The organism is Rhodopseudomonas parapalustris (assembly GCF_053772255.1).
This window is the reverse complement of sequence record NZ_JAMKBZ010000011.1, coordinates 115,344-157,240: the sequence shown is the minus strand read 5'-3', so window position 1 is coordinate 157,240 and position 41,897 is coordinate 115,344. Positions and strand designations below refer to the sequence as shown.

The following is a 41,897-nucleotide window of genomic DNA, read 5'->3' as shown; positions in this document are numbered from 1 at the left end:
TAGCGCTGCATCTTGCGATCAGCGAGGCGCTGCAGGACGGCCGGGGCAACGAACTCGGCGCCTGGTACGAGGCGATCATCGACCGACTGGTTGACCAGGGTTTTGACCGGAATGCCGCCCAGCGGCGCGTCGACCAGCTGATCGAGCGCTACGCCGACGGCTGGGGCTTTCAGCGCAAGCCTCACCAGATGACGCGGGCGGGCTGACGTTCGAGGCGCATTCCCCCCATTACTTCGGCAAACGGCGTTGCGCGCTGAATCGCCGAGGCCATGGGCAGATTGGGCTCCGGGAAGCAGGCTTCACGTTGGTCCGGCGGCTGTTCGCTCTTCAGACGCCTGCCGGTGATCCAGATGTTCGAGCTTGGGCCGATCCGGATCGGCGCGGCGGCCGATGGACGCTTCAAACGGTTGACCGGCGCAGCTGCGTGGCAGGCTCGTCAATATAATAGGATTTAGATCCTGGACCGGCATTTTGGATCCTGCCAGGTTGCGGCCTCCATTCTGCAAGGAGCCGCTGATGTCGGATAAATCCGCCGCCCAATTTCTCGAACGCATCGTAGCCTTGCGGCCGACCCTGGAGCGCCACGCGGCATTCCTGATCGGCGGCCGGACCCAGCTTGGATCCCCCGAAGACTTCGTCCAGGACACCATGGTGACGGCCCTGCGGATTGCGGACCGGTTCGAAGACGACAATCTGTCCGGGTGGCTGCTGGCGATCCTCCACGGCCATATCCGCAACGCGCGCCGCAGCGCGCGTGTTCGCACCTCCGTGCCGTTGAAGCTGGCTGGATCGGAGGATGACGATGCGGCGGCCAGGTTCGACCAGGCGATCGCCCCCTCGCAGGAGCAGAAGGTCGAGTTCGACAAGGTGATGGCGATCATCGGCACCTTGTCGGAAGCTGATCAGGAGATCATCTGGCTGGCCCGGATCGAGGGCTTGTCGCATGACGAGATCTCCGCCCGGCTCTCCCTTCCGATCTCGACCTCGCATAAGCGGCTTCACAGCGCGACCGCAAGGCTGCGTGCTGCCTACGAGGCCGAGCCGGTCCCGCTGAAGCAGCGGAACTACCCGGCTCGGCACCGCGCCGCCTGAGGGGAGGGCGATGGCCATGCGCCTTTATCTCATCGGCGGCTTCAAGGGAGGTGCCGGCCGTAGCTTGATGGCGGCTCTGCTGGCATATGGCCTGCATCTTCTGGGTCGCCCGACGCTGCTGATCCGGCAAACCTGCGATGGCCTCGTCTCGGCGATCGAGCCGATCGGCACGACCTTGCCGCTGCCGTGCCGCGACGTCGCGCTGCCACCTGCCTACGTGCTTCCGCCGGATCTGAGCGACGAGATGATCCGGACGATCGAGGCGGCGGACGAGCGGTTCAGCACCGCCCTCGCCGAGGAAGCGATCACCACGATCGGCCCGAATGCGACGTCGTGGTCGATCTGTGCTGCCATGTGCGGGGCTTGAACGAACGGATCCTGCGCGGCGCTGCGGCGGTGCTCCTGCCGGTACGGGCATCGGTGTTCGAGATCGATTGGGCGGTCCGCAGTCTTGGCCAGGTCCGGGATCTCCAAACCGGTCGTGGCCGGGTGCGCGACCTGGAATGTCGTCCTGATCCGGTTCACGACCTCCGGCCAGCGGCGCCGGTGTTCCTGGCGACGATTGCGCCCGGCGCGGTCCGGTCGGACCAGCTTCGCTTGCTCGGCGCCATGCTGCGCTACGCCGATCATGCGGATTGTGGGCCGCGTGCCAGCGAGCCGTCACGGATCCTGGTCGAGGTTCCGTTTCTTAATGACGCCCGGCTGGCGGCGCTGTTCGACCGGCGCCCGATCTGGCGGGAGGCCGATCTGACGGAGCGCTGCCGCGCCTTTGCGTCCGCCGTCGTCCTGCGGAGCAACGCTGACGCCGGTCCAACGGCGCAGGTGGCCGGTCCAGCCGCCCCTCCGGATGTTGCCAATCCGCCCTGACGGTGCCGCCGCATCTGATCCGGACCTCGACCTTGTCCGCTCTCCTTCGCTTCAAAGGCCTGCTTCATGATGTTGATCCGCAGCTTCCCCTTCCTCGATCCCGGGAGCATCACGCCCGAACTGACCGATCGCTTGAGGTCGCTGGCCGAAGATGGCGCGGCGCTCGGGAGCGATCCGTCGTTCGTATTGGCGCTCCTGCCGCGCACACCGCTGCTCGACCGCTATGCGCCGGTGATCACCTCGTTGGGCCTGCGCCTCGCCGGCGAGGTCACGGACCACCCCCTGCTGGGCTCCCGCAAGATCATCACTTCGCAGCTGTGGTGGGTCGATCCGAACGCGCGGTGGGCACGGACCTTGTCAAGATTCTACCGGCTCGGCCGGCCGATTCACAGGATTGGGATCAGCTGCTCTCGCCCCTGTCGATGTTCGACCTCGGCGATGACGACGGTTGGCCGGGTTGCAGCCATTGATCGGGGATGACTTGGGCAATGAAGCCGACGATCAGTTCTGGAACGGCGTCGATCCGGACACCGTTCTGGAGGGAGCGGCCGCGGATTCGGCGGACGGCGACCTGAAGGACCTGGAGGGCCTTCCGAGGATCCTGCGCTACGCCCTGCTGGGCCAGAGCAATCAGGGCGAGGCGGTCCCTCACCGCCTCGTGGCCGAGATCGAGCAGCTGTGTCCGGACCTGCCGGCCAATGCCGCCTGGGCGGCCGTTCAGACCCCCGAGGCCGGCGCCGAGCTTGCCACCGAACTCGACCGGCTCGCCGTATTCCGGGATCTGCCGCTGCTGCGAAGCCTTGCCGATTGCGTCCGCCTGCTCTCGCTCAGCGTGCCGTGTGACGCGGGCAGCTTCGCCACGTTCCGGCGCGTCGCGCGGGCGATGATCATCGCGTTCGGCCGCATCGCTCCCAGGATCGACGATCAGCAATGCGCCGAGCTTGAACGCGTCGTCTACGGCTGGGCCGTGCTCCCGGCCGCAGCCGACCCTCTCTTGCCGTCGTCCGCCATCGCATTTGCGGCTCCGCTGGGCGAGCGATCGGCGCGCTACCGGATCAGGTCGGCTGTCCTCGACACTGCCGTCCGGGTCCGCCGCAGCGTCAAGCAGCAAATGGAGAAGGACAAGGCGAAGGCGACGCCGCCGGCCCTGCCGGAGGATGCGGCCCCTTCCCCGCTCAACGGCCCGGTCGCCACGAACCATGTTATCGTCGGCCAGATCGACGAGCAGGTGTTGAAGGCCAACAAGTTCATCGAGCCGTTCCGGCCGGTCCTCAACGCAGCGCTGCCGCTCGTCGAGACTCCCGTGCTCCACGAGGTGCGCACCGCCCTGAGCGCCGAGTTCCCCTATGCGGCCGAGGTGATCGACTTTGCGCTCACCGATCTGATCTCTCGCCCCACCATCAAGCTGCGGCCGCTGCTCCTCGTCGGCGAACCGGGCAGCGGCAAGTCCCGCTTCGCTCGCCGGCTCGCAGAAGTGCTCGGCGTCGCGATCTGGCGGACCGATGCCGCCCAAGCGGACGGCAACACCTTTGCCGGCACCGACCGGCGCTGGCATTCGGCCGAGCCCTGCCATCCGATGCTGGCGATCGCGCGCGGCAGGATCGCCAACCCCATCGTGCTGATCGACGAACTCGAGAAGGCCGGCACGCGCACCGACCACGGGCGGCTGTGGGACTGCCTGCTGGGCCTGCTCGAGCCGGAGACGAGCGCCCGCTACCCAGAGCCGGCTCTGCAGATCGCGCTCGACCTCAGCCACGTCAGCTACGTGGCCACCGCCAATACGCTCGAGCCCCTGCCCTCGCCGCTCCGGGACCGTTTCCGGATTACCGCATTCCCCACACCTCAACCGAAAGACATCGATGCCCTCCTGCCGGCACTCATCGATGCGATCGCCGCCGATCACGGCGTCGATCGCCGCTGGATCGCGCCGCTCGATCCACAGGAGCGCGACATCGTCGCGGCCGCTTGGCCCGGAGGATCGGTCCGTCGCCTGCGCCGAATCCTGGAGGCGATGCTTCAGGCGAAAGATCGTAGCGTGCAAAGGCATTAGCGCTCGAGGACGCAGCGAAGAGACATCTTCCAATGCTAGCCCGAAAGAAAAGACCGGCGGAGGCGGCGGCGACGTTCCCGCCGAGTGCAACATCACCGAATGCACCACCGTGAATTCGCCGGTACGGACCTTCGCGGCGACACTGCGGACCGACGACGTTCTCGATATCGAATACTTTTCCGGTCCGCCCAAGAAGCTGTTGGTGAGGACGTCTTCTGGTTCAACGCTTGGATCCATCACGTCGCCTTCGTGATCGACGCCTACGCCCGCCGGATCGTCGGCTGGCGGGCCTCACGAACCGCGCACGTCGGCTTCGTGCTCGATGCCCTGGAGCAGGCGCTGCACGATCGGCGGCCGGTCCATCGCGGCAGCCTCGTCCACCATAGCGATCGGGGTAGCCAATACGTCTCGATCAAGTACACCGAACGTCTGGCTGAGGCCGGCATCGAACCTTCGGTCGGCAGCGTCGGGGATTCCTACGACAATGCTCTCGCCGAAACCATCAACGGCCTCTACAAAGCCAAGGTGATCCATCGGCGCTGGCGATGGCGTAGCTTCGAGGCGGTCGAGTTCGCCACCCTGAAATGGGTCGACTGGGTCAACAACCGACGGCTCCTCAAGCCGATCGGCAACATCTCGCCGGCCGAAGCCGAGCAACGCTACTACGCCATGCTGGACAACCCGCCATGGTGGTCTAACTCAAACCAAATGGCCTCCGGCAAACCCGGGGCGGTTCAGATGCGGCCGATCGGCGTTCATAAGCCGGCGTTGTCGAGCGCCGCGACCGAACAAACGATCGCGTCCAGAAGCGCGACGCCGCCGCGAAAGCCGCCGAAGCCGGTGGTCAGGCCGAGGTTGTGAGTTGGAGCGGCGCATTCAACCAGCGGCACGCCGAGCCGCACGGCCGCCGGACGCTCCAGCGCGCAGCCGAACACGAACTCGGCGCCGCTGCCGGCGATCAAACGCGCGATCTCATCATCGTCTTCGCTGTAATGCACCGCCGCCAGATCCTGCTGCATCGCTTCGCGGGCACCGAGCGGCGGGTCGTCGGTGACGATGATCGCCGACGGCGACCAGCCCAGCGTCTCGATCAGAAAACGAGCGAGGCCGGCGGCATACAGACTCGGCACCGCGACGGCGAAGCTGCGCGGACCGCCCTGGCGGTACAGCGTTTCAAGTAGATGATCGAGGCAATAGGCTTCGCGTCGGCGCTCCATCTCGATGAAGGCCCGTGCTGCGCTGTCGTCGACTTCGCCGACCGAGGCGACAACGCGTTCGAGCAGCTCCGTGGTAGCGATCGCGCCGACCGGCAGACTACGGCTGTCGATGAATGGAACGCCGAAGCCGTCGTCGAGCGCCCGGGCCGCCGCAGCACCCCAGGGCGAGACTGACAGGCTGAGCTCGGCCTGTGCCACCGCGCGCAGGCCGGCGACGCCGCCGAGCGGGCCGAACAGCGGATTGGGCGTCAACCCGACTCCGGCGATCAGCCGCGGCAGCTCCTCGATCTCGGCGAGCCAGAAAGCGTCCTGATGCGGCACCGGACCGAACAGATTGACCAGCCCGGCGCGGCGCGGCTTGGTCCCGGTCGCCTTGGCGATCGCGCCTTTGAGAAACGACTCGTAGCCGTGATAGGCAGAGTCGCGAAATCCCGCCGTCGTCAGATCGAGCACGTCGTCGCCGCTGTCACGGGCTTCCCGCGCCACCGCCTCGACGTCGTCGCCAATCATTTCGGCCGGACAGCCGGTCATCACCACCGTCAGCTCGCCGCGCAGAATTCCGCCGGTGTTCTTGATTTGCTCGCGCAGCCGTGACGCACCGCGCCGATCCGGCCGGCGCCGATGACGCAGCCAGGGCCGAGATCCGCCGCGTCGAAGCGCTGCTCGCCGCAGCCCCTGCGGAGGCTGCGACGCTGCAGCCGACGCATCACCCGCTGACGCGGCACCTACCGGCGGTGCTCGATCTCGCCGAAGCTGCAGCGCCCGAGGCCGCGGCCGCCCTCCGCCCGGTCGCGCAGCAGCTGCCGTGGCGTTACGGCTATACGCCGCGCGACGATGCCCCCGGCCTCGAAGGCGCTATGGGCTGGGCCGAACTGATCGGCCCGCTGGCGCCGATCGTCAGCCGCGAGGTCTGCTTTGGCCTCACCTTGATCGGCCCGCGGACCTACTATCCGCCGCACCGCCATCCCGCGGTCGAGCTGTATCGGATCGTGGTCGGCCATCCGCACTGGACCGTCGCCACCGACACCGCACCGCGCCGGCCGGGCGACGCCATCCTGCACGCCGCCGACGTCGTCCACGCCATGCGCGCTGGCGACGAGCCGCTGCTGGCGGTCTATTCCTGGACCGGCGACGTCGATACGCCCTCGCGGTGGAGGTAAGACTCCCTGCGTCGTCGTGAGCTCCGCAGACACCGGGACCGTCAGCCTAGATGCAATTTGGCGCACCACACATTACAGGCGGAGATCATGTTGCCGATCGAACCGCTCGGGATCGGCAGCGTCTGCGTTTTCTTGTCGCCTTTGTCGCCTCCTCTTTGACGATCGCCAACGCCCGTTCTTTCGGGCCTTCGGTATTTCGTAGGCCTGCGAAGCCCTCGAGTTCGATCGGTCGACCACCACTGCAAATCGCGTCGCTCCGGCCAGGCTGCTCTCGAAAATCGGATCAAGGAGATCTGCCATACCCGCGTTCGCTACGGATATCGACGTGTCCACGTCCTGTTACGGCGCGAGGGTTGGCGACACGGTCAGAACAAGACGCGTCGCGTCTATCGCGAATTAGGCCTACAACTGCGCAACAAATCGCCCAAACGTCGGGTCAAGGCCAAGCTCCGGGACGATCGTCAGCCACCGACGCGATCGAACGAGACTTGGGCAATAGACTTCGTTCATGATCAGCTATCGACCAGCCACAAGCTTCGGGTTCTGGCGATAGTCGATATCTTCTCGCGGTTCTCGCCGGCGTTGGTGCCGCGGTTCACCTTCCGTGGTGCTGACGTCGTGGAAGCACTGGAAAAGGTCTGCCAGGAGGTCGGATTCCCGGAGACGATCCGCGTCGATGGCGCCGCCAAGGTTGACGCCGTTGCTGCGGGCAAAGTTAGCATCCCCGAAGGGGCCAAACCCGCCTCGTCATGAGCAGCCGTTTGGTGGGGCGGGAGGCTCAAAAACAGTCATACTTGACGCGCAATCTGCCATTATTCGTCATAAATGACTTAAAGAGCGTGCTACTTCCATCTCATCGCCGATGAAAGCAGCCTCGTAGTCGCGCGCCAGCGTGCCAGAGATGCCAACTTGCCTGAAGGCTTCCCGCCATCGGTCCGAAATGCACTTCGCCGTTGTCCGGATAATCTCCCGTGCCTCGGCCTCGAGAATCTCGAAGAACGCACAGGCTTCCAGTGCGAGGTTGATCGACCGGTCATGGGCGCCACCCTCGAGGATTGCCGTCTCAAGATGCGGGTTGCGGTCGGGCGCCGGGTTCACGTCGAACACCGGCGACAAACGCCACTGACCCGCCCCCACATAAAGGAAGCCATGGTTCTTTAGGTGATCGTCCTTGTTGGACACCAAGATTGTGAAGATCAGACGCCGGTAGAGCTCGCGGAAATCGTCAGAAGGATCGGATGAATAAGCCCGCATGAAATCCACGATCTCAGTATAGGAACCCAGTTCCGATCCCGTCTTGCCGAGCGCGGTGCGGGCGGAGATATAGGGAATTCGTGTAGCTCCACGTCGGTCGAACCGCTGAATCAGCGCGACCGGGAACGGCGTGTCGGCCAACTCCAACCGTGTCTTAGGCGTGCGGATACCGCAGGCTGCCGCTAGGCGGAGGGTTGCGACCTCGACGCGCTCGATCGGTTGTTGATCGTGGACTGAGGTGAACTTCGCCAGCCAAAGTGCATCGCCGTCCCTGACATTCGCTTTGGGGCGAGCGCCGCCAGAGCCGCCGGCGCCGGCCAGCGCCTGCATTTCCTCCGGCGAGATTTCCTTGCCTTGCTCATAGGCCCGCGCGATCACCGTGATGGTTTCGAGATCGACCAAACGCGGAACGGCGTCCGCCGCCTTGCCGCGAATGACCTCGCCCTTGTCATCCAAAAAGCGCAACGCGCCTTGCCGGCAGGTATCGTCGGAAAGCGTCAGATACTCGAATTCGTTGAGACCATTGCCATAGGCCCGTTCAAGAAGCCTGCGTCCCCAACTGTCCGGAGCCGCATCCGCGAAAACGCCCGGCAATGCGTCGCGCATGTTGCCGGCCTGCCCCGAGGTGTGAAATGGGCCGGCCTCAAGAGGAAAGTCCGGCTGTATGGCGAAGGCACGCGGATTTTCGATCCATTCGGCGCCATAAGCAAAGGTCGAGAACTGCCGCGGCCCGGCATGGGTGAAACGCAATTGGCCCACCGATGTTCGGCTTGCGCCAAGCGCGACATGGGCGACGAAATCGGACATCAGAAGGAGGCCCCGTCAGGGTCCACAACGTCCTGCCGATCCTGCTTATCCTCCGTCTGAGCCTTCTGCTTTCTCAGCCGTGCCGCGAAGGAGCGGCCCCGCCGAGGTCCGCGCTCCGCTGCCAGCGCCAGCCCCAAATCGTCCTTTCGGATATCGATAAGGTCGGCGAGCCGCTCCAGAAGGCCTAGCACAACGAGAACGTCGGCAAGCGTTCCGATTGCAACGCCCGGATCACCCCGTTCAAGGCGGGCGATGGAACTCGGCGAAGTTCCTGCACGCAAGGCGAGGTCCGCCACGGCAATGCCACGCCGCAGACGCGCGTTACGGATATCCTGGCCCAGCCGTTCCAATGCTGGCTTCGCCTTGGGTGAACCCATATCAATTGTCCATATTCGACGCAATGACGCTTGCAACTCATCATATTTGAACGATTTGTCAAGATCAGCAGATTCTCCTCCCACGACCCGTAAGTCAGGTTAACGGGCTTGGAGGCGATGTTTTGATTTGACGGCATGGCGTGATTCCTTCCCTGATTCGACCGGGATCGCCTCGATGGAAGCCATGTCCGATACGATGCTCGACGAGGAACTGCCGCGGGCGCGCGCTGTGCATACTCTCGCAGCTTTTCCAAGCTCGACGACGAGCGCGAACCATGGCGGGTGATGTATCCGCTGTCGGAGGTGCTGCTGCTGGTGACCTGCGCCACCATCGCCTCGTGCGACGATTTCGACGACATCGCCGCCTGGGGAAACCACCATATCGACTTGCTGCAGAAGGCGGCGGACTTCCATCACGCTATTCCGTACGAGCGCTGGCTGCGTTGCTGGTCAACCGGGTCGATCCGATCCTGTTCGCGCGCAGCTTCCAGGACTGGGTGGAGGCGCTGTGGCCCGGGCGGCACGACCTCATTGCCATCGACGGCACGACCGCACGTAGGACCCACGACCGCCGCAAGGGGCTCAAAAGCCTGCACACGCTCTCGGCCTACGCCACCACCGCCCGGCTGGTGTTGGCGCAGGCCAGTCCCGGAAAAGGCGAACAAGATCACCGCCATTCCCGGACTGCTCGACCAACTCGCCGAGGCCGGACAGCTTGAAGGCGCTCTGTGACCATCGACGCGATGGGCTGCCAGGCCGACATCGCGCCTTCAGGCCGAAGCCCGGTGCCATCGTCGAGCGTAAGCCACGGCCGCGCCAGGCCGGCACCGGTGGTCCGGCCCATGTGCATCTCATAGTCGGTGACCCGGCAGCCGCTGAGGCGGTCGCGGGCGTCGATCTCGACGAGGCGCTTGTCGCCGGAGATCTCGGTTTCGAACTCCAGCAGGCCGAGCCCGGCCGTCTCACCAGGCGGACCTTCGAGGCCCAGCGGATCGCGGACGATGCGGCCAAGCATATGGAAGCCGGCACACAGCCCGACCACGCGTCCGCCGCGACGGACGTGAGCGTGGATATCGATATCCCAGCCTTCGCACCGGATCAGGTCGAGTTCGGTCCGCGTCGCCTTGGAACCCGGCAGGATCTCGACGTCGATGTCCGCCGGGATCGGCGTGCCGGGCTGGATCCAGCGCAGATCGACATCGGGCTCGGCGACCAGCGGATCGAGGTCGTCGAAATTGGCGACCCACTCCAGCCGCGGCACCGCGATCTTCAGCTGGCCGCGACTCAATGATCGTCCTCTGCGATCTCGGCTAACGTAACTCCATCGCGCGCGTTCGCATGGCTCATCCGCAGCTGCAAAAATCTGCACAACACGATCATTCATAGACACGACAAGCTCCTGGAGGCCTCCGACATTGAGCCGGAGGCCTCCCCGATCGCAGCGCGTCAGAAACGTCATTCAGAGCGGTGCCGCTTCATCCCGCACTGACCTCGCGAATCCGCCGCGCTGCTTCGACCATGTTGACGAGCGCCCCCTGGACTTCGTCCCAGCCGCGCGTCTTCAATCCACAGTCCGGATTGACCCACAATTGCCCATCCGACAGCCGCTGACGCGCTAGTTGGAGCAGCGTGGTCATTTCCTCGACTGACGGCACCCGGGGCGAATGAATGTCGTAGACGCCGGGACCAATCTCGTTCGGGTACTTGTAGGTCTTGAACGCGTCGAGCAGCTCCATCTTCGAGCGCGACGTCTCGATCGAGATCACATCGGCGTCCATCGCGGCGATCGCATCGATGATGTCGTTGAACTCCGAATAGCACATGTGGGTGTGGATCTGCGTCTCGTCGTTGACGCCGGACGAACACAGCCGGAAGCACTCGACCGCCCAGTCGAGATAGCTCTTCCATTCGGAGCGGCGCAGCGGCAGCCCCTCGCGCAACGCCGCCTCGTCGATCTGGATCATCGAGGCGCCCGCCTGTTCGAGATCGCCGACTTCGTCGCGGATCGCGAGCGCGATCTGGCGGCACGCGGTGCTGCGCGGAACGTCGTCACGCACGAACGACCAGTTCAGGATCGTCACCGGTCCGGTCAGCATGCCCTTCATCGGCTTGGCGGTGAGCGATTGCGCATATTTCCACCAGCCGACCGTCATCGGCCGCGGCCGCGACACGTCGCCGAACAGGATCGGCGGCCGCACGCAGCGCGACCCGTAGCTCTGCACCCAGCCTTCCTTGGTGAAGGCGAAGCCGGAGAGCTGCTCGCCGAAATACTGCACCATGTCGTTGCGTTCGAACTCGCCATGGACCAGAACGTCGAGGCCGACCTTCTCCTGCCACTGAATCGCCCGGGCGGTCTCGCCGCGCAGGAACGTGTTGTAGTCCGCATCCGAGATCGCGCCCTTGGCATGAGCGGCGCGGACCTGGCGGATCTGGGCGGTCTGCGGAAACGACCCGATCGTGGTGGTCGGAAACGCCGGCAGCTGTAGCCGCTGATGCTGCAATGTCGCACGCGCCGCAAATCCGCTGTTGCGCTGGGTCATCGTGGCGGTGACCGCCGCGGCGCGGCCGATCACCGCCGTGTCGTGCACTTTGGGCGACTTGCGCCGCGTCGCGGCCGCCTTGGCCGAGGCGGACAACTGGTCGTGCACCGCGGCCCGGTCGCCGCTCAAGGCCCTGCCCAACGTCGACAACTCGCCCATCTTCTGCAGCGAGAACGACAACCAGTTCTTCAGGTCGGGATCGAGGCCGGTTTCGAGTTCGAGATCGACCGGCACGTGCAGCAGCGAACACGACGGCGCCAATTGCACGCGGTCGAGCCCACGCTGCTGCACGATCGGCTCGAGGCGGTCGAGCAAGTCAGGCAGGTCGGCGCGCCAGATATTGCGTCCGTCGACCACGCCAAGCGACAGCACTAGATCCTTCGGCCCCTTCGCGATCACAGCGTTGATCTGCTTCGGCGCCCGCACCAGGTCGAGATGCAGACCCGCGATCGGTAGCGCCAGCGCGGTCTCGAGATTGTCGCCGAGCCCGCCGAAATAGGTCGCCAGCATGATATCGAGATGCGGCAGCTCCCGCGCGATCTGGCCGTAGACGTCGCGAAACGCCTGGCGGTCGCGGTCGTCGAGATCGAGCACCAGCGCCGGTTCGTCGAGTTGGACCCACTTCGCCCCCTCGGCCGCGAGCCGGCCGAGAATCTCGATATAGACCGGCACCAGTTGCGGCAGCAGCGACAGCACATCGAGCCCCTCATCCGCGCTCTTTCCGAGCTTCAGATAGGTGACCGGCCCGAGCAGCACCGGACGGGTGTCGTAGCCCAGCGCCTTCGACTCGCGATATTCGTCGAGCGGCTTGAGCGACGCGAGCTGGAAGCGCTGCCCGGCGGCAAATTCAGGGACCATATAGTGGTAGTTGGTATCGAACCACTTGGTCATCTCCTGAGCCGGAACGCCATGCGGTGTCGTCTCGTCGTGGTAATGACCGTTGGCACAGCCGTGCCCAGCGACGTCGGCCTGCGTGCCGCGGGCCATGGCGAAATAGGTGGCGAGCGAAACCGGGCCCCCTTTCCACCCATAGATCTCGGGAATCGCGCCGACCATCACGCTGGTGTCGAGGACCTGATCGTAGAGCGAGAAGTCGTTCGACGGAATCACGCTGACGCCGCGCGCTTTTTGCCGCGCCCAGTTCGCCGCGCGCAACGCGGCCGCAACTCGCAGCAGGTCGGCTTCCGTCGACTTGCCGGCCCAGAAACTTTCGAGTGCGGATTTCAGCTCGCGCCGCGGCCCGATCCGCGGTGTGCCGAGTGTGGCGACGGCAAGAGACGTAGTAGTTGTGAGAGAAGACATGGCTCAACCCCAAAAGTTGGGGGCAAGGCCTAGCGACGCGGCATGATTCCCCGAACCGCAAGCACGGCGGGGCCACAAGCGCACCACCGGGGCACCCCGCCCGTGGACGTTTCGTTCGACGAGGCAGGTCTCCTGGCTCGCGGGTCATCGCCTTCGTTCGACCTTCCCGGGATCGCTCCCAGTGGCTTTGCTGAACGTCGGCTCGCCGCTGACAGTTGCGGGGGCAGCGCCGGCCTTGCACCGGCTTCCCTCTTAGCTCCGGACGATACGATCCGAAGAACCTCGACGGCGATCACTATGGCGAGGGTGATCCAAGGCTGTCAAGCGATCCACGCTTCGATCATCTCAACTAATTAGTTTCCCCCGCGCAAGACGCACAGCAACAGGCAGAAAGACTCTGTCCTACCGAACCGGAGCTATCAGCTTCCGCCGCTCGGGACGCGACATCGGCTTGCTGCCCGCCGATTCCGTCTCTCGCCTATGATCCGGCCGACGCCGGCGCGATCGATCGAACGATCGACGCATCCAGCGCCTCGAACCGGTCGAGCCCGAGCGTGTCGTACAGCTCGGCGCGTGTCTGCATGTCGCCGAGCATCGCTTGCGTGCTGCCGTCCCGCCGCAACGTCGCATAGAGCTTCTGTTGCGCCTTGTTGGCGACGCGCAGCGACGACACCGGCCAGATCACCATCCGGTAGCCCATCTGCTGAAACTCGTCGGCGGTGAAGAACGGAGTCCGGCCGAATTCGGTCATGTTGGCGAGCAGCGGCACGCCCGGCATCCGAGCAGCGAATTCGCGGAACATCTCGGCCGTGGTCAGCGCCTCGGGAAAGATCGCGTCGGCTCCGGCCTCGATGTACAGCCTGGCGCGCGCCACTGCGCCGTCGATGCCTTCGCTGGCCGCCGCATCGGTTCGTGCGATCAGATAGAGATGGCGCCGCGCTTTCGCCGCGGCGGCGACCTTGGCGGCCATGTCGTTCGCATCGGCGAGCTTCTTGTCGTTGAGATGACCGCACTTCTTCGGCAGAAGCTGATCCTCGATATGAACCGCGCCCGCGCCCGCATCCTCGAAGGTGCGGACCATGTGCATGACGTTGAGGGCCTCGCCGTACCCGGTGTCGCCATCGACCAGGGTGGGAAGGCCGCCTGCCCGCGCGATCTGCCGGATGAAGAACGCGACCTCGTCGACCGTGATCATTCCGAGGTCGGGAATCCCCATCGACGCGGTCATCGCGGCGCCCGACAGATACAACGCCTCGAAGCCGGCAGCGCGCGCCTGCAGTGCGGCCATGCCATTGTGCGCGCCCGGCATGCGGACGATGCCGCCGCGCTCGATCAGCGAGCGGAACCGCACGCCTGCAGGGTCGGTGGGGAGATCGGCAGCAACGAGATACGGCATGGTTTCACTTTCAGGCAAGACGAGAAGACGGCGCGTGGCCGCGTTGTTCGATCGGCACGAACAGACGATTCTCCGGTCCGACGTAGTTCGCGGTCGGGCGGATGATCTTGTTGTCCTGCCGCTGCTCGATGATGTGGGCGCTCCATCCCGCCGTCCGTGAGATCACGAACAACGGCGTGAACAGCGAAGTCGGCACCCCCATCGCGTGATAAGAGACGGCGCTGAACCAGTCGAGATTGGCGAACATCTTCTTAGATTCGTGCATCACCGCCTCGATCCGGTCGGCGATCTCGAACATCTTCACCGATCCGGCCTCGACCGAAAGCCGCCGGGCGACCTCCTTGATCACGCGGTTGCGCGGGTCGGCGATGGTGTAGACCGGGTGGCCGAACCCGATCACCACCTCCTTCGCAGCGACCCGACGGCGGATGTCGGCCTCCGCTTCGTCGGGCGTTGCGTATCGTTTCTGGATTTCGAACGCCGCTTCGTTGGCGCCGCCGTGCTTGGGACCACGCAGCGCGCCGATCGCGCCGGCGATCGCCGAGTAGAAATCGGCACCGGTCCCGGCGATGCAGCGCGCCGTGAAGGTCGAGGCGTTGAACTCGTGCTCGGCATACAGGTTCAGCGACGTATGCATCGCGCGGACGTGCGACTCTCGCGGTTTGGTCCGATGCAGCAGATGCAGAAAGTGACCGCCGATGCTGTCGTCGTCGGTCTCGACCTCGATGCGGCGGCCGGTGTGGGCGAAGTGATACCAATACAACAGCATCGAGCCGAACGAGGCCAACAGCCGGTCGGCAATGTCACGCGCCCCGGGATGATTGAGGTCGCCCGCTTCCGGCAGCACGCAGCCGAGCGAAGATACACCTGAGCGCATCACGTCCATCGGATGCGCCGCCGCCGGAAGTGCTTCGAGGGCACTGCGCACCGCCGCCGGCAGCCCGCGCAAGCTTCGCAGTCTGGCCTTGTAGGCGGCCAGTTCCGCCACCGTCGGCAGCGCCCCGTGCACCAGGAGATGCGCGATCTCTTCGAACTCGCAGGTCTCCGCCATGTCGAGAATGTCGTACCCCCGATAGTGCAGATCGTTTCCGGTTCGCCCGACCGTGCACAGCGCGGTGTTGCCGGCGATGACGCCGGACAACGCGACGGACTTCTTCGGCGGAGCGCTGTGACGCGCAATCGCGTGGTCTGTCATTGCTTCCTCCCTGGTGATCAGAATTATTCAGCCCCGGCTACGATCCGGACTTCCAATCGAAAATGCCGGCCGGCGACGCCACCCCGAGCCGGAACGGCGCGACAGCGAAGCTCAGTCCGCCGAGTTCGGCCGAGCTCAGCTCGGGCAGCCGGTCGACGAGTTCGAGGAAACGGTCCTGCTCCGACTGCTCGACGACGCCGTCCGCCAGGGTGCGGAACTTGCCGACATATTGCTCGCGGCGGAACGGCCGACGGCCGAACGGATGCGCGTCTGCGACGGCGATCTGATCCTCGACGATCGATCCGTCGTCGAAGGTGACGACGACGCGGGCACCGAACGCCTTCTCCTTGGGATCGCGGCTGTGATAGCGCCGCGTCCATTCCGGATCTTCGATCGTCGACACCTTGTGCCACAGCGCAACCGTGGTAGGCCGCGCCGCACGCTCGGGCGCGTAGGACTGCTCGTGATGCCACCCGCCGTCTTCGAGCGCGACGGCGAAGATGTACATGATCGAGTGATCGAGCGTTTCGCGGCTCGCGCTCGGGTCCATCTTCTGCGGATCGTTGGCCCCGGTACCGATCACATAATGGGTGTGATGGCTGGTATGCAGCACGATGCTGTTGATCTTCGACAGGTCCGGCGTCCGCTCCCGCAGCGCAGGCCCCATCCGTCGCGCGAGGTCGATCAGCGCCTGGCTCTGATACTCGGCGGAGTGCTCCTTGGTGTATGTCTGCAGAATCGCCCGCTTGGCCTCGCCGCGCTCCGGCAGCGGCACCTGATATTCTGCCTTGGGACCGCCGAGCAGCCAGGCGATGAAGCCATCCTCACCCTCCCAGGCCGGCGACGGCGCGCCCTCGCCGCGCATTACCCGATCCACCGCTTCCACCGCCATCTTGCCGGCGAAGGCCGGCGCGTAGGCCTTCCAGCTCGAGATCTCACCCTTGCGTGATTGCCGCGTCGTGGTGGTGACGTGCAAGGCCTGCTGAACCGCCTGATAGATCACCTCCGTGGGCAACCGCAGCGCCGTTCCGATGCCGGCCGCCGCCGATGGGCCGAGATGCGCGATGTGATCGATCTTGTGCTCGTGCAGGCAGATGCCGGTGACGAGATCGACTTGAATCTCGTAACCGGTGGCGAGACCGCGAACCAGCGCAGCGCCATCGAGACCGCAATGCTGCGCCACCGCCAGGATCGGCGGAATGTTGTCGCCGGGATGCGAGTAGTCCGCCGCCAGATAGGTGTCGTGGAAATCCAGCTCGCGCACCGCAACGCCGTTGGCCCATGCCGCCCATTCGGGCGACACACGCCGGTCGAGCGCCAGCCCGAACACCTTCGCGCCGGCGCGATACGGATGCGCCATCGCCTGGGCACGGGCACTGGCGACCGGACGCCGGGCGATCGACGCAGCCGCCACGGCTGCGTTGTCGATGATCCGGTTACCGATCATCTCGACCACCTCCGGCTCGACGGCGACCGGATCGGCAGCGACCTCGGCGATCTTCCAGGCGAGCTGCTCGGCGCGGGGCAAACGGTCGGCGGAGCGGGCGGTACGGACGGTATGCAGCTTCACGAAGTGGTCTCCTGGATGGTGGTCGTCGTCGATGAAAGTACTTGCACGGGCGTCGGTCTGCCGGCCTTGTCGACGGCGACCATTTCGAACGAGCCGCGGACTGCGAGTTGCCGGGCACCGGAAATCAGCGCTTCGCTGACCACGTCGACGACGACGGTCATCGACGAGCGCCCGACTCGCACCACGCGGGCAGTCAATTCAACGAGGTCGCCGACCTTCACCGGAACGTGGAATTCGATCTTGTCCGATGTCGCCATCACGATCGGCTGGCGCGCCCGCCGTGTCGCCGCGACAAAGGCGGCCTTGCCCATCAGGTTGAGTGCGTTGCCGCCAAACAGTGTGCCGTAGTGATTAGCTTGCTCCGGAAAGATCATCTCGACGAAGCGCGTCTCCTGCGTCGCATCGAAATTCGTAGCGCTCATGGCGCACCTCCTTCGGCTTGTCTTGGCGCATGGTTCGGCATATTGGCGAACACGGGCCGTCGTAAAGGACTAAACCTGCGAAGAATTGCGAAGCGGGGCACGGCGATTTGCAAAGATTGCGAAGGCGATCTGCGGAGGTGCGATGAAGAAATCGTATGTAGGAGCGCGTCTGCGGCGGCTGCGCGAGCAGCGTGGCATGACGCAGCAGGCGCTCGCCACCGCCGTCGGCGTCTCACCGAGCTACCTCAATCAGATCGAGAACAACCAGCGTCCGCTGACGGTCCCGGTGTTGCTGAAGCTCAACGCAACGCTCGGCATCGACGTTCAGTTATTCTCTGAGGATGACGAGGCGCGACTGATCGCCGACCTCAAGGAAGCGCTGTCCGACCCGATGGTCGGCGAAAGCCTGACCGCAAACGACGTGCGTGAGCTTGCAACCAGCATGCCCGCAGCAGGCCGCGCCTTAGTGGCAATTTATCGGCGTTATCACCTCGCGCTGGAGCAATCAGCAGCCCTCGCCGCCCGTCTCGGGGACGATCGGCAAGACCGACCGACATCTGCCATGTCCACGCCGTTCGAAGAGATTCGCGATTTCTTTTATGCGAGGCACAACTACATCGCCGAGCTCGACGAAGCGGCGGAACGAACCGCCGCGGACACCGGACGAACGATCCAGCAGGTCGCGGCGGCGCTGGCAGAGCGGCTGAAATCGCGGCACGGCATCGACATCCGCATCGGCGAAGCCGACGCATCGGCGGATGTTCAGCGCAGCTTTGACGCGGGCGACAAGACGCTTCGGCTTTCGGCCCGCCTGCAGCCGGGCCAGCAGGCGTTCCAGATCGGTACGCAGTTGGCTTTCCTGGAGCATCGCGACGCGATCGATGCGCTGGTCGGAGAAAATCCGTTCGGCGATGAGGCGTCGCGCAGACTGGCACGGATTGGACTGGCCAATTACTTCGCCGGGGCGCTGCTGCTACCCTACGCGGCCTTCCGGGATAAAGCCGAGTCGGTCCGTTACGACATCACGTTGATCGGCCAACATTTTGGCGTCGGCTATGAGACCATTTGCCACCGTCTCAGCACGTTGCAGCGACCGGGTGCACGCGGCGTCCCGTTCTTCTTCATCCGCGTCGATCGCGCAGGCAACATTTCGAAACGACAGTCGGCGAAGGATTTCCATTTCTCGCGTGGTGGAGGAACGTGTCCGCTATGGAACGTCTACGAGGCGTTCTCGCAACCGGACCGGATTCTCACGCAGCTGGCGCGAATGCCCGACCACCGGACCTATCTGTGGGTGGCGCGCACGGTGTCGCACGATCAGGCAGGTTATCACGCCCCCCGGAAGACTTTTGCCGTCGCGCTGGGATGCGATCTGCAGCATGCCGGGCGCCTCGTTTATTCCGACGGGCTCGATCTCACCAACCCGGCAGCGGCCACGCCCATCGGCGCGGGTTGTCGGATCTGCGAACGGCAGGCCTGCCCGCAACGCGCTTTCCCTCCGGTCGGCCGCCCACTCCACGTCGATGAAAATCGCAACTCGTTCTCACCCTATTCGACGAATTGACCTGATCCGGGGGAGACGAAACAGTGCGTATCGGAAACGCCACGGTGGAGCATGACGTCGGACAAGCAGGGTGATTGCAAGCGGTATGTGTGGTTCAGTCCATGTGATGATCGTATCGCGCTGCGGTTTGAACCGACATTCGATATCTCGCTCGGATCAGAGCGCCGTGCGAAGGGGGCCGTTCGCCGGGTGTTGAGGCTTTTGCGCAGACTGCGTCTCCAGGCCTGCATCGACGGCAATGGAGTCGACGCGACGATCCGACAGCCTTCGGTCGATATGTCCAAACTACTCGCAGCCGTCGACGCCGAGATCGTCGCCTTTCAAGCTGAACGCATTCACCCAAAGGAGTTGGACGAGATTCTCACGATCACCCCTCACGAGCGACGCCGCTGGACGAAGGACGGAAGACTGCCGACGTCCGGCCATACCTCCTTCCGGAGCGGCAAGAAGTCGGTGTTTCTGGTGCTGTATCCGCCCGCCCCGATCACGGCGCTCGCGCACCGTCCGGACCAGATTGAGGCTTGGCGCCGAGCCGATGCTGCCACATCCGCGCCCGCGAGCAGCAGCAATGACACATCGACAGCTTGACAAGAGCAGCGCCCAGAGCACTACATATTGTATTCGCGGTCTCTCGAATCGTTTGATCGAGGGCTAAGAGGGAATTCGGTGCGGCGTTACCGCCTAAGCCGGAGCTGCCCCCGCAACTGTCAGCGGCGAGCCGACGTCATCAGGCCACTGGGAGCAATCCCGGGAAGGCGGACTGAGGCAATGACCCGCAAGCCAGGAGACCTGCCGCGAACAACCAAACGTCCCTGGGCGGGGTGTCCCGGTGGGTCGCTTGCTTCCGTGCGTACGGCGCTCCGTACGACTCTTGCACGCGCCTGCCTGAACCCCGGCCCGCAATTCGACCCGCGGTGTGCCGATGCCTGTTTCCGACCAGACCAACCTTCCTCAAGCGATCATCAAGCGGAGCGGCGCTGAAGCGGCGTTCGACAGTGCCAAGATCCGATCCGCGATCGCGCGCGCCGGACAGGCCACGGAGGAGTTCGGCGAACTCGAAGCTGGGCTTCTTACCAGTCAGTCGGTCAAGGTCATTGCGCACCGGTTCGCCAGCGCCGTGCCGCAGATCGAGCAGATTCAGGACATCGTCGAGCAGGTGCTGATCTCGGCGAACCACCTGACCACCGCGCGGGCGTATATCGTCTATCGTGAGAAGCGCTCCCAGGCGCGCAACGACCGCAAGGTCGCCGTCGATGCGATCGCGTCGATCAACGAATATCTCGACCGCACCGACTGGCGGGTCAACGCCAATGCCAACCAGGGCTATTCACTCGGCGGCCTGATCCTCAATCTGTCCGGCAAGGTGGTCGCCAACTACTGGCTATCGCACGTCTATCCGCCGGAAGTCGGCCGCGCCCATCGCGACGGCGACCTGCATATTCACGACCTCGACATGCTGTCCGGCTACTGCGCCGGCTGGTCGCTGCGCATGTTGCTCACCGAGGGCTTGAACGGCGTGCCCGGCAAGGTCGAGGCCAGCCCGCCGAAGCATCTGTCGAGCGCGATCGGACAGATCGTCAATTTTCTCGGCACGCTGCAGAACGAATGGGCCGGCGCCCAAGCGTTCAGCTCGTTCGACACCTACCTCGCGCCGTTCCTGCGCAAGGACGGGCTGAGCTACGCCGACGTGCTGCAGGGCATCCAGGAACTGGTCTACAACCTCAACGTCCCGTCGCGCTGGGGCACGCAGACGCCGTTCACCAACCTCACCTTCGACTGGACCTGCCCGGAAGATCTGCGCGACGAGGTGCCGGTATTCGAAGCGTTATCTCGGCACGCTGCGCAACCATTTCTCCACCGTCGGCATCAACGGCGTCAACGAAATGATCCGCAACTTCACCGCGGACTGCGAGACCATCGCGACGCCGTGGGGGCACGGCTTCGCCGTCCGTGTCCTCGACCATGTGCGCGCCAGGATCGTCGCGTTCCAGGAGCAGACCGGTAATCTGTACAATCTCGAGGCCACGCCGGCGGAAGGCACGACCTATCGGTTCGCCAAGGAGGACCGCAAGCGCTTCCCCGGAATCCTGCAGGCCGGCACCGAGGACAATCCGTACTACACCAACTCAAGTCAGCTTCCGGTCGGCTTCACCGACGATCCGTTCGAGGCGCTGGAACGCCAGGACGATCTGCAGCGCAAATACACCGGCGGGACAGTACTGCATCTCTACATGGGATCGAAGCTGTCGTCCGGCGAGGCCTGCAAGAAGCTGGTGCGACGCGCGCTGGAGAACTTCCGGCTGCCTTACGTCACGGTGACACCGACCTTCTCGATCTGCCCAACCCATGGCTACATCGAAGGCGAACACGCCTTCTGCCCGAAATGCGACGCCGAACGCCTCGCGGCCAAGCGGCTCGCCGCCACCCACTGAACAGAAGGAGACGATTGATGAACGCCCACGTGACCATCCCCACTGACGCGATGGACACCATCGAACTGACCGATGCCGAGCGCCAACCCTGCGAGATCTGGACCCGGGTGATGGGCTATCACCGTCCCGTCGCCTCGTTCAACCGCGGCAAGATCGGCGAATTCAATGACCGCAAGTACTTCACCGAAGCCCGCGCCAAGCACGGTTGAGCTGCGGATCGGCGGTCTCGTCCGGCTGTCGACCTGCGACTGGCCGGGCGAGCTGGTCGCGACCGTGTTCTGCCAAGGCTGTCCCTGGCAGTGCGGCTACTGCCACAACCCGCATCTGCTGCCGGCCCGCGGGCCGGATCAGCTGGCGTGGCAGGACGTGTTCGCATTCCTGGAGACAAGGCGCGGGCTGCTCGACGGAGTGGTGTTCTCCGGCGGCGAGCCGACGCTGCAGTCGGATCTTCCGCTGGCGATCGCGGCAGTGCGTTCGCTCGGCTTTCGCATCGGACTGCACACTGCGGGGCCTTATCCTGAACGCCTCGCACGCGTCCTGCCGCTGCTCGACTGGATCGGCTTCGACGTCAAAGCGCCGTTCGCCGAGTACGATCGGATCACCGGCGTCGCCGGCAGCGGCGACGGCGCGCGCGCCAGCCTTGCGCTTGTGCTCGGCAGCGGGGTGAGTTGCGATCTGCGCACGACCGTTCACCCGGATCTGCTTGACGCGTGCGCGCTGGAACGGCTGTCTGCCGATCTCGGCTCACTGGGCGCCGGACGCACGCGGGTACAGCCGTTCCGCTCCGTCGCCCCCTGACTCAGGTACCGTCCACAGCGAACATCCGCCCAAAGTCGACACAACGGATTGACCAAAGGTCTACCTAACTACAATATATAGATGTCACGGTCTTTCGAGTCGCGTCAGCGACCCGAGAGCTAAGAGGGAAGCCGGTGCAACGCCGGCGCTGCCCCCGCAACTGTAAGCGGCGAGCCGACGTCCGATATTCGTCACTGGGCCCTCAACGGCCCGGGAAGACTGGACCGACGCTACGACCCGCGAGCCAGGAGACCTGCCGCGACAGTCGCAATCGTCCCTGGGCGGGGTGTCCCGGTGGGTCGCATGGCAGCCGTCGCAGTCCTCACGGACGCCCTCCTGCTCGCGTCTCCGCCATGTCCCTGCCCCAACATCCACGGGGTCTTGGGAATGTCTGTCGGAACCGAAGCTGCCCACGCCGCGCGCCGCGCGCCATTGTCACCCCTCGCCTCTGCCGACGCCGCAGCCGGCGCCGCGCACGAGACGAGCTATCAGGTGATCCGGCGGAGCGGCGAGGTGTCGCCGTTCGACGCATCGAAAATCGCCGTTGCGCTGACGAAAGCGTTCCTCGCCGTCGAAGGCAGCAACGCCGCCGCGTCCCGGCGCGTTCACGACACCGTTGCTGAGCTGACCGACCAGATCGTTGCCAATCTCACCCGCCGGGTCGGACCTGGACGCACCTTCCATATCGAAGATATCCAGGATCAGGCCGAACTGGCCCTGATGCGCAGCGAGCACCACAAGGTCGCGCGCGCCTACGTGATCTATCGCGAAGAGCGCACCCGCGAACGTGCCAAGGCGGCGGCCGCGCAGGCTAAACCCGTCGCGCCCGCGCTGCGCACCAAATCCGCCGAGGGAACGTTACTTCCAATCGACATGCAGCGCCTCGCCGCGATCATCGCGGAAGCGTGCGCGGGGCTCGACGGGGTATCGGTCGACGCCGTGCTCGCCGAAACGCAGCGCAATCTCTACGACGGGATCAGCGACGACGAACTGGCGCTGGCGCCGATTCTTGCCGCACGAATCTTCGTCGAGACCGAGCCCGACTACGCCGAGGTCAGCGCACGGCTGCTACTCGACAAGCTCCGCCGCGAAGCCCTGAGCTTCGTCGAGGGCCGGCCGCATCAGGCGACACAGGCGCAGATGGCGGAACGCTATGCCGATTACTTCAGCGCCTATGTCAAAGTCGGCATCGCGCACGAGCTGATCGATCCTGAGATCGGCCGCTTCGACCTGGCAAGACTCGCCGCCGCAATCAAACCCGAGCGCGACCTGCAATTCGACTATCTCGGCCTGCAGACCCTGTACGACCGTTACTTCCTGCATGTCCATGGCACGCGCTTTGAACTGCCTCAGGCGTTCTTCATGCGGGTGGCCTGCGGCATCGCACTGCGCGAAGTCGATCGCGAGGCCAAGGCAATCGAATTCTACAACCTGCTGTCGTCGTTCGACTTCATGGCGTCGACGCCGACCTTGTTCAATGCCGGCACGCTGCGACCGCAATTGTCGTCGTGCTTCCTCACCACGGTGCCCGACGATCTCGACGGCATTTTCAAATCGATCAAGGACAACGCGCTGCTGTCGAAATACGCCGGCGGCCTCGGCAACGACTGGACCCAAGTCCGTGGTCTCGGTGCCCATATCAGGGGCACCAACGGCGAAAGCCAAGGCGTGGTGCCGTTCCTGAAGGTCGCTAACGATACCGCGATCGCGGTCAATCAAGGGGGCAAGCGCAGGGGCGCGGTCTGCGCCTATCTCGAGACCTGGCATATCGACATCGAGGAATTCCTCGATCTACGCAAGAACACAGGCGACGATCGCCGCCGCACCCACGACATGAACACCGCCAATTGGGTGCCGGACCTGTTCATGCACCGCGTCGAGCAGGACGGACCTTGGACGCTGTTCTCGCCGGATGAGACGCCGGATCTGCACGATCTGACCGGCCGCGCCTTCGCCGAGCGCTACGCCTTTTACGAAGCCAAGGCCGCACGCGGAGAACTGCGCGTTACCAAGCAGGTTCGCGCGGTCGATCTGTGGCGGCGGATGCTGACGATGCTGTTCGAGACCGGGCATCCGTGGATCACCTTCAAGGATCCCTGCAACCTGCGCTCGCCGCAGCAGCATTGCGGCGTGGTGCATTCGTCGAATCTCTGCACCGAGATCACGCTGAACACCTCCGAGCGCGAGGTCGCGGTGTGCAACCTCGGCTCGATCAACCTCGTCAATCATGTGGCGCAAGGCCGGCTCGATCACGATCGGCTGGCCCGCACGGTGACGACCGCGATGCGGATGCTCGACAACGTCATCGACGTCAATTTCTACACCATCCCCGAGGCACGGGCGTCCAACCTCCGGCATCGCCCAGTCGGTCTCGGCCTGATGGGCTTTCAGGACGCGCTCAACATCCTGCGAATGCCCTACGCCTCCGACGAAGCGGTCGCCTTCGCCGACGAGAGCATGGAAGCGATCGCCTATTGGGCGATCTCGGCCTCGACCGACCTTGCGGCCGAACGTGGCCGCTACGCGTCCTACGACGGCTCGCTGTGGTCGCGGGGCATTCTGCCGCTCGACTCGATCCGTCTGCTCGATGACGCGCGTGGCATCGACGTTGACGTCGATCGGAGCCATCGACTGGACTGGGAGGCATTGCGCCGACGCGTCACGACGACCGGCATGCGCAATTCCAACGTCATGGCGATCGCCCCGACCGCGACCATCTCCAACATCTGCGGCGTATCGCAGTCGATCGAACCCGCCTATCAGAACCTCTACGTCAAATCCAACATGTCGGGAGACTTCACCGTCGTGAACACCCATCTGGTCCGCGACCTGAAGGGCCGCGGATTGTGGGACGAGGTGATGATCTCGGACTTGAAGTATTTCGACGGCAGTCTCGGCCAGATCGACCGCGTGCCCGACGACCTCAAGGCGCTGTACGCGACCGCCTTCGAGATCGACGCGACATGGCTGATCGAGGCCGCCGCCCGGCGGCAGAAATGGATCGACCAGGCGCAGTCGCTCAATCTATATCTCGCCAATCCGAGCGGCAAGAAGCTCGACGCGCTGTACCGGCTGGCGTGGCGGCGCGGATTAAAGACTACTTACTACCTGCGGTCCCGTTCAGCCACCCATGTCGAAAAATCGACCCTACGCGGCACCGACGGCAAGCTCAACGCGGTCTCCGCGATCATGCTGCCGACCGCCTCCGCTGAAACGACGCATCGCAACGGGGCCGCCAACGGCCATGATGTCGGCGAAGGCTGGGGCAAGGCGTGCGCGATCGACGATCCGACCTGCGAAGCGCCAGTGATCGAACCGGAAATGTCCAACATGCTGCAAGCCGTCAAAAGCCAGAACGCTGCGCTCGTCGCAGATTCAGACGCCGTCCTTCAGGCCGATGCCTCCGGACTCGGCACGATCGATCGCGGTGCCGCCCGGGTGCGGGTCGACGACAAGCGGATGATCAACGCGCGCGCCGACGTCAATCAGCTTCTTCCGCTGAAGTATCGCTGGGCCTGGGATAAATATCTCGCCGCATGCAACAACCATTGGATGCCGACCGAAGTCTCGATGCAGGCCGACATCGCGCTGTGGAAGTCGCGCGACGGCCTGACCGAGGACGAGCGCCGGATGGTGAAGCGCAATCTCGGCTTCTTCGCCGCGTCGGAGTCGCTAGTCGCCAACAACATCGTGCTAGCGATCTATCGCCACCTGACCAATCCTGAATGCCGGCAATATCTACTGCGCCAGTCATTCGAGGAGGCGGTGCACACCCACACCTTCCAGTACATCGTCGAAAGCCTCGGCCTCGACGAGGGCGAGCTGTTCAACATGTATCGGGAGGTGCCGTCGATCACCGACAAAGCGGCGTGGGCACTCGAGTACACCCGGCATCTCGACGATCCGCATTTCAAGACCGGAACGCCGGCGACCGACCAGGCGTTCTTGCGTGATCTCGTCGCGTTCTACGTCGTGTTCGAGGGGATGTGGTTCTACACTGGCTTCGTGCAGATCCTGTCGCTCGGGCGGCGGCAGAAGATGACCGGGATCGCCGAACAGTATCAGTACATCCTGAGGGACGAGTCGATCCACCTGAACTTCGGCATCGACGTCATCAACCAGATCAAGCTCGAAAACCCTGCGGTGTGGACGGCGTCGTTTCAGGACGATATCCGCGGCATGATCCACGACGCCGCCGAGCTCGAAGTCGCGTATGGCCGGGATACGATGCCTCACGGCCTGCTGGGGCTGAGCGCGGCATTGTGCGAGAGCTATATGCACTTCATCGCCAACCGCCGCTGCGTTCAGCTCGGGCTTCGCCCGGTGTTCGCCGAGACCGACAATCCGTTCCCCTGGATGTCGGAGACGATGGACCTGAAGAAGGAGAAGAACTTCTTCGAGACCCGCGTTATCGAATACCAGAACGGCGGGGCGCTGGATTGGGACTGAACGATGCAATCACCTCATTCGAAGCCGGCAGCCCGCGGCGAGCGCCGGACCGAGCCGATCGAGCCGCAACCCGATTCAGTGGTAGCATCGAACGCGACACAAAATCTGCTCGGAGGCGATCCGGCCCCACCACGCCCTTCGTCGATTATAGTCGGACCGTCCGGCGGCATCGAAACGGCGCGACGCACACGACGATGGCGTTTGCGCGCGCTGGCATGGCGGCTGCAATTTCAATTCTGGCGGGGATTGGAGATGCTGGTCCGGATCGCGCTGCTGCGCGAGCCGCCTCGCCGAAGCGACCTGCGATCCGCCGACCTACAACCGCCGATCGGTGAGGATCGGGACGATCCGTGGCGACGCCAACTCAGCATCGGCCACGGCTGCTCCGGGCCGGATCTTGCGACACCGTCGATCAGCGCGCTCGATATGGGACCCGACCACCAGCAAGCGAACGGGCGGATCGCCGTGTGCGTGGTCGGTGACGGTGACGTCGTCGTCCAACTGCTGGAACGCCTGACGGATATTGGCGTTCGCGTGCACGCCACCGCGGATACGATCGATGGCTACATCGCTGTCAAGCGCACCGGCGCCGTCCCGCATCGGTTCGAAGATATGCCAGCGGTCGCGGCGGGAATCGACCTGCTGATTTCCACGAGCTTCTCCAGGCCGATCGGAGCGACCGTCCTGGCCCGGCTTCCCGAATCCGCCGTCGTCATCGATCTCGCCGGCCCGCCCGGCAGCGTCGACTTCGAAGTCGCGCAGCGGCTCGCTCGTCGGACGATCTGGGAGCCGCCGGTCGATCGACACTTCGACGCGAGCTGGCGCAGCGTAGCCGATCAGATCGAGAGGCTTGAAGCTCGTAAGAACGGCTGAGTGCCGAGACGCGGCGCGGATGCCGTCCGCCGGAATGCGGAATACTACTTCCACATGCAACGCGCGCGAGAACGCAACTTTTCAGAAGCTACGGACCGCATCTGACGTGGAAGCCTCGCCGCGATCGTCTTGATTTTGCCATTGTCGATTGACTCGGTTGAACGACAATTTTAACCATTACTTGACGGTTCTTCCTTCGGGAGGATCAAAAGGGAATGCGGTGCGGAGATTTTTCTCCAATGCCGCGGCTGCCCCCGCAACTGTAAGCGACGAGTCTCGGTCAGACGGCCACTGGATCTTTGTCCTCGATCCGGGAAGGCGACTGGAGACGACGACCCGCGAGCCAGGAGACCTGCCGTCAGCAGTGGTCATGTGCGAACGCGCCGGTCGGGGTGAACCGGAGCGAAGCTCCCCGAGCATCACTCGCGAGGGACGAGCTTGTCGCGGTGACGTGTCACCTTGCCGCGAGGCCAAGCCTCGTCGTCAGTTCATCTGTCTCAATCAAAACGACCCGTTCTCGACCCGCGACAGCCGAAAGCCGATTTGCGTCGGCGATCCACTCGCGAACGTCGTAGCAGACAGATGCTTGGAATTTGGGGGGAAGTATGTCTGTCGGTTCGGATCGTTCGGGCACGCGCACTGCGCGGCGCAACTATCTCGCCGCGTGCGCAACTGGCGCACTGCTCATCAGCGGCGCCGGGCTGGACGCCTCGCATGCCCAACAATCTCGATCGAGCAATCCCGATCTGCCGCCGGTCGTGGTGCAGCAAGACGGCAACGTCCGACGCAGTCCGCCCGCGCGCGAGGCGCGCTCTGCCGCGTCGCGCCGCAGCCCAAGGGTGGAACGCACGACTGCCGCATCGCCTCCCCCCGCTCCAGCTCGGCAGACCGATCCTGGCATCAGCGTGCCCGGCCTGAATGGCTACATCGCGACCGCGACCAGTGTCGGCTCGAAGACCGACACGCCGGTGCTGGCCCTGCCGCGAAGCACATCGACCGTCACCGCTCAGGAAATCTTCGACCGCGACGCCGCGTCCGTGCAGGAAGCTCTCCAGTACACCGCCGGCGTCGGCGGCTTCTTCCGACAGGGCAACCTGACGCGGGAATACAATCGCGTGCGCGGCTTCGAAGCGTTTCAGTACCTCGACGGCCTCAAACTGCACGACAGCAACTGGGGATTCGAACGCTACGGTCTCGAGCGCGTCGACGTGCTCAAGGGCCCAGCCTCGACCCTCTACGGACAGGGCAGCCCCGGCGGCATCATCGATCTCACCAGCAAGCGGCCGACCGAAACCCCGTTCGGCGAAGCCCTGCTCCGCATGGGCCTGCGGGGCTATCTCGAGGGAGCGTTCGACGTCAGCGGTCCAGCCAACGAAAACAAGAGCGTGCTGTATCGCTTCGTCGGCGTCGGCAAGATGGGCGACGGCGAGATCGATTTCACCAAGAACGAACGAATGTTCTTCGCTCCTTCGGTGACGATCCGGCCGAACGAAGACACCAGTCTGACCCTGCTCGCCAGCTACCAATACGACCCGCACCTCACGGTGCTGCAGCCCCTGCCCTACATCGGCTCGGTGGTGCCCGGCGCCAATGGCCAATTCATTTCGCGCAAGACGTTCCTGGGCGAACCAAACTATCACGACACCTCGAAGGAGAGCTATCGGATAGGCTACGAGTTCAAGCATCAGTTCAATGACGTCTTCTCGTTCCAGCAGAACTTTGCTTACCAGAACATCGACATTTCCCTGCGTGAGGTCCAGAGCCGCTCGACCGGCAACGTGACGACGCAGCGGCAGATGGCCTATCAGCAATACAGTATCGACATCTTCCAGATCGACAATCGCCTGAAGGCCGACTTCGAGACCGGTCCGCTTCGTCATCACGTGATGTTCGGCGTCGACTATGCGTCGATCCCGAATTACCAGGGCACAGGCACCAATCGCGGAACCAGCAATTTCCTGCTTAATTATTACGCGCCGCTCTACGGCGCGGCGCTGCCGAACAATCCGCTGACGACCAAACGCTATCAGGATGTCGAGCAGATCGGGGTCTATCTGCAGGACCGCATCGAGCTCGGACGCCTCTCAGTCCTGTTCGGCGCTCGCAACGACACCGCGCATTTCGCTCAACAGAGCCAGACTCTCGTGCCGGCGACCGGCAATTTCACGCAGCCGCCGTGGACGCGTCAGAACGACAACGCCACGACTTATCAGGCTGGCGCCATCTACGCATTCGACAGTGGCGTTGCGCCGTACGTCAACTATTCCCAGTCGTTTGCGCCAACGATCGGCACCGACTTCTCCGGACGCCCGTTCATTCCGGTCACGGGCGACCAGATCGAGGGTGGCGTCAAATATCTGCCGCCCGGCATGAACCTGGCGATCTCAACGGCGGGCTTCAACATCACTCAGAACAACGTACTGACGGCTGATCTCGTCAATCCCGGCTACGCCGTCCAGACCAGTTCGGTCGAAGCCAGCGGCGCCGAGATCGAGGTGAAGACCACCCGTCTCTACGGCTTCAATTCATCCGCCGCCTACACCTATCTGGCCCCCAAGGTGACGGCCACCAACACAGCCGGCGGCATCGGCAAGGATCCGGTCAGCATGCCCCGCCATGCCGCGTCGCTGTGGACCACCTACAGCTTCGAAGACACCAGCGTCCTCGCCGGCCTGACCCTGGGCGGCGGGGTGCGTTACGTCGGATCGTCGTTCGCCGATACGCTCAACACCACGGAGATCCCGTCGTTTACGCTGGTCGACCTGTCGCTGCGCTATCGGCTGGGGGCGATCTCCGCCAGCCTGCAGAACTGGGACGTCGCGCTCAACGTCAAGAACCTGACCGACAAGCGCTACGTCGGATCCTGCGATGCGCTGAGCCAATGCTATTATGGGCTTGGCCGCACTGTCGACGGTACGATCCGGGTCCGGTTCTGAGCCGGCGCGGGAGGGCATCCCCGGTGATCGTGATCCCTCCCGCCGCCCTCTGCCGCGAGATCGACGATCTCGCGGCCAGCCATGAAGGCACCGCGTCGTTCGCAGGCAGCCTGGTCGGACCGGAGGATCCCCGCCCGGCCTTGCCGGCTGACGCTTTGCTCGTCAGCCCTCACCGATCCCTCATTCACAACCGCTTTGCGAAGCGGTTCGACCAGTTCGACGAACGCGCGACGCATTCGATCTGGATGAAATGGTATCTCAACGTCGTCCTGCCACCGGTTCTTCTGGCCGACGTCTGCCTCGGTCGTTCAGTGGCGATCGGCCTGGACGAAGTCCATTTCGTCATGGCCGAGGACGGACGAGTTGCCGCAGTTCAGATCGGACACGAGAGCTTCCAGACCGGCGAGCAGGATCCGTTCGAACGGCTTCGGTCGCTGGTCTTCGATCATTTGGCGCCTTTGATCGATCTGCTGACAGCTCGCACAAAACTCACGCGCCGCGTCTGTTGGAGCAACGCCGGCAACACCTTTGAGGCGATGCTTCGTCGGATCGAACAGGTTGCCGGCCCGTCACGGCGGCTCGCGGAGGCGCAGGAGATCCTGGCGAGTGCTCGTTGGGCCGGGGGGCTCCCGAATCCACTCGCCGGCGCCGTCCATGACCGAGACGGGGTCCCGACCCGCCGAGTCTGCTGCTTACAATATCGGCTTCCCGACCGCCGTTTCTGTAGCGCCTGCCCCGTTCCTGAAGCGCGGCCACAATTTTCCCATCTGACAGGGCGTCCCGATTGACCTCCCCGCTTTCCCTCCACGCAGGCCTGCGCAGTGCTTTGCATCTTGCGGTGCCGTATTTCCGCTCGGATCAGCGTTGGATTGGTTTGGGTCTCCTTGCGAGCCTGATCGGTGCGCAACTCGTCGCCGTCGGTGCCGCCGTCGCCGAGAACTACTGGCGCAACGCGTTCTTCCAGACGCTCCAGGACAAGAACTGGCCCGGCTTCATCGAACAGTTCTGGGTGTACGCGGTGATCGCCGTGTTCCACATCTGCGGGGCGGTGTATCAGCGCTATCTCGGCCAATGGCTCACCATTCGCTGGCGCGGCTGGATGACCGCGCATTATCTCGACAGATGGCTGCATGGATCAACCCACTACCGCGCCACGATGGCGGCCGGCGCCGTCGATAATCCGGATCAACGGATCGCCGAAGACGTCCGCTCCTATATCAGCCTGACTCTGGAACTCCTGGTGGGGCTGATCGGCGCCATCGCGCGTCTGACCTCGTTCGTCGCAATCTTGTGGGCGCTGTCCAGCAGCATTCCCTTCTCCATCTTCGGCGTGACCATTCCCGGCTATCTGGTCTGGGCGGCGTTGATCTATACGGTGGCTGGCAGCGCCGTCACCCATTGGATCGGCCGCCGCCTGATCGGAATCGATTTTGAGCAGGAGCGGCGCGAGGCCGATTTCCGCTTCGCGCTCGTGCGCCTTCGCGAGAACAGTGAGGCAGTCGCGCTGCTGCACGGCGAAGATTTCGAGAAGCGCGGCCTTGCGATGCGATTTCAGGCCATCGTCGACAACTGGTTTCGGCTGATGAAGCTCCAGCAGTTGATCGGATTGTTCTCCGAATCCTACAAGCGCTACTCGCTGTATTTTCCTTACTTCGTCATGGCGCCGCTGTTCTTCGGCGGAACGATGCAGCTCGGATCGTTCATGCAATCCGGATCTGCGTTCAATGAGGTTCGGAATTCGTTCTCTTACTTCATCAACGCCTATCTGAAGCTCGCCGAGCTCGCTGCCGTGACACACCGGCTATCGCAATTCGCGCAAGTCGTGAAGCAGTCCAAGCCCGCAAATGCAGATGTGACATCTCCCTCTGCCGGCGCCGCGCTGGATGCTTCAGAAATCGTCGTGAAGACGGCAGCCGGCTCTCCCATCATCGCAGTCGACGGCGTTCGGGTCGAATCCGGCACCTCGCTGCTGATCACCGGTCCGTCCGGCACCGGAAAAACCAGCCTTGTTCGAGCGATCGCCGGCATTTGGCCATTTGTCGATGGAAGAGTCTCGACTGCTGCGCGCCGACCGCTCGTGCTGCCTCAGCGCCCCTATCTCCCGCTCGGCACCCTGCGCGCCGCCCTGTCCTATCCGGAAGCCCCTGATCGTTCGGACGCCGCTCGGATGGTCGAGGCGTTGCAGGACGTCGGGCTCGATCATTTTGTTGCACTTCTAGACCACGTCGATCGTTGGGACTTACGTCTATCCGAGGGGGAGAAGCAGCGTTTGGCGATAGCGCGCGCCCTCCTCTACCAACCAGATCTACTAATTCTCGACGAAGCCACCTCAGCTTTGAGCAAACCGTCCGAGATATTACTGCACCAAATATTGAAGATGCGCCTGTCAACGGCGACTATCGTCGCCGTCAGTCATCAAGATGCACTCCGTTCATACTATGATAGCGTCACAGTCCTCAGAACGTCAGAAACAAATTGATTGAATCCTCACAATGCGCTCGCAATGGGCAGGTCCGCTCCTGGCCCAAGCCAGACATTGTCCCCCGCTTTGCGTATCACCCGCTTGCCGTGTGAAACAGACGCGCGGGCCTGGACGGAGTCAGATGGCAGATTCCAGGACCAAACCGCATTTCACGCTTCGGCCGCAGCGTTGACGGCGGGCCGCCAGGCTTCAGGTACAATCCAGCCGTCAAGCCTTCGCTTCAACGATGGCGTCCTCCGGAACAACCTCGACCTCTGTTCCGCAGGGGTAGGGTTCAGGTATCTCATCAGCACTGCAACGGTCTTGTGGCCGCTCTGCCGCATCAGCGTCTTGAGGTCGGCGCCGCGCGCCGACATTCGGGACAGGGCTTCATGCCGGAGATCGTGGATGCGAAGATCCGGGCATTGCGCCGTGATACGGATCTCGTTCCGCCATGCGTTTTCCGCGACCCACGACGAAAATCTGAACACCTTGCTGTCCGCCGGCTCCCGGTCGATTAGTTCCAGCAGGCCGGCGTAGGCGCGGTCGGAGATCGCGACATGGCGCGCGCTGCTGTTTCGAGTCCGGAATGACGAAGAGCCCGGGCTCCTGCCGGATCCACGCGCACTCGATCGACATCGCCTCACCGAGGCGCATCCCGGTATCGAGCAGCAGCGAAAACAGAGCTCTCCATTGCCGACCCGCTGGGCCGACCAGCCCCTCGATTGCCTCACTGATGGCCCTCTCCTCACCCTGGCGCAGCTGTCGTTCACGATGGCCAGAGAGCTGCGGCACGCCGCGCCGGCGCTTCCGGAGCGAGGCGATCGAATTGGAGACATCGACGGACTTCTCGTGGATCAACCACTCGTAGACGGCCGAGACCGTGTTCAGGTTGTTCCGGATCGTGGACGCCGACTTCCCGATCGTCTCGCGCGCGTCGCGGAAGTCCGCAAATCGGAAACGGACAAATCCCGGATGCGCTTCTGCGCGAACGCCTCGCGCGCCAACATCTGCAGCATTGCAGCTTCCTGAGACGCCCCCTTCTTCTCAGGCGTCACCTTGATGCGGTAGTCGTCGAGCGCCTCCACTAAGCGCTTTTGCGGCCATCCGAGCGCCCGCGGGCTTTCGGTTCAAGCCGGGGACCGCAGCAATTGCCGAGCTTCATCGCAGCCTGGGTCGCCTGCAGCCGGAGCCTGGCGTCGTCCTTCTTCGCGAAAGTCTGGCTGATGGATTTCGAAGCCACCGGTGCCTGAAAGGTGTCCGGCAGGCGCGCCGGCGCGGTCCTTTTGTACCGCGCTTGAAAACCGGCGTGCCCGCAAGGGTACCGTGGGTTCGAATCCCACCCCTTCCGCCATAAACCGTTGATTGTATTTTGCAAAATCTGTTGACGGGCGAACGCACGTTTTACAACCGTACGGCGAAAGTGGGTTTCGACCTGCAACAATGCTGCAACAATTTTTCTGTTGCTGAGGGCCCCCCCGGCTCGGACTTTGCCGGAGCCGAGTAGCCGCTTCGGAATCGGAGCCTACCGGCCCGGTAGCGACTTAGTGAACATCCAGCGATCGCACCATGCCACCGTCACGGACTCGCCGAGTTGTGAATCGGGATGAGCAACGGAGCGCTGGTTATCCCGACCTTGTCGCCTTCCACTCCTTGAGGACTTCGGGAAGCGGCGGCCGCCTCGGTCAGGGTTTCGACCGGCCTCGTCGCGACCGCCATCGAACTTAAGGCGGGCAGTTAACGGGGCTCGACGCCGTCCACCATCCGCGGCGCGACCACCCCCTCCCCTCAGGCAATGCTAGAGCGCCCTCACCCTGGTCAGCGCCGGAGGAGTTCATGCTTTGCTCGACCGGCACCTCTTCGCAGATCCCCGAACAAAATGCTGATACACGGCGCGGGATTGGAGACGGCCTCGAACGACACCGGTAATCCCGACATTCCTTGCGGGATATTCGGCTACACCAGCCAACCTCCGTCGAGACAACGCTCTTGGAATAAGAAGCTTCAGACGTAGGGCTGCACCCGCGACGCCTGCCCCCACCGACGGCCCTCTCACCGGATGTTCGAGCACATCTATCCAGCGACAAAACGGAAACGGCTTCGCTGGATGTTTTCCTTGTCCCCGGTACTGATCGGACGGGACGGACAGACGACACCGCTAGCACGTTCTCTGGCGAAGTCGCTCCGAGAGCACGGCTCCTTAACCTCGGGGCACCCAAAGCGTCCCCATCACCGGCAAACCGGCAATCCGTGCAAGGCAACTCGCATCCGCGCCGACAGTCCTCTGCGGGACGCACAGCCTAACGTCGATATCAACGAATAAATCACTTCCCGCTGACCGCACGTAGCAGACAACTCCAAAATAGTTGCGCATTTCTGATTCAAAGTCCGCGACAGACGATTCAACTCTCGAACTTTTCGTTGCAGAACTCCATGAAAGCGATTCGGATCTCGAGTTTTCTGTTTCAAACTTCGAAAACGGCGTTGCGTCATCAAACGATGCGAGATCCAAATAACTAATTACGCGCCCCTCCGCATCGCCAATCCGCAACGATCGTCGTTCTCACGAGGGGCAGTCTTTGACTGGCTTGGACCGAGCGACGTCATATCAATTGCCTTGAACGTCTTAGCGCTCGCCCGCAACCGAATAACAGTTGCGGAAAGCCGATTCAGTACTCGAGATTTCCGTTTCCATCTTGATGAAAGGCGATTCACACTTCTATAATTGTGATTCAAGAATCTTAACTAGCGTTGCAAACCTCAACGTCGTTTCGTTGACCGGTGCCACGCTCGACAGGTTTCCGCCTTCCCCCCTCAGAACATTGATAGCGCTCAGGAAGCGGCGCCGTGTTCATTAAAGTTCAACCGGCCTCTGCGGTCGGAGCCGCCATGACGCTAACCGTGAGCTATTCGCGCTGCTTGATGCCACCTCTTGGAGCCGACAGACAAATTGCGACCTTCACCGACGTCGTGGAGTATAAGAGCCCGTCGAGCGCTCGCTCACGACGTCCAAGACACCGTCATTTCCACCACTTATTCCGATGGCTTGAAAGTCGACCTTGCCTGGACAACGCCGACATACCTCGCGCTTCGTCCCACCGGGACAATCGCGGACGGAACTGCACCGGCCCTACCTCTCAATCCAATAGTATGCGAAGGACGTCGACAAGAGTTACTCACAAAGCGTTTTCTGTTGTCCGCAACGCAACAACACTTGCGATAATCCGATTCAGATCTCCAAATTTACGTTTCACTCTTCACGAAAGGCGATTCGAACTTCGACAATTCCGATTCACACGTCTCAGTTAGCGTTGCAACACTCAACGCCGTTGACCGATCGTTATATTTAAAGGGCTTCGAAGGACCATACGGATGGAAGACCGGCATAGCGGTCGCGCCGATCGCCTCACTCCCATCAACTTGCGTCGTCGACAATCTGGAAGACGTTTCGAGTGCGTAGCTTACGGTTGCGGGCAACGCGGATGCAGTTGCGCATTTTTGATTCCAAGCCCTGCATTTCTGATTCGGCTCTCGATATTTTCGATTCAAAGACCGGCGTAGTTAGACGGCAACAACACTTGGAAGATCCGCGCGCGAGGTGCCTTACGGAAGGTTGCCTCCGCTTCTCCCATGCTCGCCATCCTGTGAGCAGCGAACGTCGCCGCTCCATATGGCGCTATCGCTTTCAAACAGTGATCATCTTCGGTGGAAACGGATCACGTCACCGGCGAGATTTGTCGCTTGCAACGCCCTGCGTCAGACTGGAAAGGCTGGAAGTGCGTCTCGCGAAGGGGGCATGATCACCGGCACCGTCAATCGTGAGGAGTTGAGATGATGAAATCGACCAAAATCGCGCCGCATCAATCAGGCAGACTACCAGCGTGCATACCGCGAGCAGCAGAAGACGCTTCGGAAACCGTCCCGGGACGATGTCGCGCGTCTAGCGCTTTACTTCATGATCCGGGAAGGGCTCGAAGATGGCCAGGAGCGCAACCTCGCCGATTGGTGCGAAACTATGACGAACGGCTTGGTGGAGCAGGGTTTCGATCGGGATGCGACGATGCATCGGCTCCATCAGCTCATCGATCGCTACGCCGATGGCTGGGACTTCCAGCTCAAACCACACTTGACGCCGTACACCGTCGGCCAACTTCAATCAGCTCGTATTCTCCCCATTACTTCGACTAACGCCGTTGACGTCTGAATCGCTCCCTTCGTGTGCTGTATAGGCAATGCAGCACCGTTCTTCGTCACGCTTTTCACGTGGCTCCAGTCGGTGCGCCGTTGATAACTCATAGCAGTCGGTCGAGCTCTCCCGCCGGCCACAAAGACTGTTGACCAGAACTGGCGGATAGAACTTCAGTCCACAAATAGGAAAAAGATCCTTGACATCCATGAGGATCCTGCCAGGTTGCCCTCGTCACGAGAGGAGCAATCGATGTCCGACAAGCCTGCCGACGCCCTGACGAACCGCATCATCGCGCTGAGACCGGCCCTGCTGCGGCACGCTACGTTTCTGATCGGAGCGCGGACTGACATCGGATCGCCGGAGGACCTTGTGCAGGATACGCTGCTCATTGCCTTTCAGCACGCTCACCGCTTCGAAGAGGGAAGACTCTCGGGTTGGCTGACTGCGATCCTGCACAATTGCATTCGCAATGCCCGGCGGCGAGCCAACCGTCGCGATCTGGTGCTCTCGCCTCTCGACGCAACCAGCAGCGACGACGCCGAGATGATCGACTTTCCCGTCGATGCCTCCCAGGAGGCGACACTCGAGCTTGATGACGTGATGGCTGCGCTGCGAGCTCTGTCTGCGACGGATCAGGAAGTCATTTGGCTGGTGCGGGTCGAGGGGCTCCCGCAGGCGGAAGTCGCAGCCCGGCTCGGCGTGCAGACTGGCACGGTGCACTCGCGGCTTTGGCGTGCGACAACGAATCTTCGCGCGGCGTATGGCGAAGCCACGCCGGCAGCGACGATGCGCCAAAACGTTCTTCGTCGTCATGCCGCGTGAGCATGCGTGATGGGGCTGCGAATTTACCTTCTTGCCGGTTTCAATGGCGGCTCTGGCCGCGGCTTGACGGCGGCGCTGCTGGCTAACGGGCTCTATCTTCAGGGTCGCCGAACGATGCTCGTGCGGCAGACATATGCAGGCTCCGTCGCGGCGATCGATCCGGTCGGGGCAACGCTGCCGGCGCACTGCACGTCGTTGATGCTACAGCCCCCGTTTGAACTCACCGCCGGCGTTTCTATCAAGCTCGCGACAGCGATCAATCAAGCCGACGCGCGGTTCTTAATTGCTCTCAAACATCTTGCGATTGCGGAGGTGGGCGCAGATGGAGACGTCGTCGTCGATCTGTGCTGTCACGACCGTGCCTGCAATCGGGCGACCATGCGCGGCGCGGCAGTGATCATCGTTCCAGTTCGAACGTCGGTGCTCGAGATCGACTGGGCGTTTCGCAGTTTCAGTCATTTTCGGGACAAGCAGCGTAAAAGAAGGACTCCAGTCCCGACGTTGCTGGCGGCCATTGCGCCGGACAGGGAGCGAGATCACCAAAGGGCGTTGCTGGAGGCCATGCTGCGCGAGAGCGATCCCAACCGCGAGGCGGCGCCAAGCGAGCCGGTGGACCTCATTGTGGAGGTGCCGTTTCTTGACAGCTCTTGTCTGACTGCGCTGCTATTTGAACATGCCATCTGGCGGGATCCGCAACTCATGGAACGCTGCCGCGCTTTTGCAGCGGCAGTGGCGGTTCACGCCGATGCGTACGTGACAAGGATGAAGGGAGATGCGGATGACCTCTGACCGTCGCGCCGCCTCCCTCGGTCACCGTCGGCCTGCCACGGGAACAGCGGTGGGGCATTGCTGCGTGGGCCTGAGCCGATGCCCTCGTGTGCAGCGAGGACAAGGTTGCATTGGTCCATTCCAGCTCCGCAACCCGGGACGCCGAGCTGAAATCGCCCACGCCACGGCTGAACCTGCTTCACCTTCCAATAGACTGGAAACGTGTCGCCCGTCGCGACACAGGTCGGCCATAGAGGGAGAGCCGACTCTGCCGCGCGGCGAACGGCGCATGACCGGCTCAGGGATACGTTCGCCCAGCGACCATCATCATTCAGCTCGACCACGGCGAGCCCCGGCCGGTCTCCCATCGAGTCGCCAAGTGCTGCCTCATCAATAAGGTCTCGAGCGGATCACCGGCGGTAGACAGGCCGATTTACGGTGCCCCTCTGCCTGCGCGCAACAGCGCCCTGCCCCACTTTTCCTCAAGTTGAACGAGCCCCCAAAATGCTCACCCGCAGCTTCCCATTTCTTGACCCCAGCACGATTACCGCCGAGCTCGCTGAGCGGCTGACTTTACTGGCCCAGGATTCCGCATTGTTCGAGCACGACACGTCGTTCGTGGAAGGCAGGCTGCGGACGGCGCCAACGTTGGATCTCTATGTCCCCGTGCTGACGCCACTAGGCCTCCGTCTCGTCGGCCAGGTGGCCAACCACCCGCCGCTGGGATCGCGCAGGATCATCACCTCGCAGCTTTGGTGGGCCGACCCGGAAGCCCGCTGGGTCCGCACCGTGTCGAGATTCTACTGCCTTGGTCGGCCCGCCGATCCCGATGGTCGCGCCCCAATCACGACCTCACCCCTCTCCACATTCGACGACAGCGACCTGGATGGCTGGCCAGGAAACTACAATTGATCGGCGACGACGATGAGAGTGACGTTCCATCGCTTTACGATACCGTCAAGCTCGACGCGATCGTGGACGGCGCTGCGGCAGACTCTGCTGATAGCGACCATAGCGGCATGCAGGGACTGCCACGACTGCTGCGCTATGCAATGCTGGCGAAGGAGGACGTCGACGATGCCCTCGCGAACCGTCTGATCGCTGAGATCGATGAGCTTTCGCCAAACCTGTCCCAGACCACCGCCTGGGCGACCGCGCGGACTTCCGAGACCGGCTTTGCCCTTGCGGCCGAACTCGATCGTCTGGCGGTGGTCCATGACTTGCCGGCATTGCGGAGCCTAAGCGACTGTGTCCGGCTTTTGACCCTGCCCCTGCCATTCGACCCTCAGAGCTTTGGGGCGTACCGGCGCGTGGCGCGGGCCATGATCGTTGCCTTCCGCCAGATCGAGGCAAGCCTCGACGACGAGCGCTGCTGCGAGCTCGAGCGAATTGTCTTCGGTTTCGCCGCATTGCCGGCGGCAATCGGCGCAAACGACACGGCCCGCGCATGGCCGGCGATTTCCAGCGCTGCGCATCTGGGCGAACAATCGGCACGTTGCCGGATTCGCCGAGCCGTCGCCAGAACAGCCCAAAGCGTCCGGAACCAAATTGAACGGCATACTGACGCGGCCAGACTGAAGGACGCCCTATCGGCTGATGCCCAGGCTTCAGACCCGCCCTTCAGCGAACACATCCCGCCCAACCACGTCATCGTGGCACGGCTCGACGAGGACCAGCTCAAGAGACTGAAATCCGCCGAGCCGTTCAAGCACGCGCTCAACAATGCCCTGCCGCTAGTCGAGACGCCGGCGCTCAACCACGTCCGCAGAACTTTGGCAAGCGAGTTTCCCTATGCGGTCGACGTCGTGGACTTCGTGCTCACGGACTTGATCGGCCGTCCGACCGTACGGCTGCGCCCCTTATTGCTGGTCGGAGAGCCCGGAGGCGGGAAGACACGTTTCGCTCGCAGATTGGGCGAAGAACTCGGAGTCGCAATCTGGCGCACCGATGCGTCTCAATGCGACGGCAACACTTTCGCCGGCACGGAACGTCGATGGAATTCAGCCGAGCCCTGCCATCCGCTGCTCGCCATTGCCCGCGGACGGATTGCGAATCCCATCATGATCATCGACGAGATCGAGAAAGCCGGCACACGCACCGATAATGGTCGGCTCTGGGACTGCCTGCTCGGCATCTTGGAGCCCGAAACGAGCTCGCGATATCCCGATCCGGCCCTGCAAACTCCCCTCGACCTGCGTTACGTGAGCTACGTCGCCACTGCCAACACCCTTAATCCATTACCCTCAGCGCTGCTCGACCGCTTCCGGATCATCGCATTTCCGAAGCCCACCCTAAACGATTTCGATGCCATCGTGCCCGGATTGATAGACGCCATCGCCGAAGATCGCGGCGTCGACAGACGCTGGATTGCTCCTCTTGACGTCCAGGAGCGCGCTGCAATTGTTTCTGTGTGGAAGGGCGGATCAGTGCGCCGCCTACGTCGGGTTCTTGAGTCTATCCTTCAGTCCCGCGATCGCATCGCGCCGAGACATTGACGGACTGAACATGTTTATCACAGATGCGCTTGACGTTCGGAATACGAGCTAAGACTCTTCATATTGATACTGATGTCCGCATCTGACCCATATCGGACCACATTGCGTCCGATTGCAGTATTCGGCGGTTGATCATGCCTATACCTCCGTGGAGGCCAGTGGTCAGGCAGCGTCACTGCCTCACCTCATTTTTTTCCCGCGCATTGATCATCGCTTTGGCGTCGCCGCATTCAGCTCCGTCATTGGTTGCACGGGTCGAATCTCCGCTCCGGGCGCTGGTAACAAATTGAATCCGCACATCGCTTAGGAAGGTTGAACACCTAGAATCGCCCGATACCCCCCACTAACAAGTATGACATACTTAACAAATGATCATGCTTCGTGGAAAGACAGCTTGGCTTGAGCGGATGCTGGATTTTTGGTCACTTGAGAAGCGAGCGCACCACAGCGCTATCGGGTCAGTTGCGGAGCCGATTATCACCGCTGGTCCGTTCAACACCGCCTGCCATCGACGACGAGTGGCCACCGACGCCATCCCGAGATCGCGATCGCTCGCGAGCCGAACCCGCTCGAGACGATAATTAAATGGTCTCGCGACGCTGACGCCAAGTCCGGCAGAATTCGAGCGCGGAGATCATCTCCTTCTCGACGGTCGAGACCGAGATGTTCAGGCTGCGCGCGATCTGCGGATAGGTCATGCCGTCGACCTTGCTCAGCAAAAAGATCCGCTGGGTGCGCACCGGCAGCGTCTGCAGCGCGCGCAGCAGCGCGTCGAGATCCAGACGGCTTGCCACCGCGTCTTCTGGGTCTACCACGCCGGTCTGCAACTGCTCCGACGACACATTGCTGGCATAAGAGGCG

At 63.2% G+C, this 41,897-nt stretch carries 34 protein-coding genes, 5 pseudogenes and 4 riboswitches (1 of these 43 only partly in view); of the genes and pseudogenes, 26 read left to right on the top strand and 13 right to left on the bottom strand.

Going from position 1 to position 41,897, the window contains the following annotated elements:
- From M9H71_RS12320 to M9H71_RS12290, 7 genes and pseudogenes are all read left to right on the top strand, one after another.
- Window positions 1-206, top strand: a pseudogene (locus tag M9H71_RS12320) (hypothetical protein); the annotation flags it as partial.
- A 310-nt stretch (window positions 207-516) separates the two neighbouring features.
- On the top strand, window positions 517-1,092 hold the full coding sequence (locus tag M9H71_RS12315) for an RNA polymerase sigma factor (RefSeq protein ID WP_455405281.1): 576 nt from the start codon (window positions 517-519) through the stop codon (window positions 1,090-1,092).
- Between the two features lie 16 nt (window positions 1,093-1,108).
- Window positions 1,109-1,459, top strand: a complete 351-nt coding sequence (locus tag M9H71_RS12310) for a hypothetical protein (RefSeq protein WP_455405280.1) — start codon at window positions 1,109-1,111, stop codon at window positions 1,457-1,459.
- Between the two features lie 53 nt (window positions 1,460-1,512).
- Window positions 1,513-1,959, top strand: a complete 447-nt coding sequence (locus M9H71_RS12305) for a hypothetical protein (RefSeq protein WP_455405279.1) — start codon at window positions 1,513-1,515, stop codon at window positions 1,957-1,959.
- Window positions 1,960-2,025: 66 nt separating this feature from the next.
- A complete protein-coding gene (locus tag M9H71_RS12300) occupies window positions 2,026-2,439 on the top strand; it encodes a DUF6634 family protein (protein WP_455405278.1) in 414 nt (137 codons plus the stop codon).
- Between the two features lies 1 nt (window position 2,440).
- Window positions 2,441-4,009: an AAA family ATPase gene (locus M9H71_RS12295; protein WP_455405277.1), complete on the top strand. Its 1,569-nt coding sequence runs from the start codon at window positions 2,441-2,443 to the stop codon at window positions 4,007-4,009.
- 237 nt (window positions 4,010-4,246) lie between these two features.
- Window positions 4,247-4,870, top strand: a pseudogene (locus M9H71_RS12290) (DDE-type integrase/transposase/recombinase); the annotation flags it as partial.
- On the opposite strand, the gene M9H71_RS12285 reads toward M9H71_RS12290, so the two are convergent.
- Complete coding sequence (locus M9H71_RS12285) at window positions 4,765-5,769, bottom strand: nitrogenase component 1 (protein ID WP_455405289.1); 1,005 nt, start codon at window positions 5,767-5,769, stop codon at window positions 4,765-4,767. The pseudogene M9H71_RS12290 and the gene M9H71_RS12285 overlap by 106 nt on opposite strands.
- Window positions 5,770-5,816: 47 nt before the next feature.
- Here M9H71_RS12285 and M9H71_RS12280 point away from each other — a divergent pair, with 47 nt between their 5' ends.
- Together M9H71_RS12280 and M9H71_RS12275 are read left to right on the top strand one after the other, a co-directional pair.
- Window positions 5,817-6,386 carry a dimethylsulfonioproprionate lyase family protein gene (locus tag M9H71_RS12280; RefSeq protein WP_455405276.1) on the top strand — a complete coding sequence of 190 codons (570 nt, stop codon included), beginning with the start codon at window positions 5,817-5,819 and terminating at the stop codon, window positions 6,384-6,386.
- Between the two features lie 202 nt (window positions 6,387-6,588).
- Window positions 6,589-7,064: pseudogene (locus M9H71_RS12275) on the top strand (IS3 family transposase); the annotation flags it as partial.
- 141 nt (window positions 7,065-7,205) lie between these two features.
- Here M9H71_RS12275 and M9H71_RS12270 read toward each other — a convergent pair.
- The 3 genes from M9H71_RS12270 to M9H71_RS12260 all read right to left on the bottom strand — a co-directional run bounded on the left by M9H71_RS12270 (window position 7,206) and on the right by M9H71_RS12260 (window position 9,238).
- Window positions 7,206-8,447 (bottom strand): type II toxin-antitoxin system HipA family toxin, encoded by a 1,242-nt coding sequence (locus tag M9H71_RS12270; RefSeq protein WP_455405275.1) that lies wholly within the window; start codon window positions 8,445-8,447, stop codon window positions 7,206-7,208.
- The gene (locus tag M9H71_RS12265) at window positions 8,447-8,824 is read right to left on the bottom strand and encodes a helix-turn-helix domain-containing protein (RefSeq protein ID WP_164631564.1); all 378 of its coding nucleotides are present in this window, start codon (window positions 8,822-8,824) and stop codon (window positions 8,447-8,449) included. The genes M9H71_RS12270 and M9H71_RS12265 overlap by 1 nt, the downstream gene beginning before the upstream one ends.
- A gap of 99 nt (window positions 8,825-8,923) precedes the next feature.
- Window positions 8,924-9,238, bottom strand: coding sequence for a hypothetical protein (locus M9H71_RS12260; RefSeq protein WP_455405290.1), 315 nt, complete (start codon window positions 9,236-9,238; stop codon window positions 8,924-8,926).
- Between M9H71_RS12260 and M9H71_RS12255 the strand changes: the two genes are divergently transcribed.
- Window positions 9,128-9,556, top strand: a complete 429-nt coding sequence (locus M9H71_RS12255) for a hypothetical protein (RefSeq protein ID WP_455405288.1) — start codon at window positions 9,128-9,130, stop codon at window positions 9,554-9,556. The genes M9H71_RS12260 and M9H71_RS12255 overlap by 111 nt on opposite strands.
- Here the strand turns inward: M9H71_RS12255 and M9H71_RS12250 are convergent.
- The 6 genes from M9H71_RS12250 to M9H71_RS12225 all read right to left on the bottom strand — a co-directional run bounded on the left by M9H71_RS12250 (window position 9,492) and on the right by M9H71_RS12225 (window position 17,249).
- On the bottom strand, window positions 9,492-10,112 hold the full coding sequence (locus M9H71_RS12250) for a hypothetical protein (RefSeq protein ID WP_455405274.1): 621 nt from the start codon (window positions 10,110-10,112) through the stop codon (window positions 9,492-9,494). The genes M9H71_RS12255 and M9H71_RS12250 overlap by 65 nt on opposite strands.
- Window positions 10,113-10,299: 187 nt before the next feature.
- Window positions 10,300-12,666, bottom strand: a complete 2,367-nt coding sequence (gene metE, locus M9H71_RS12245) for a 5-methyltetrahydropteroyltriglutamate--homocysteine S-methyltransferase (RefSeq protein WP_455405273.1) — start codon at window positions 12,664-12,666, stop codon at window positions 10,300-10,302.
- Between the two features lie 105 nt (window positions 12,667-12,771).
- A riboswitch (cobalamin riboswitch) is annotated at window positions 12,772-12,966 on the bottom strand.
- 178 nt (window positions 12,967-13,144) lie between these two features.
- Entirely contained in the window at window positions 13,145-14,062 is a 918-nt protein-coding gene (prpB, locus tag M9H71_RS12240; protein WP_455405272.1) for a methylisocitrate lyase, read from the bottom strand.
- A 10-nt stretch (window positions 14,063-14,072) separates the two neighbouring features.
- Window positions 14,073-15,257 (bottom strand): bifunctional 2-methylcitrate synthase/citrate synthase, encoded by a 1,185-nt coding sequence (gene prpC, locus M9H71_RS12235; RefSeq protein WP_455405271.1) that lies wholly within the window; start codon window positions 15,255-15,257, stop codon window positions 14,073-14,075.
- Window positions 15,258-15,294: 37 nt separating this feature from the next.
- Window positions 15,295-16,827: an MmgE/PrpD family protein gene (locus M9H71_RS12230; protein ID WP_455405270.1), complete on the bottom strand. Its 1,533-nt coding sequence runs from the start codon at window positions 16,825-16,827 to the stop codon at window positions 15,295-15,297.
- Window positions 16,824-17,249, bottom strand: a complete 426-nt coding sequence (locus tag M9H71_RS12225) for an acyl-CoA thioesterase (RefSeq protein ID WP_107355698.1) — start codon at window positions 17,247-17,249, stop codon at window positions 16,824-16,826. The genes M9H71_RS12230 and M9H71_RS12225 overlap by 4 nt, the downstream gene beginning before the upstream one ends.
- A gap of 142 nt (window positions 17,250-17,391) precedes the next feature.
- On the opposite strand from M9H71_RS12225, the gene M9H71_RS12220 reads away from it, so the two are divergent.
- The 12 genes and pseudogenes from M9H71_RS12220 to M9H71_RS12165 all read left to right on the top strand — a co-directional run bounded on the left by M9H71_RS12220 (window position 17,392) and on the right by M9H71_RS12165 (window position 32,780).
- Entirely contained in the window at window positions 17,392-18,813 is a 1,422-nt protein-coding gene (locus M9H71_RS12220) for a short-chain fatty acyl-CoA regulator family protein (RefSeq protein ID WP_455405269.1), read from the top strand.
- 51 nt (window positions 18,814-18,864) lie between these two features.
- A complete protein-coding gene (locus M9H71_RS12215; protein ID WP_455405268.1) occupies window positions 18,865-19,401 on the top strand; it encodes a hypothetical protein in 537 nt (178 codons plus the stop codon).
- A 19-nt stretch (window positions 19,402-19,420) separates the two neighbouring features.
- Window positions 19,421-19,624, top strand: a riboswitch (cobalamin riboswitch).
- Window positions 19,625-19,735: 111 nt separating this feature from the next.
- Window positions 19,736-20,563: pseudogene (nrdD, locus tag M9H71_RS12210) on the top strand (anaerobic ribonucleoside-triphosphate reductase); the annotation flags it as partial.
- 133 nt (window positions 20,564-20,696) lie between these two features.
- Window positions 20,697-21,245: an anaerobic ribonucleoside-triphosphate reductase gene (nrdD, locus tag M9H71_RS12205; protein ID WP_455405267.1), complete on the top strand. Its 549-nt coding sequence runs from the start codon at window positions 20,697-20,699 to the stop codon at window positions 21,243-21,245.
- Between the two features lie 17 nt (window positions 21,246-21,262).
- Complete coding sequence (gene nrdD / locus M9H71_RS12200; RefSeq protein WP_455405266.1) at window positions 21,263-21,454, top strand: anaerobic ribonucleoside-triphosphate reductase; 192 nt, start codon at window positions 21,263-21,265, stop codon at window positions 21,452-21,454.
- Window positions 21,411-22,043, top strand: a complete 633-nt coding sequence (locus tag M9H71_RS12195) for an anaerobic ribonucleoside-triphosphate reductase activating protein (RefSeq protein WP_455405265.1) — start codon at window positions 21,411-21,413, stop codon at window positions 22,041-22,043. The genes nrdD (M9H71_RS12200) and M9H71_RS12195 overlap by 44 nt, the downstream gene beginning before the upstream one ends.
- A gap of 70 nt (window positions 22,044-22,113) precedes the next feature.
- Window positions 22,114-22,318, top strand: a riboswitch (cobalamin riboswitch).
- A 112-nt stretch (window positions 22,319-22,430) separates the two neighbouring features.
- Window positions 22,431-25,328: pseudogene (locus M9H71_RS12190) on the top strand (ribonucleoside-diphosphate reductase subunit alpha); the annotation flags it as partial.
- Window positions 25,329-25,373: 45 nt separating this feature from the next.
- Complete coding sequence (locus tag M9H71_RS12185) at window positions 25,374-26,492, top strand: ribonucleotide-diphosphate reductase subunit beta (RefSeq protein ID WP_455405287.1); 1,119 nt, start codon at window positions 25,374-25,376, stop codon at window positions 26,490-26,492.
- Between the two features lie 252 nt (window positions 26,493-26,744).
- A complete protein-coding gene (locus M9H71_RS12180; RefSeq protein WP_455405264.1) occupies window positions 26,745-27,365 on the top strand; it encodes a hypothetical protein in 621 nt (206 codons plus the stop codon).
- A gap of 168 nt (window positions 27,366-27,533) precedes the next feature.
- Window positions 27,534-27,739, top strand: a riboswitch (cobalamin riboswitch).
- Window positions 27,740-28,270: 531 nt separating this feature from the next.
- Window positions 28,271-30,301: a TonB-dependent siderophore receptor gene (locus M9H71_RS12175; protein ID WP_455405263.1), complete on the top strand. Its 2,031-nt coding sequence runs from the start codon at window positions 28,271-28,273 to the stop codon at window positions 30,299-30,301.
- 23 nt (window positions 30,302-30,324) lie between these two features.
- Window positions 30,325-31,089, top strand: a complete 765-nt coding sequence (gene fhuF / locus M9H71_RS12170) for a siderophore-iron reductase FhuF (RefSeq protein WP_455405262.1) — start codon at window positions 30,325-30,327, stop codon at window positions 31,087-31,089.
- A complete protein-coding gene (locus M9H71_RS12165; RefSeq protein WP_455405261.1) occupies window positions 31,086-32,780 on the top strand; it encodes an ABC transporter ATP-binding protein/permease in 1,695 nt (564 codons plus the stop codon). Before fhuF ends, M9H71_RS12165 begins: the two co-directional genes overlap by 4 nt.
- A gap of 152 nt (window positions 32,781-32,932) precedes the next feature.
- On the opposite strand, the gene M9H71_RS12160 is transcribed toward M9H71_RS12165, so the two are convergent.
- Both M9H71_RS12160 and M9H71_RS12155 read right to left on the bottom strand, forming a co-directional pair.
- The gene (locus tag M9H71_RS12160; protein WP_455405260.1) at window positions 32,933-33,601 is read right to left on the bottom strand and encodes a tyrosine-type recombinase/integrase; all 669 of its coding nucleotides are present in this window, start codon (window positions 33,599-33,601) and stop codon (window positions 32,933-32,935) included.
- Between the two features lie 3,101 nt (window positions 33,602-36,702).
- The gene (locus M9H71_RS12155; RefSeq protein ID WP_455405259.1) at window positions 36,703-36,918 is read right to left on the bottom strand and encodes a hypothetical protein; all 216 of its coding nucleotides are present in this window, start codon (window positions 36,916-36,918) and stop codon (window positions 36,703-36,705) included.
- Between the two features lie 282 nt (window positions 36,919-37,200).
- Between M9H71_RS12155 and M9H71_RS12150 the strand changes: the two genes are divergently transcribed.
- From M9H71_RS12150 to M9H71_RS12135, 4 genes are all read left to right on the top strand, one after another.
- Complete coding sequence (locus tag M9H71_RS12150) at window positions 37,201-37,773, top strand: RNA polymerase sigma factor (RefSeq protein WP_455405258.1); 573 nt, start codon at window positions 37,201-37,203, stop codon at window positions 37,771-37,773.
- Between the two features lie 9 nt (window positions 37,774-37,782).
- Complete coding sequence (locus M9H71_RS12145; RefSeq protein WP_455405257.1) at window positions 37,783-38,562, top strand: hypothetical protein; 780 nt, start codon at window positions 37,783-37,785, stop codon at window positions 38,560-38,562.
- 483 nt (window positions 38,563-39,045) lie between these two features.
- Window positions 39,046-39,453: a DUF6634 family protein gene (locus tag M9H71_RS12140; RefSeq protein WP_455405256.1), complete on the top strand. Its 408-nt coding sequence runs from the start codon at window positions 39,046-39,048 to the stop codon at window positions 39,451-39,453.
- A complete protein-coding gene (locus M9H71_RS12135; RefSeq protein WP_455405255.1) occupies window positions 39,450-41,036 on the top strand; it encodes an AAA family ATPase in 1,587 nt (528 codons plus the stop codon). The genes M9H71_RS12140 and M9H71_RS12135 overlap by 4 nt, the downstream gene beginning before the upstream one ends.
- A 581-nt stretch (window positions 41,037-41,617) precedes the next feature.
- On the opposite strand, the gene M9H71_RS12130 is transcribed toward M9H71_RS12135, so the two are convergent.
- A protein-coding gene (locus M9H71_RS12130) for an RNA polymerase sigma factor (protein ID WP_246700966.1) crosses the window boundary here: on the bottom strand, window positions 41,618-41,897 show its 3' portion. The gene runs 221 nt beyond the window's last position; only the last 280 of its 501 coding nucleotides appear in the window; its start codon lies beyond the right edge, outside the window; its stop codon occupies window positions 41,618-41,620.

Coding starts and splice junctions, on each gene's coding strand:
- M9H71_RS12220 (WP_455405269.1), top strand. CDS start 17,392: ATGAAGAAATCGTATGTAGGAGCGCGTCTGCGGCGGCTGCGCGAGCAG.
- M9H71_RS12195 (WP_455405265.1), top strand. CDS start 21,411: ATGACCGCAAGTACTTCACCGAAGCCCGCGCCAAGCACGGTTGAGCTG.
- M9H71_RS12310 (WP_455405280.1), top strand. CDS start 1,109: ATGCGCCTTTATCTCATCGGCGGCTTCAAGGGAGGTGCCGGCCGTAGC.
- M9H71_RS12145 (WP_455405257.1), top strand. CDS start 37,783: ATGGGGCTGCGAATTTACCTTCTTGCCGGTTTCAATGGCGGCTCTGGC.
- M9H71_RS12180 (WP_455405264.1), top strand. CDS start 26,745: ATGCTGGTCCGGATCGCGCTGCTGCGCGAGCCGCCTCGCCGAAGCGAC.
- M9H71_RS12215 (WP_455405268.1), top strand. CDS start 18,865: ATGACGTCGGACAAGCAGGGTGATTGCAAGCGGTATGTGTGGTTCAGT.
- M9H71_RS12315 (WP_455405281.1), top strand. CDS start 517: ATGTCGGATAAATCCGCCGCCCAATTTCTCGAACGCATCGTAGCCTTG.
- prpB (WP_455405272.1), bottom strand. CDS start 14,062: ATGCCGTATCTCGTTGCTGCCGATCTCCCCACCGACCCTGCAGGCGTG.
- M9H71_RS12270 (WP_455405275.1), bottom strand. CDS start 8,447: ATGTCCGATTTCGTCGCCCATGTCGCGCTTGGCGCAAGCCGAACATCG.
- M9H71_RS12300 (WP_455405278.1), top strand. CDS start 2,026: ATGATGTTGATCCGCAGCTTCCCCTTCCTCGATCCCGGGAGCATCACG.
- M9H71_RS12260 (WP_455405290.1), bottom strand. CDS start 9,238: ATGGAAGTCCGCCGCCTTCTGCAGCAAGTCGATATGGTGGTTTCCCCA.
- M9H71_RS12185 (WP_455405287.1), top strand. CDS start 25,374: ATGCTGCAAGCCGTCAAAAGCCAGAACGCTGCGCTCGTCGCAGATTCA.
- M9H71_RS12140 (WP_455405256.1), top strand. CDS start 39,046: ATGCTCACCCGCAGCTTCCCATTTCTTGACCCCAGCACGATTACCGCC.
- M9H71_RS12265 (WP_164631564.1), bottom strand. CDS start 8,824: ATGGGTTCACCCAAGGCGAAGCCAGCATTGGAACGGCTGGGCCAGGAT.
- M9H71_RS12150 (WP_455405258.1), top strand. CDS start 37,201: ATGTCCGACAAGCCTGCCGACGCCCTGACGAACCGCATCATCGCGCTG.
- nrdD (WP_455405267.1), top strand. CDS start 20,697: ATGATCCGCAACTTCACCGCGGACTGCGAGACCATCGCGACGCCGTGG.
- metE (WP_455405273.1), bottom strand. CDS start 12,666: ATGTCTTCTCTCACAACTACTACGTCTCTTGCCGTCGCCACACTCGGC.
- M9H71_RS12225 (WP_107355698.1), bottom strand. CDS start 17,249: ATGAGCGCTACGAATTTCGATGCGACGCAGGAGACGCGCTTCGTCGAG.
- nrdD (WP_455405266.1), top strand. CDS start 21,263: ATGAACGCCCACGTGACCATCCCCACTGACGCGATGGACACCATCGAA.
- M9H71_RS12160 (WP_455405260.1), bottom strand. CDS start 33,601: ATGTCTCCAATTCGATCGCCTCGCTCCGGAAGCGCCGGCGCGGCGTGC.
- prpC (WP_455405271.1), bottom strand. CDS start 15,257: ATGACAGACCACGCGATTGCGCGTCACAGCGCTCCGCCGAAGAAGTCC.